Genomic DNA, 57671 nt, shown 5'->3' with positions numbered 1-57671 from the left:
TACCTGCTTATACAAGGCATTTATGCTGGTAAATGAGCCTTTGGTCTTAGTGAATTTCCTAATTTGCCTATGTAGCACCTCTATGGGATTGGTGGTGTAGATTATCCTCCTAACTGGACCAGAATACTTAAAATAACCAGACAAGTTTTCCCAATTATTCTGCCAAGATTTTATAACCATAGGGTACTTTGTGCCCCATTTTTCATCCAATTCCAACAGATAATTCTCGGCAATTTCCTTGCTTGAAGCTTGATATACCTTCTTTAAATCGCTCAAAAAACTCTTCGCATCTTTACTGGCCACATACTTCAGTGAGTTGCGTATCTGATGCACTATACACATCTGCACTTCCGCATTAGGAAAGACACTGTTTATAGCTGCAGGAAAGCTTTTCAGCCCATCAACGCAGGCAATAAGGATATCTTCTACTTGTATCTTGTCAAAAGCATCTAATGTTTTAAGCTTAAGCATTAGGTGGAGAAGGGAGGAACTCTGTGCTTCTTCTTAGATATAAAATCTGTAGAGGAGATAAGAATTCCCTTCTCAAAAGTATAGGCTGGACGGTATCGTAGAAAGACCTGAATGGTTCTAATTCTGTATTCACAAGACTAGCCTTACTTTTCATTTTTAATGGTAACGTATGGGGTTATATATGATCAACAACTTTTTGGGCATAGATATATCAAAAGATCGCTTTGATGTTTTTCTCTCATTTATAAGCAAAAAAGGAAAGCGTGAAACTAGAAAAAGAAGCTTTAAGAACGATGGTTTCAAAGTCTACTGAATTTTCTACACAAACATAATGTAGAAAAAGTAAAAACCTGCATGGAATCTAATGGTTGTTATAGCGAAGCACTGGCTGAATTTCTACACAATGCTGGACATTTTGTAAGTGTTGTAAATCCTTATTGCATAAAATCTTATGCAAGGAGTAAGCTGATACGACAAAAGAATGATCAGACCGATGCAGAAGTTATTGCTGATTATTGCCAAAGACAGGAACCTTCTAGTTGGACACCACCTTCTCCTGAAATGAAAAAATTAAAACATCTTTATCGTTGCTCAGTTGCGTTAAAAGATGAGTTAACATTAGTAAATAACCACTTAGAAAAAAAAGAGAGACTGCCTAAAGAAGTTGCAAATGCTTGGGAAGACCTTGCAATGAATATAGCTCAAAAAATAGAAACAATAAAAAACTCCGTACGTGAACTATTAAATCAACACAAAGAATTGTTGGAAAATTTTCAACTTCTATTGACTATTCCAGGCATAGGAGAAGAATCAGCAATAGCTATTTTAGCTGAAGTTTCTGATATAGAGGTTTTTAGAGATGCCAGGCAATTGGCAGCATATACAGGAGTTATACCACGAAATATGACGTCAGGTTCCTCTGTATATGCCAAACCCAGATTAAGTAAATCCGGTTCACAAACATTACGTAAGGCACTTTTCTTTCCTGCCATAGTAGCTAAGAATCACAATCCTATCATTATGAGCTTTTGCCAAAGATTAAAGGAAAAGGGTAAGCATAATATGGCCATCGTTGGTGCTGCAATGCGTAAGCTACTCCATATCATTTTCGGTATTCTGACATCCAAAAGTGCTTTTGATCCTAACCATATCAAAAACTACAGGGCTAGGAGGTTGACTGAAGGTTTAGTACTTTAAAATCAAAAATGCTTCCTATCTATCTTATGTAAAGTGGTATCTTACACAAATTTATTGAATGTTGTTGGTTAGTGGATATGTTGATAAGTAAACTTCATCTGTTTTGTGCGTATAAAACTAATTTACTTATCAACATATCCACTAACTATAATCTGTGTACTGTTACACAATTGGAAGTATTTTTTGATTTTATGATGCAACTTGGGAAATTTTATAATTTTTTTGTTGACTAACAAGACGGTATCTCCTGTCATCCCAGTGCTTGACACTGGGATCCAGGAATTTTAATTGTAAGTAATGCATTGGGTTTGGTGAGTATGGGTTTTGCGTTATAAAATGAAGCACTTTTGGTGAATTTGTAAAGAAAACTGGATCCCAGTGTCTGGGCACTGGGATGACATCCTCCTAGTAGAGATCGCTTTTGTAATTGCAACATTCGTGCAATCTTTAGCTATAAATATTTAAGAAATTTACCAAACGAAAAAAAAGGCAAAAGAAGCCCCATGGTGGTTGGCTATTCACTATGTACTAAAATATCGGCGTTTTTTTTATTCTAAAACGCTTGATTAAGAGCGATTTAGCTGCTTTTAACTTGCAACTAACCTACACCGCAAGTGTTTAAGAAATTTACCAAGCAGGAAAAAAGGCAAAGAAACCCCAGGGTAGCTAGTATTCAAATTCTCCCTTGTCTATTTGACGTTTTTTGCTGTCTTAAACGCTTTATAAGCGCGTTTCGGCTTGTATAGGTAGAAACCTAAAGTTTTATAAAGACATGAGGTGCACATAGTGCAAAAAATTAAGCATGATTTACGCCAAATACATTAAGTTTTTTTGTCATTAATCCACTGTAGAGATTGCGAAGATAAATAAATAGCTTCAGTGTTATGATAAGGGGGCTGGCGGAGTTTGTCAAGTAAGTTTTTCGTTTCTATGTTGTCAGCTACTTGCATGACACCTCTGGGCACTGCCGTCATAAAGGAACCAGTGTTAGCTACTTGGATGACAACCATTGTATTTGAGGCAAAATTGACTATCACTTCTTTTTATAGAGCTTGCTCCAAATTCTATTGTTAGTTAATACAAAAAACACTGTTAAAATTATAAAATACGCCACTACTTTTAATCCAAGTTTATGCCGGCGCTCTAATTCTGGCTCTGCTGCCCATTGTAAAAAATTTATCACATCATACGCCATATTTTCAACTGTGGCTTGTCTTGCACCATCATATTCCACCATTCCTTCAGAAAGTGGTGGCGCCATAGCTAACCTGCCTGTTGAAAAGTAAGGGTTGAAGTATAAATCATTTTCATCGTGCTCGCCGTTTTGATAGCCTGTTAACAGTGAATAGACATAATTTGCACCATCATGCCTTGCTTTAATAATTAACGATAAGTCTGGTGGAACTGCACCATTATTGCTTGCTGCAGCTGCTTCTTTTGTATCAAAAGGTGCAATAAAATAATCCGAAGGTACTCCAGGTCTATCGAACATTTCACCCAAATCGTTCGGACCATCTTTAACTTGATAAGAAGCTGCAATCTGTTTTATATCTTCTTCAGAAAAACCAACATCTTGCAAATTACGAAATGCTATCCTATTCATTGAATGACAAGCAGCACAGACTTCTTTATACACTTTATAGCCTCGTTGAATTGACTCTCTATCGAAAGATCCGGTAATTCCATCAAATTTCCAGTCCATTTTTTTATTTGGTGATGGCTTGAATTCTTCTGCATACACAAAATTAGCAAAAAACAATATGCAAAGTATAGCTAACATACTTCTCATCAGCATTACTTCATCTCCGGCACAGAATCACTTAAGGTTTTTGGTGGTTCTTTTGGCTTTTCATATTTACTAAGCAGTGGTAAAATTATTACAAAATATGCAAAATAATAAAGAGTGGATAGCCTACTCATAGTGATGTAAGGCTCTTTCACCTCTTGTCCTCCAAGCCAGGCAAGAAGTGCAAAATTTATTGCGAAAACCCAAAAAAATTTTTTGAACACTGGGCGATAAGCACCACTTTTAACTTTTGATTTATCAAGCCAAGGTAACAAAAACCAAACTAAAATAGACGCAAACATGGTAAGCACACCAGTAAGTTTATCTGGAATTGAACGTAGCATTGCATAAAAAGGTAAAAAGTACCACTCTGGCACTATATGTACCGGAGTGACCATAGAATCAGCTTCTATATAATTGTCTGGATGTCCAAGATAATTAGGAGCATAGAAAACAAATGCAAACAAAACTACAAAAAACAGACCAAAAGTTATGCAATCCTTGACTATATAATAAGGATAGAGAGGAATGGTATCCTTATCTGATTTTACCTCCACTCCACTTGGGTTACCAGAGCCAAACCTATGCAGAGCTATCACATGAAGCATAGCTAAAGCAATAATAATGAAAGGCAGAAGATAATGCAGAGCAAAAAAACGGTTAAGTGTTGGATTATCAACGGAAAAACCACCCCATAACCATATAACTATTTTATTGCCAATTAAAGGTATAGCTGAAAATAAGTTGGTTATGACTGTTGCACCCCAGAAACTCATTTGTCCCCAAGGCAATACATATCCCATAAAGGCAGTTGCCATCATTGCAAAAAATATAAATATACCAACAAACCACACCATCTCTCGTGGCCTCTTGTAAGATCCGTAATATAATCCACGCATTATATGAACATAGACTACCATAAAGAAGAGCGATGCTCCAACAGCGTGAGTGTAGCGTATTAACCACCCGTAATTCACATCTCGCATTATGCGCTCTACACTATTAAACGCATAATCAACATGCGGAGTGTAGTGCATAGCAAGAAATATACCTGTTATTATTTGTAAAATTAGCGCTATACCAGCCAAAGAGCCAAAGTTCCAAGCATAATTTAAGTTTTTTGGCACTTGGTAAGAAGCAGTGTGTTTAAAAAAAGAAAATATAGGCAATCTATATTCTATCCACCCTAATATGCCTTTTTCTTCTTCTATCGTTGTTTTTTTTTTCTGCATAACTTAAAGCTTTCTCTACCTTTAACTCGTTTTATTGTAGCAACTTATCCTTTACACACAAATAAAAAGTTTAAAGCGATATTAATTACTACCTCTTCAGCAACCTATCACGTGCCGCATTTAATTTCTGTGCAAAATACTCTGAGCCTCCTTTATCTGGATGAACTAATTTCATTAAATTTTGATATGCTTTATTAATTTCATTTTGACTTGCCTCAGGATTCAGCCCCAGTATCTTTAATGCCTCATCTTTGGACATGTTATCACCAGTGTAATTTTCAGTATAACTTCTACTGCTATTAAATTCGTTCAAAAACTTACTCAATATAGAGTTCATCATGAAACTTATGTTATTTTTTTTTGTCAGGAAAAGAAAAAATACAACAACGCTAGGCAAAACAAATGTAACTACTATGAATACTAAAAAAAGAAAAAAGATGAATGACATGTATATTTTTTTATCATTTTATGATTAAATAGTAACAATTATAATTGTCATGGTAAATAACATGTTCATCCAGATTGAAGAAACACCAAATCCAAACACACTGAAATTTCTCCCTGGATTTGCAATTCTAAACGAAGGAGAAACGGCTGATTTTTCAAATGCAGATGAAATAAAAAACTCCAAGCTAGCAGCAAATCTTTTTCAAATAGAACATGTGGTAAGAGTGTTTTTTGGTCATGATTTTATTTCAGTAACAAAATTGGGTGGAATTAATTGGGATACATTAAAAGTAGAAATTTTAACTACAATCATGGATCACTTTACTTCAGGTGGAAGAGCACTAGATAAAGAAGGAGTAAATGATAATAATATACCGGATGAAGAATTTTTTGATAAAAATGATATAGAAATTGTAAATAGAATAAAAGAATTGATGGAAAGTTATATCAAACCTGCAGTTGCTCAAGATGGTGGCGATATCAAATTTCGTGGCTATAAAGACGGGATAGTCTATGTTGAGTTACAAGGAGCTTGCTCTGGATGCCCAAGTGCTGCAATTACTTTAAAGCAAGGAGTGCAGAATATGCTGAGCTACCACATACAAGAGGTTGCAGGTATAGAGACCACACTATGACTAATCAAACGGTTAGAGGAACAAAAGATCTCCTGTTTGATGAATGGTACAAGTTTAAACACATAGAGCAAACAACAAGCAGAATCTCAAGTCTATATGGCTTTTTGCCTGCTCAAACTCCGATATTTGAATATACGGAAGTTTTCACAAAGACTTTAGGTGATAGCTCAGACATCATCACTAAAGAGATGTACACCTTTAATGATAAAGGGGGAAAGAGCATAACTTTACGTCCTGAGTTCACTGCAGCGGTTGTTAGGCTATTAATTGAAAAAAAACTGCAAACGCCGATAAAATTATTTTCAACAGGGCCTGCATTTCGTTACGAAAGACCGCAAAAGGGAAGACAGAGGCAATTTCATCAGATAAATTTTGAGGTTTTTGGTGTAGAAGATTCAAAAGCCGATGTTGAATTGATATCACTCGCTCAGCACTTACTAACTGAATTTAGCATCAATAAAAATGTAAAGCTGGAAATCAACTCTTTAGGTGATAGTGAAACAATAACTAAGTATAGAGAAGCTTTGATCTTATACTTTACAAAGTATCAAAACGATCTATCAGAAGATAGCAAAAATAGGTTGATCAAAAATCCACTCAGAATACTGGATTCTAAGGATGAGAAAGATAGATTAATAATTTCTGATGCGCCTAAAATCAGTGATCACTATACAAAAGAATCTTCATATTTCTTTGACCAGGTGTTAAATGGACTGCAAGCTCTTGGCATACCTTACACTGTAAATAGCAAATTAGTTCGAGGTCTAGACTATTATTGTCACACAGTATTTGAATTTGTCACAGAAGATTTAGGTGCACAAGGGGCAGTTTTTGCCGGTGGAAGATACGATAATTTAGTATCTTCAGTAGGTGGAAAACACACTCCAGCGATAGGATTTGCAGGAGGTATTGAACGCATAATGGAGTTAATCAATTATTCTCCGAAAGAAGAGCGAACTATTTACCTAATTCCGATCGGCAGAGAGGCTGATGAACATGCTCTAACACTTGCGAATGAATTGCGCAGAAATGGTTTATATGTAGTCTACGAATATAGCGGAGCACTTAAAAACCGAATGAAAAAAGCAAATCAAGCAAATGCTAAAGCTGCTTTAATCTTTGGCGATGAAGAATTGAGTAGTAAAACTTTAAAGATCAAAAACATGGATACAGGTGAAGAAAAAATAATTGCTCGCGATAACACAATAGAAAACATCAATTAAGAGCAATGCAAATGTTTTTCTTAGTCAGCTATAGAAGAAAATTCGTCTGTACAAGAATTTTTCATAGCATTCAATGTATCATAATCTGTAAAATCTAATTTTACTGGTGTGATAGTAATAAATCCTTCTTTTATTTTATTTACACTACCACTGCCTGAGTGCTCTCGAGACCAATTTAAGCTAAAAAAGCCATTCGAATTTTCAGTAAAAGTTAAATCCCCATCAATGTTATATTCACCTTGTTCAGCAAATTCTACTCCTTTTACTTTTTCCGTAGCAGGAAAATTTACACTCATCACTATGTTTTTAGGCCAACCAACCTTAACTAGCTTGGCAATAACCTTTGGTGCAAAAACCTTTGTATTGTGCCAGTCTATTTTATCATGATAAACTTGGCTCAGCGCAATAGAAGGTATAGACCTTGCAGCACCTTCCATTACAGCACCAATTGTTCCTGAATAACAAATATCGTCCCCGACATTTGATCCAATATTTACTCCGGACAATATTAAGTCTGGTTTTTTATTCATAACTTTATTTAGCGCAATAATGACACAATCTGCAGGAGTACCAGACACACTAAATTCCCTTTCACTATGTTGGTTTATTCCAATAGATTGTTTCACTGGATAATCAAGAGATCTTGCAGCCCCGCTTCTATCAGTATCTGGTGCCACTATCCATATTTCTGACGCAAAATTCCGTGCAATCTCTTTGAGTAATTTTATTCCTTCACTTCCAAAGCCATCATCGTTTGTTATCAATATTATCATATACAATACTCAGCTATACAGTTCCAAATTATGTAAATCACTGGCTGTAAATAAACTCATGAGGCTTTAAGTTTCTTTGCATAACTATGAACTGTAACAAAGAACCTGCTGTAAATCAATAGATTTCTTGCACAGGCTATAACTGTCATTACAATAGAAACGAAAAAACCTACTTGACAAACTCCGCCAGCCCCCTTATCATGGTACTGAAGGTATTCAGTTATCTTCATCTGTGCAGATTAAACAGCAAGAAAACAACGTAGTTGGCGTCTTATTTTTAATTTTTTGCACTATGTGCACCTTATGTCTTCACAATATTTCTAGGTTTTTACCTATATAAGCTGAAACGCGCTTATAAGTCGTTTAAGACAGTATAGTACGCCAATTTGCAGGATTAGAGAGTGAACACTAATTACCACGGGGTTTCTTTTGCCTTTTTTTCTGCTTAGTAAATTTCTTAAACATTTATGACTAAAGGTTAGTTGCATTAAAAAGCAGCTGAGTCGCGGTTATTAAACGTTTAAAACATAAAAAAACGCCAATACTGAAAATAGACAATGACTAGGGCTTCTTTTGCCTTTTTTTTTGTTTGGTAAATTTCTTAAATATTTATGGCTAAACGACAACCGTCATCCCGCTACGTGTTAGCGGGATCTATGCTAAGAGATACCGCGAATGAATCGCAGTATGACGGTCTGCGGCGATATGACGGTTCGCGGTGGCATGACGATAACTTCGTCATCCCGCCACGTGTTAGCGGGATCTATGTTAAGAGATACCGCGAATGAATCGCAGTATGACGGTCTGCGGCGATATGACGGTTCGCGGTGGCATGACGATAACTTCGTCATCCCGCCACGTGTTAGCGGGATCTATGCTAAGAGATACCGCGAATGAATCGCGGTATGACGGTCTGCGGCGATATGACGGTTCGCGGTGGCATGACGATAACTTCGTCATCCCGCCACGTGTTAGCGGGATCTAGAGATACCGCGGCGGTATGACGGTGTAGATAGTAATTCGTCATCCCGCTGCTTGTTAGCGGGATCTCTTGTTAGCGGCTGAGATACCGCGAATGAATCGCGGTATGACATGTTGCTTGGATCAGCTATAGTATTTCTTAAAATTAATAATAAATTTCTTGGCTAGCAAGAAGCTGTAAATTTTTTTGCGAGACCTAAGCCGCTTTTGATATAGCTAAAGGTTTACTGACAATCGTCTCATTCCACTACCTGCTGACTTACTTTCTGCTTAGCATATCCATCAAATCAGATTCTTTGAGTTTACTATGGTCAACTTTACTGAACTTATTTACCACAGAGCTCATTTGATTATACTGCTTAATCAGAAGATTAACTTCAGTTACACTTGTTCCGGACCCCTTAGAAATTCTAAGTCTTCTTTTGCCATTTAAAATATCTGGATTTTGCCTTTCTTTTTCGGTCATTGAGTTTATGATGGCTATATATTTTTTCACTTTATTGTCATCTGGCACACTGCTACTTAGCTTTTTTGTGAATGAACTAGGGATGAATTTCATTATGTTGCTAATGCCATCCATTTTACTCAGAGTTTTTAACATTCCCACTAGGTCGTTTAGGTCGAATTTACCCTTTTTTACTTTCTTTTGTAACTTATCAATTTCTTCCTGACCAACAATCTCAGCAGCTTTTTCAACCAATGAGACAACATCACCCATGCTAAGTATCCTTTTTGCAATTCTATCGGGATAAAAATCATCGAGGTCACTTAATTTTTCACCACAAGCAATAAATTTAATTGGACAATCGGTGATCATTTTCATAGAAAGAGCAGCACCACCACGTGCATCACCATCAACGCGGGTGAGAATAATGCCGGTTACACCTATTACCTCATTGAATGATTTGGCAATGTTGACCGCATCCTGGCCTATCATTGCGTCGGCTACTAAAATAACTTCTGCAGGTGAAGCTATTTCCTTTACGGCTTTCAACTCATTCATCATATTATTGTCAATATGAAGCCTGCCTGCGGTGTCTAGTATTAATACATCATAATTATCGTTCTTTGCTGCTGCCAGTGCCCTTTTTGTAATTGCAATAGGCCCCTCATTTATTACTGTAGGTAAAGTTTGTACGTCTATCTGTTTACCCAGCACCTCAAGTTGTTTTTGGGCAGCCGGCCTATAAATGTCTAAAGAGGCAAGCATCACTTTTTTCTTTTGCTTTTTTAGCTTTAAAGCAAGCTTTCCTGAGGTAGTTGTTTTACCTGCACCTTGTAAGCCCACCATCATAATCACAGCAGGGGGTTTAACTGCTAGATTTAAGTCACTTTTCTCTGATCCGAGAACTGCAACTAAATTATCCTGCACAATTTTAATTATCATTTGTGCTGGAGAAACACTTTTTATGACTTTTTCCCCAATCACTTTATCTTTAATGTCGTTGATGAATTTTTTTGCAACTTCAAGTGAAACGTCAGCTTCAATTAAGGCTATGCGTATTTCACGCATGGCAAGATTAAAATCATCTTCAGAAATGATCGACTTTCCTCTTAGTTTACTAAATACAGAATTTAAACTTTCAGTTAACGATTTAAACATAATAGCGTTAGTAGAATACTCATTAAAAAGAGAGAAGAAGCTGAAACAAAACTCACTGAGTTATAACCCAGCACTTCTTTAAGTTTAGTAATATTATTAAAGTATAAACTAGTAAGTGAATTAGTCAAGTTTTGCACTACGCTGGCAAATATTTCTCTAGTTTTAGAGACTAACTGATTGAACAGCAAGACAATATAGGGTATGAAAGCTCTAAAAGTCCAATCAACATCCATTTTAAAATTTATTCTCGGGTAAAATAACTTGCGTAAAGGAATAAACAATAAAGTGGTACATAATAACAAATTAAATTGCGACAAAATATTTTTTGTGTTGTACACAAAATCGAAAATCGAAGATTTATTGTAAATAGGTAAGTAAGGATTGCCAGTGATTACGCATATAAATGCTAAAATGATCATAGTCATTTTGCTCCCCCTCTCTGCTAAAGGTTTTGACTTACTTTTTGCAATAAATAAGTAATAAAGAAACTTTAGCCCCACGCTTAAATGAAGCAGCAAATTTAGAACCTTATATAAATTTTTATACCCTTTTAAGGCAACAGTGTTCATTTCAATTTCAGCTGTGATATATGATTTACTGATAAATCCAGCGGTTCCAGGAAATGCAGCCATTGTAAGTATTGCGATTATAGCACACATGCCTTCCACTGACATCAGTTTACCTACTCCATTAAAACTAATTGTTTTTGTTCGTGAAATAATCGAATTGCTGACCACAAACAATAATGATTGATAAACAAGAGAGAAGATTATATGCAGTATCAAAATTGGTATTGCCTTTTCCGAAGGGCTGAGTAAACCTCCTGCAATAATCAGCAAGCCCATTTGTCCTACAATATTATAGCATAAAAATCTACGAATATTTTGCTCAAGAGAAGCAAATATAATGCTGTAAATTGCAGTGATGGCGCCTACAAGCGCTAATATTTCAGTACAATCTTGCCATAGGTTATAAGTGTGTAAAAGCATCACTAAAAAAGAGACTTTAGTGGTAAATAAAGAGAGATATGTAGTGCCATGTAGCGATGCAGCAGGATATGCATCAACAACCCAAAACGAAAAAGGGAAACAAGCGCAGTTTATCAATAAACCTAAAATTATCAGGTTAGTACTTTGCAGTGCCAATCCTGCTGTTAATATAACTCCAACGAAAAAGTGTACACAAGCGTACCTTATTGCAGGTCCACTATCTCTACAGCCAGCTGCGATAGTAAAAAATGCACTGACGGTCATTAATTCACAGAATATTATAAACAATATCATATGTTCAGATAAAACTGCATAAAGTGAACTAATAGTGTAAGCAGCAAAAGATAGCATCTCTGAAAAAGTCAAATTTTGTGCTGGTAGAACAGCTAAAAATGCAACTGATAAAAAAGATATTAGTATGATACGAAAAGATAAATCAAAATCTAGAATTGGGAGAGACCAATTTACTGCAATGCTCAAATTTTCAGGTAATTTTAGGACTATAACTATTAATATAGTCAGTAGGAGTAACAGTGACGATTTACAAAGTTGCACAATAATTTAAACCAATATGGTTTATGCTATCTCAATATATGAATAAAATCAATTTGCATATTAACCACTAATTAAACTAATTATCATATAATTATATCAGAGTTTAGAGGGTTATAGAGAAACCGGTCAGATTAGGTTTTTAATCTAATCTGACCGATAGCTTTAATAGTGAGGTAAGCTTTAATATAGCATTCTTAATTCACAATGCTACACTCGTGCATAATTTATTTTTAATTTGTGCACGAGCGTTAGTAAATTATTTACTTTTTGAAATAAAATTTGGCATCACTTTAATATCCAGACTTAGTAAACCTCAGTTGGGCTTCCAGTTGGACCCATAAGAATTACTTGTTCACCTTCTTTAAAACATTTACATAAATTAGTGGAACCGCCAGTTTCAAGCACAATAGTGGAAATAATTCCTTTTTTTTTGTCTACTTCAGTGCCGGTTACGGCTATACCTTCCATAGCAAGGTTTGTATTATTGGCTTTTCTGCTATTGGTTTCAAAATTTTGCAACCTAAAGAATTGTCCAGGTTTAAAATTCTTTGCCGCAAGTGGTGCTTTGATCACTATTTCCACAACTTTGTCTGTTAAATATTGAACTTTTATAACCTTTGCAGTGAATTGCTCTTTGATTTTATTGAAAAATTCTTTGCTAGCCAGATCTTCAACGCTTGACCACGCATTTTTTTTCTGGATCTCAGTGTCAGCTACTTGGATGACATCTTTTTTGGTGAAAGTTACTCTTACATTACAACATTCATACAATTGTGCATATGACTCCGAGATTCTAGCTGGAGTGACAGAAACGAAGCTATTAACTCTATTCAAAAGCTGGGAAATAATAGGGTAGCCGTTCTTAGCACTTGCCATAGCTTTCACGACGCTGCCGCTATACGAAGGATGAAGATCACCAAAAAAGCTAATTGTTTTATTGCCTTGCTTATATACTAATATTCTGTCTTTATTCTGCATCTTAGGAGAAAATATTGGATCTATTTCTTTTCCTGATGAATTCAAATGAGTAAAATACCCATTGCTTAATTTAAAATGCTTTTTATCTTCTGTTGCAATAACTGTATTTGGCTCAGTACCTGCTGCTATAAAAATAGAACGTGCTTTCATGCATTTGATTTCGCCGGATTTTGTGTCTATTAGTTTTATTGATTCAGCATGATTATATTTATCTGTCACAACTTCAACTGGCTCTAAGTTTTCAATAAAGTAAATCCCTTCTGACAGTGCATTTTGCACCTCTTCGCTATTTAATCGATAACTTGGCGAATCTTTTAGCTCTTTTCTATATACAACTTTCACTCCCCCCAAACTCTGCATTAACTCTAATATTTTTATTTCTCTACTCTCTTTTTTTGCTAACTTTTGCTTTTCTCGGATCAATTGTGCGTGCGATATAAACTCATTCGCAATTTCGCGCTCTTCCTCTGTCCAATCTTTTTCAACATAGTCTTTTCCATATTTACCAACCAATACCTCGTAACGAAGAAGAAATTTTTCTACTTGAATTGGATAATACGCTAAAGCTTCAGTAGCAGTGTCAATTGCAGTAAGCCCAGCCCCTATTACAACTATCGGCATACGAACTTGCAGATTTGCTATAGAATCAAATTTAAGAGCGCCAGTCAGTTGTAACGACATAAGAAAGTCAGATGCCATACGCACTCCACGAGCTAGCATATTCTTTATTTTTATCATTCGAGGCTTACCTGAGCCAAGCGCCAAGGCGATGTGATCAAAACCTAGATTGAAGCTATCTTTCACGGTAATTGTGCCACCAAAACGAATGCCGCCATAAATTGCAAAATTTTCACGTCTTTCTAGTAATAACCTGATAATTTTTAAGTAATTTTTATCCCACCTAGAAGTAATGCCATATTCTGCCACTCCACCAAACCCACCTGCCGTGCGTTCACTCAATTTTTCGTGTTCAAAATCTTTAATTAGCTGGAAATTATCGATTAAAGGTTCAATCTTTAGTCCATCAATGGCGATAACGTTATGCCCATCATTCAACAAATGATGAGCTAAATTAAAACCAGCAGGACCAAGGCCTACAACTAGAACGTTTTTTCCGGTGTTTTCTCTTGGCAATGAACGCTGAAAATTTAAAGGATTCCAACGGCTGAGCAGAGAATATATTTCAAATCCGTACGGTAAACTAAGCACATCATCCAAAATCCTTGTTTCAATCATTGGCACATTCACGGGTTCTTGTTTCTGATATATGCACGAGTTCATGCAGTCATTGCATATTCTGTGCCCAGTAGCCGCACATAATGGGTTATCTATCATCACAATTGCAAGGCTTGCTATGCTGTAACCTTCGCTTTTCACCAGATTCATTTCTGATATTTTCTGTTCTAGTGGACAGCCATGCAGCTCAACTTTTAGTGGGGACTGTTTAAAAGTATTGTCGTTATTAATTAGCCCCTTTGAGCAGCTGTCCTTATTTTGCTTATGACAGAATATGCAGTAGTGAGCGTTATCTAATGCTTTGTTCAAACTCACCTTTTTGCTTGTTAGATCAAAACCATATCGTCTTTTTACTTCATTTGAATACAGCACTTCAACTTTGTCTACTTCTTTTTTAGAAAATGGTATGAGATTTTCATGGTCAATTTTCCTATGGATACTAAAGAGTATACTCCGTTTATTTTTTACTCTCCACACTGCATATTGTGCCGCAAGTTCTATTTCTTCTTTGTGATTTTCTTTATCTTCAAACCAATGCATCACCTGCTCGGCAAAATTTTTTTCTGTTGTTGGCAAAGTGAGAAAATGACTTAGTTTGTTAGTAATATCTATATTCGCCACATTAATGTATTTCTTCAATGCGTAGCGTTGGACAAATAACCTTTTGCATTTATATATCACAGCAAAGTCATTGTGTTTTTTCTTTAGCTCTTCTATTTCTTTTTCAATGTTGAAAAGTTTTGCAATAAACTCGTCAAATAAATATGAGAGGTCTATTATTAACTGGCTACCACCAATCTGATTTTTCCTTGCTTCAATTAATGAACAAAACAAGCTTTCATCACATGATTTAATATAATTCAAAAATGTCTCATCCAATTTTATTAATCCACTGCGAGTATATAAATTTGAAAATGAGATATTAAGCTGCATTATACAGTATGCACACTGTCTTTTGTATATTACGTATTTTGTAGCATAGCTAAAATCGTTGCTTCTGCAACCTTTTCTTCACCAACACACGCAATACACTCAAATTTACATGCACTTAAACGTGCGTTTTTAACATTAGCTTGCAGAATCAGTGTGTCCCCTGGAGTGACTGGCTTTCTGAATTTTGCATTTTCAATAGACATAAAGTAAATAGCTTTGTTTTCTATTGTACCTTGACTTTCTTTACCAAGAACACATATAGCAGATGCTTGAGCTAGCGATTCAATTATCAAGACTCCTGGCATTATTGGATGACCAGGGAAATGACCAATAAAAAATGGCTCATTAAAAGTCACATTTTTGATTGCTTTTATACTTTTACCAGGATCACACTCTATAACCCTATCTACTAAGAGAAACGGATAAGAATGTGGTAGTATTTTTATAATATCACTGATATTAAATTGCATAAGCCTACTCAATGCCTTTTAAAGCAAATTCAGGTATTTCCTTGTTTATATTGTTTAATACCATATCCGATAAATCAACTTCATCCATAGAGTATAAAACTTGTTTCTTTTTTGAAATAAATAGTACTAAATCTATGTTGTTTTTTTCTGCCGTTTTTTTAGCAACTTCTTTTATCTTGTTAAAAACACTCTCTACTGCATCTCTATAACTTTCTTCTAAATACAACATTTTTTCAGCGTAAGCATCTCTAGCATTTACAGTATGCTTATTAAACTGTTCTGTCTTTTCCTTTTTTGCTTCTTCTGACAAAAGTTCAAATTCTTCTTTTGATGGCTTAAGTTTTTCTAACTCACTTTCAAATTCTTGTTGTAATCTAGAATTCTGCTCCTTTATTTGTTGTTGTATGTTTCGCAGAGCAAGAGATTCATTGATAACTTTATCACTATCAATAATGGCAGCCTTTGTGTTCTGAGGTTGATATCCTGCAAACTTATACCCCACAAATAAGGAAATAATTAAGGCAATAACTGATATAAATAACTGTATATATTTCATTCAAATCCCCGCTTCAATAGAAAATTTAACATTTGGTGATGGTATTATATCATAAGATTCCTTTACTAAAGGAAACCCAAAATCTAATCTAAGTCTACCAAAAGGAGAAGGCATTGAAAAGCCAAAACCTGGTGACACTCTTATAAGCTTACTATCATTATATGGATCTTTATATTTCTCATTTTTATCATCTAAGCCAAAAAGTGTTGCATAGTCAACAAATAATGAGCCTTTGATACCAGCATAGTCATATAGTTTTGGTAGTGGAAAATCTACTTGCTGTGTTAAATTAAAATAAGTTTTGCCTCCCAATGAGCTTTTATTTTTGTCTTCTGCTCTTGGTCCAATGCCGGAAAGGTCAAACCCTCTAATCTCATTACCCCCTTTAAAAAAGTGCTGGCCAATGTTTAGATCTTCATCGGTATAAGAAAAAATATGACCTGCTGCCATCTTAAAGCGTAGTATTATGCTATCGTCAATTTTACTTAATATAGGATGCGTGTAAAAAGACAAGAACTCAGATTTTAGGAAGTTTACATTCCCTCCCAATCCTGAAATATCCTGACTTAAGCGCAGTAAATACCCTTCTTTTGGAGTATAGAGGTTATCCAGTTTATTATACGCTAATGTGTATCCTACTGATGAAATCTGATGTTCACCTTCTTGCCCCTTTATTATATCAGAGATGTCATTGTCTTTTCCATCCTTATTATCCATATGTATACGGTTATACTTGTAAGAGTAGCGAATGGAATTAGTTAAGTTTTCTATAACTTTGTATGATAATTTTGTTGAAAATCCCATGTCACAACTGTCGAAGCTAGTGTGTGGTTTATCTTGTTTTTCATAAAATACGCCCACACCTAGTGATGTATCAGAATCGTTAAAATTATTTTCAACAACCTCTACATTAGTAGAAAGTGAATATTGATTTTTCTCAAGAGCAAAAGAGAGCTCTTTACCACTACCAAATAAATTACGATCTGTGAAATCAGTTTTTACAAATGCTCCACCAGTAAAGGACATACCTCCTGCTAAAGATAATGAAGCAGTTCTTTTTTCTTTAACATTTAAGTCAAGATTTACTGCATTGTCATTAACTGCGTAACTATTTACTTTCACTGTTTCAAAAAAATCACTACTAATTAGTTTTTTACGTGATTTTTGAATCTCAGATATATTGTATGCATCACCTTCTGCTACACTTAGCTTACTTCTGATCACTTTATCTAAAGTGCGATCGTTACCATCAATTGTAATTTGATTTATATAAATCTTTTTACCCGGCAGCACTCTGTAGGTCACATCTACAACATTGTCACGTTGTGCATACTCTGGATTAACTTTTGCAAATATATATCCTTTCTCATTTAAATACTTGTTTATTTTTTCTACTGTATTATTAATTTTAACTCTATTAAATATCTTATCGTTTTCCTCTGTTATAAAGTCCAATATTTCTTCTTTTAGGCTTAAATCCTGAATTTCAGTTTCAATATTAACCTCATTATTTCCAAACAAATATTGCTGTCCTTCGTCAATCAAAAAAGTCAATTCTATCTGATTGTTATTATCAATCTCAACAATCGGTTGAATATTATTTTGAATATATCCCTTAGACGAATAAAAACGATCGAGCAATTCTGTGTTAATCAATAAATATTGTGGTGAATAACGAGTTCCGCCCTTAAACATGGCTCTAAATAACTTACTAAATATGTCATTACTATGCACTTTAATAGCTTGCTCTAGCTCGTTTTCAGAAAAGTTTTTGTTACCTATAAATCTTATATCCTTAATTTTAGAGGTTTTACCTTCTTTTATTTTAAAAATTAGATTGACCCTATTACTATCAAGCTTATTCAGCTCATATGCAACGTTAACACCAACCTTACCGTTATTTCTATAAGTAGTGATTAAATTCATTAAATCGTTTTGCAATTTTGTTTCAGTGAAAATAGTTAGCGATTTTGATTGAATTACATTATTTAGCAGCTCTTTGCTGTTAAATAATTTATTACCCTTTAATACTATCTTGTTAATTAGTGGATTTTCTTGAATTTTTACTACTAAATTTTTTTTATCATCGATGTAAGCGTTAACACTAGCAAACAACTTTGTTTTATATAAACCTTTTATAATCGAATCTATATCATCGTCGTCTACATAGCTACCAGGTTCTAACTTTATATAAAACCCTATTGTTTGATTGCTTACTCGCTCATTGCCAATGCATTTGATATCTTTTATCTGTACTTTTTCCTTATTTTCTAAAGCAACAAGTAGAGCGGGAAAGGAGATAAAAATTACTATTAGTATGTAAAATAGCTTTTTCATATTTATTTTAAAAAAGACTCCTAATATCATTCGAAATTGCAATTGCCATCAGCAAGAACAAAATGAAAGCACCAAAGGTAGCCTCATATTTTTGATATTTCAAACTTAAATCTCTACGTATAACTGCTTCTATAATATAACGAAATAAATGCCCACCATCCAGTAGCGGAATTGGTAGCAAGTTAATCGCAGCTAAATTAGCTGAAATAATTGCCATGAGATACACAACCATAATAAATCCTTTTTTGGCTGATTGCCCTGAATATTTTGCAATTTTTATTGGCCCACCTATTTCACTTGCACTTCTCTTACCAACGATAATTTGAAAGATAGCTTTGATCGTTAAGCACATAGTGTGGTAAGTTTCACTTACTGATAAGCTCACAGCCCCAAGAAAAGATGACTGCTTTAATGTATTGACTGAAATAATCCCTATAGTTTCTCTTTCTATTATGTTGCCAAAAACATCTCTACTCTCAATTGTCAATGGAGTCAGGCTAGTTCTACGCTCCTCATTATTTCTGCTATATTTAATTTCCATTCTCGTCTTGGGGTGCGACATTATCACACGTGAAATATCTTCAAAGTATTTTATTTTATGTTCATTGATTTGTGTAATAGTGTCACCTGGTAATAGGCCAGCTTGTTTGGCTGCACTTCCTTCAATTACATCCCTAATCACCGGTGGAGTGCGGTAATAACCTGCCGTGCTAAAAAATATTGTAAAAGCTATAACAGCAAGTATCATATTTGCAAAAGGTCCTGCAAAAACCACTGCTGCTTTTTTATACCGCGGTTTTGTATGAAATGAATACAACTTTTCTTCTTCAGTTAATTCTTTTTGATCAGCTGGGACACTCGCTGCATTAGTATCCCCTAACATTTTAACATAACCACCCAATGGAACAGCGCTTAGTTTCCATCTAGTTCCAGACTTATCGTTAAAACCAAAAATTTCAGGACCAAAACCTATAGAAAAAGATTCAACTTTAACTTTGCATGCTTTGGCAACAACATAATGCCCATATTCATGCACAAACACTATAACAGAAATGATTAAGGCAAATGACAAAAAACAATATATTCCATCGCTAAATTGATGAATAAGATTAGAAATTAATTCCACCTGTATATTTAGATCTTAAACAAATGTTAAGTATATTAAAACGCGCCTCGCTTGACAAGTATTTAGTTTAACTTTTAAATTAAAAAAAAGTTTAATTGTAATGACAGATACCTCACTACTCAGAAGAAAATTGATGTATAGAAGCTGGCATAGGGGTTGCAAAGAAACCGATATACTTTTAGGGCATTTCGCATTGAAATATCTTGATAAATTTTCCTTGAGCGAACTAATCGAATACGAAAAAATAGTTGATCTTGATGATTACGAATTATATTGTTACATAACTCGTAAGACAAACCTCCCTCCTGGCTTAAATAGTCAGATAGTCAATTTAATTGCTTGCTTTATTGAAGCTAATCCTTTATGCACTCAAGATTAGTGATAATCTTATTTACCTTATCTAGTACCTCAATATATTCTATTCTTTTCTCGTTTCTATAATTTTCGCGCTCTTGATTTGCTTCATCCAACCGCTTTGTTAATTCTAAAATTTTATCCTCAAGAATTAGCGCTGCAAGTAAGAAATTTAATGCATCCGAACCCTTACCTCCAGTTTTTTGAGATACAGAACCAACTAGCTTGTCAAAACTATTAGCAAGACGTAATAAATGGCTCTTTTTCCCACTTTCGCAAGATATTTTGTATGTGTTATTACGTATAACTATTTCTACTACTTGCATATGGTGCTAAAAATTTCTATCGTACAGTATAAACTCAAACCCCTACTTTCATCTTATTTATGGTATAAATTTTTATTCATTTATCAAATCAGATAATTTTTTACTGCTACGAAAATATGTTTTAAAGTATTGATTCTTTGTAAACTTCTGTAACATTAAATGGCTTGTTTCTTTCAAGTTATAACTTCTAACTGAAAAAGAACCAAACCCCCTAATTTCAACTCTATTATGATGCTTCAATGTGCTTGAAAGTATCCCAAAAAATCTATCAACTATAGCTGCTATAACAATCTTATCTAAAAAAGGATGTCTTTTTGCTACCCTCGCTATTATATCAGACTTTGTTGCCATTTATATGAAGCCAAAATAAGTAAACCTTATCACTTAGCAGATAATACTATGTTATATTCTTCAACACCCAATACTTCAACTTCTATTTTTTCTGATATAGAGAACTTTTTATTTTCCGGTAAATGCTCTTGATCTATTAGAAGGGTTACATCGTTCTCAACTTCAACGACCAGTCCATTATCTTCTCTCTTACCTACAATAACCTGTATTTTATCGCCTACCTTAACTTTCTTTATCAGTTCTTCAAGAGGATCATACTCTATTTGTTTTATTCCAAGATAAATTCTTGCCCGATTCACGTTAGCCCTTATTACTTTTGCTTCTATTTTATCACCTACATTATACTTCTTTATCTCATCTGAGCTATTTTTAGACCAACTTAAATCTTTCACATATATTGTCCCTTCTACGTTCTCATCTATTTCAGAATCATTGAAAGCAACAGATACATATGAGCCGGTATTATTCTTCACTTCACCAGAAACAATAGAACCAGGAGGATATTTCTTGATAAATACTTGCCAAGGGTTGTCTACACACCTTTTCATGCTTAAACTCATCCTACTCTTAGCAATGTCAATACTGAGAATTTTTACATATACTTCTTGTCCCCTTGTTACAAGACTACTAACTGGTAAATTACTCTTAACCCAAGTTATTTCTGACGAGTGCACTAAACCTTCAATTCCAGGTCTAAGCTCAACAAACAATCCATAATCTTCTATGCTTGTTACATAACCCTTATGCACACTATCAACTGGATATTTTGACTCTGCATCTTGCCAAGGGCTATCTTCTAGCTGCTTCACACCCAAGGAAATTTTAGCATTTTCCTTATCTATTTTTATAATTTTAACTTTTATAGTCTGGCCACAAGCAAAAACTGCAGATGGATGACTCACTCTACTCCAAGAGATATCTGTAATATGTAGCAATCCATCTATAACTCCCACTACATCTGATTCATGAATACCGACAAATACACCGTAATGAGTGATGCTTTTTATTTTTCCTTCTATTATATCGCCTTCATTTAAAGATTCTAAAAATTTAATTTTTTCACCAGCGTGCAATTTTTCTAACACCAGCTTTCTTGATACTACAATATTACCTTGCTTCTTATCCATTTTAAGCACGATGAACTTTTGTTCAGTTTCAATAAGGTGCTTCGCGTCTTTTACTTGCTTCAAATCCACATGACTCAGCGGTAAAAAAGCGCTTATTCCGTCACCAAGATCAACAATAAAACCACATTTAATTGAGCGTTTAATAACTCCGCTTACTTCAGCTCTTGTAACTGTATCTTCTTCCAACTTATTCCATTTCTCGTCTCTAATTGCTTTTTCACGGCTAAGAACAACATTACCATGATAATCTTCAATTCTTTCCACATAAACTCTAATTTTCGAGCCAATAATGATCTCATCATTACAACCGAGTTCCTTGATCAGAATTCTCCCGTCAGACTTTAAACCAATATCAACCACAACGTCATTAGGGTTTATTCTTGTAATTACACCTTCTACCACATCTCCTTCTTTAATTTTGTTAACAAAAGAATCTTCAAACAAGGCATTATCTTGATCCTCAAATTGGCCTTGACATATCTCTTCTATAAACTTGTTTGATGATAGCTTTCTGATAGTAACCGGTAGATTTACAACTGGATCATTATTATTCATGCAATGTGACCTTTAATTTAAACTTTATTAGAACTCATATATTATATAATATTAATAATTATTGACAAGTAATTTTTCGTTAATTCATTTCGAGAATTGTTTAAGCTATATAAAATATAGTGAGAAAATTATATATGTATCAAGAATATGCTATTTAAGAATAGCAAGTGGATTAGATCGTTCTCCAGAAGGTCCAGGTTAAAACCGGATGTTGATGAAATATTGGAAAAATATTCTATTCAAAACAGCAAGGAATCTATAGAGAAGATTGTAAATTCACGAAAAAGAATATGGGTAGAAATAGGCTTTGGCAACGGTGAAAATATGCTTTACCAGGTGCTCAATGAACCTGATCTATTATTTATAGGATGTGAGCCCTACTTAAAGGGGGTTTCTCGCTTGCTAACAAACATAGAAATACAAAACATAAAAAACATTTTAATATGGACAGAAGATGCAAGAGAATTGATTGCAAATTTTCCTGACAACAGTGTTGAAAGATTCTTTATTCTCTTTCCAGATCCATGGCCAAAAAGAAGTCACAATAAAAGACGATTAATTAATACGGAATTTTTAAATTTATTAGCAAAAAAAATACTTATAACAGGGGAAATATTCATTGCAACCGATCATCAGGACTATACAGAGTGGATAGCATCACATATAAAGCAGTGTAACTCTTTAATCTATAGGGAAGACGATTTCACAAGTTATACTCTTACAAAATACCACAAAAGAGCGCTCAAAGATCAGCTTAAAGTAAGGTTCTTTAAAGTAAGTGTTATTAATAATTTGCAGACTATGGATCAATAGAGTTTTTGCATATCTCTTTTACGTTAACTATAGATTAAAAATAATAAAAAAAGAGGGAGAAATAGAGTAAATTCCTTTAACTACTTCTCCTTATGAAGGAATAGACTTCTTGCATAACCCAAACTAATACCAATTCTCATTGTTGACCAGTCAAATAGGAGACATTGGTATGACTACTTGGATCCAGCCTTTCCATCCAAGACGGCAGTGCCCTGACTACTTGAATCCAGAAAAAAGAATGGTGTCATGAAAGTAGCTGACACTGGCTTCCATCCAAGAGGGTGTCATCCAAGTAGCCCTTTGTTGTCATCCGAGTAGCCCCTTTCTCGTCATGCCGCCGCGAACCGTCATACCGTCACGGTATCTCTTAGCCGCTAACAAGCAGCGGGATGACGAGTTACTATACCGCCGTGGTATCTCTTAGCCGCTAATAAGCAGCGGGATGACGAGCTTATCGTTATGCCGCCGCGAACCGTCATACCGTCACGGTATCTCTTAGCATAGATCCCGCTAACACGTAGCGGTATGACGGTTGTCGTTTAACTATAAATATTAAGAAATTTACCAAACAAAAAAAAGGCAAAAGAAGCCCTAGTCATTGTCTACTTTCAGTATTGGCGTTTTTTAAGTCTTAAACACTGCAATTTAGCTGCTTTTAAATGCAACTCACCTTTGTTTAAATGTTTAAGAAATTTACTAAGCAGAAAAAAAGGCAAAAGAAACCCCGTGTTAGCTAGTTGTCACTCTCTAATCCTGCAAATTGGCGTACTATACTGTCTTAAACGACTTATAAGCGCGTTTCAGCTTATATAGGTAAAAACCCAGAAATGTTGTGAAGACATAAGGTGCACATAGTGCAAAAAATTAAAAATAAGACGCCAACTACGTTGTTTTCTTGCTGTTTAATCTGCACAGATGAAGATAACTGAATACCTTCACTATCATAATAAGGGGGCTGGCGAAGGGTGTCAAGTAAGTTTTTTCGTTTCTATTCCCAATAAAAGTTCGTTATATGGTTATGCAAGAAGTCTAATAGCAGATTTTTAAGTTTCTCTTTAACTCTTTAACCAGCGGGCTCCCATGAGGAGAGGAGAGTAAAGATCTTTTTTCATAGATATCTTAACACTTTTTTCTTCTTTTGTAGTTGGCGGACGAGTAAGAAAGTGAACCTTTGGTGCACCACTAATTATTGCCATTGGTGTTTGCTCTGCCCCTTCTCCCATAACTAAAACAGCAGATGTTGCCAGTGCATCAAGAAGATTGACTTGTGTTACTTGCAGTGATTGATTATAAAGATCTGGCTTGCCTATATAGGAATAAAGTGGTTCAAATCCACACCAACCAAGAGCAACGCCCGTAATCCCACGACGCATAGGTGTTACATTACTATCTGTAATCAAAATACCAAGATGTTTTATGCAGTGTTTTGTCTTGAGATAATTCCATATTGACAGAGCTGTTTTCTGAACATCTTTTGGATATAGAATATATACCTCATTACCATTTGATTCATCAATACCAGCAGATGGAATTAAGATATTATCTTTAATCGTTAAACAGATACTGTGAGCCACATCAACAACTGCATCAGCTTCCCTTTTGATTAGCTCTTCTTTAGAACAAGCAGTTTTGCAAACCACTTGTTTTTGACAAATGGAAATGATTTTTGATGTGATAGCAAGAACAACTTCCTCTTTTAACAAATTTGAAACATAGCGATCAAGAACTGCTTCTAATAACTCGCCGCATTCAATACGATGGGTGTAAATTGCTTCAACATGCATATTAACGTGTTAGCCTGCATATAGTATAATCTTTTGTTTGAGCAAGAGCGGTTTTATACCATCCATCAAGAAGTGTTAAGTTGAAATATACATCACCTTTATAAAGTCTGTGAATTTCTGTTATGATAAACTCTGAGATTAGATCATACTCCAAAAAAAGGTGCGCTATTTGTGCTCCACCAATCATAAAGACTTTAGAACTACTTTGGATTGACAAAAACTCTTGCATAGAAGAAATAATAGTGCACTTTATACCTCTATTAAAACAAGAACTTAACTTGTTACGAGAAAAAACAACAGGGATACGATCCTTCAATATGTTTTGGGGTACTATTTCAAATGTTTTTCTTCCCATAACAATAACTTGTTTGTCAGTCACCTGACGAAAATGATCTAACTCACTTGGATAATGCCAGGGCAATCCATTATTTATTCCAATTACCCCCTTGGGATCAACAGCCATAATTCCGATAACTATCATCCCTGTAAAGCAGCTTGAGCTGCAAAAAATCGCATGTGATCACGCACATTATGCACTCGAAGGAAATCAACCTTGTTGTGCAATGCAGATGATAAAGCAATTGTTTCTAAATCTCGGTTAAAGACAGGTTCTGTAGAAAAAGAAGAAATAAATGACTTTCTAGAATGGCCAACCAGAACTTTGCAGCCAAAATTTTGTAACGTTTCTATACTGCGTAAAATCTGGATATTCTGGTACATAGATTTGCCAAAACCAATACCAGGATCAATAATGATCGAGCTTTGATCAAAACCTAGAGCTAGTAATCTATTAATGTTCCTTTCTGCCCAATTATTTATGTTATCAATTGGATCAATGTCACTTGGGATAATGTTGTCTCTATGTGGTGGTATGGAAAGTGAGTGCATAATAACGATGCCACATCCACTGCTAGCAATTGCTTTTAAGGTATTATCATCTAGATCTCCCTTCTGATCGTTTACCCAGGCAATGTTGTAGTGCTCCAAAACGTTCAAAATAACATCTGGCCAGAAACTATCAATGCTGACTTTAATATCGCCAGCTTTCATATAATCGCTAAGATTATCAAGTACTGGCTTTAGACGTGCATACTCTTCCTCTGGGATCTGCATTAAAGATCCAGGTCTTGTTGATTGAGCACCAAGTTCAACTATGCTTGCACCATCTGATAACAGCCGCAGTGCCTGCTTGGTTGCTTGATCTGAATCATAATAAAGACCACCATCTGAAAATGAATCAGGAGTAATATTGACAATACCTACAAGCTCTGGTGAAAGCGTAAAACTCCTTAAAAAGAAATCCTTAATGTTAGGGTTAACAGGTACCAAACGTTTTGTTAACTACTGCCATGGGGCTCAGCATTGCCATCAAGTAAAGCAAAAATGGTCTGTTTATCAATTCTGGGTGAGGAATTCTAAGGTAGGGTGTATCGAGCGTTAGATCATCCCATAACAAAATATCCAAATCAATAACGCGAGGTGCCCACTTTTCATAGACCTGCGAACGGCCAATATCACACTCAATTTGTTTTAGACCTTTTAATAGCTCTTCGGGAGAAGAAGAACAACTTCCATAGACAATCATGTTGAGAAATGGCTTATCCCACTCAGGTGGAGCACCGTTTGGTAAAATGGCCTTAGTTTCTAGAATGATCAAAGACTTTAAATCTTTAAAATAGCGTTCCTTTAGTAACTGAGCAGCCCTTTGTAAATGGGAAAAGCGATTTCCTATATTTGAGCCAATAGAAATATAGATCATTAGTTATCTTCCTGTTCTTGTAATGTATTACAATAAGTAAAGAGAACACCTCCATGCACACCGGGAACGGGTGGTGCAACTTTGTGAGTAGTCACTCTTATGGAAGAAATAATATGTTTTTTTTGCACCAAAAGATTATTAATGGCTCTGTATATATCATGGGTTAAGTGCTCGATTAAATTGAATTGCTTGCTTTGAACGAGAGATTGAATACTCTGAACTACCTCCAAGTAGCATATAGTATCCTCAAGCCGGTCAGTTGTAAGTCCTAAAGGGGGGGATTTAAAGGTAAAATCAATATTAACACTAACTAATTGAGAATGAAACTTCTCTTCTGCACTACATCCTAAATGAACCCAAAGCCGCAGGTCAGATATAAGAAGATTACATTGCATTTTAATATCACTGAGTTTAATCTACTTACAATTAATGACACACACTAGCGTTCATCATCCCGTCAAGAAAACCCCACAAGAGTTTTGCTCCTTTTTTAGCGCCTTGCATGGCTTTCTCTTGCTCTTCTTCGCTTAAGTCTGCAATAAGATTTGCACATTCCTCAGAATGCCATTCATCAGCATGCATATGAACCGTAAAAAATTGAAGAGAACGCTCATCACTTATTGAATAGTGTTTTTTTAAACCTTCAATTTTAGACTTAGAAACCTCTGGAGTTTGACGTTCATAAGCATAAAGTGCACCCAAACCGGAAGCAAAGTCTGATCGTACAATATCAAAGTAACCATCAACTAACTCCTGTGTCTCTTTAATCTGTGCATCCTTATGGAGATCAGACCGTGTTACACCAAGCCCTTCAGCAAAACGTTTCCATAACTCTGGGTGATTTTCATCACCTTGTTCTTCTTCTATCAAATTACCAAGCAAAACCTGTCGCATTTTTAGATCTGGGCACAAAAAATGTATACCACTGATATAACGAGGAAACGCAGCAACGTGGTGATAATATTCTTTAGCATAGGTTTGTAAAGCTTGCAAGCTTAAGCTTCCTGTATTCCATGATTGGTAGAATGGATGATTTAGTAAGTGCAACTCATCTAACTTATTATTCAAAGATTTAGTAAATTCCATTATTTCCTCTATTATATCAACATATAATTCATATACTATAGTTTTCTCATTGTTACGATCATGCTAAGATCAACACAATGGTGGGATTGGTAGGACTCGAACCTACGACCAATTCGTTATGAGCGAACTGCTCTAACCGACTGAGCTACAATCCCTTTTATCAATATTTATAATACACACAAAAGCAAATTTGTCTATTAGCTTATTTCACTATCAACCCAACTTAGCAAATCATTTGTTGCACCAATTTTGCGTGCAATTTCCTTACCATCTTGAAATATGATTAAAGTGGGTATAGATTGCACTCCATACTTACTTGGCACTTCAGTCCCTTCATCTATGTCGAACTTGCAGATCTTAATCTTGCCTTTTCTGTCTTTAGCCAACTGTTCAATACGCGGCATTAGACTTTTACATGGCCCACACCATTCTGCCCAAAAGTCTATCAGAACAAACCCTTTATAGTCAGTGACTTCAGATTTGAAATTTTGATCATTTACTGATATAATGTCATCACTCATAAAATACCTAAACTTAGAACGATTGCTTGTAAAATATAGCGCATCAATCAACAGTTAATCAACTAAATTCTTCTGAAAAATTGCCCTAAAGTGTCTTGCACAAACAAAAAACTTCTCACAAATGGTTATATCTGATGATTAAAGATATCCACGTTTTCCCAACCCATTAAGTCTAACTCAATGCGAGTAGGAAGAAATTCAAAGCACTTTTGGGCCAATTCTTTTCTATTTTCACGTTCCAACATTAAATCTAGCTTTTCCTTTATCTTATGGAGATACAAAACATCAGATGCAGCATAATTTTTTTGTTTGTCTGTCAAATTTTCATTTCCCCAATCAGAAGATTGCTGCTGCTTATTTAATTTGGTATCAAGTAGTTCTAAGCACAATTCTTTTAAGCTATGATTATCTGTGTAAGTGCGAACTAAACGTGAAGCTATTTTTGTGCAATAGCACGGAAGTGCCCAAATTTCCAGGTAATAACGTATTATGCTTACATCAAATCGCGCGAAGTGAAATATTTTAGTTATATTTTTATCCTCTAATATTTTTCTCAAATTTGGCGCTGTGTAATCGTTCTTGAGTTGAACTAAGTGAACGTTGCCATCATTAAAAGAGAGCTGCACAAGGCATAATCTATCTCTGCTATGAAGTAGCCCCATTGCCTCGGTATCAACAGCTATAGAACTTATATCATCTGGTATTGAACTAGCTGGCAAGTCGTCTTTATATAAAAATATTCCCATAAAATTAATACATTTTTTGGCACAATTGAAAACCTATGATAATCAAAAATGAGCCTTAAGTATACGAAAAGATCATAGAAGGAACCACGCAAATTTATGGGCTCTCACATTTTTCGTGTACACGGGGTTTACAAATCGCTGTATATGCCTATAATTAAGTAAATTTAGGTTAATTTAATTGCGGGAGTAGCTCAGTTGGTAGAGCGCAACCTTGCCAAGGTTGAGGTCGAGGGTTCGAACCCCTTCTCCCGCTCTTTACTTTCAAAATCATTTCGTCAAAAATCCCTTGACATATTTCGCCAGCGCCCTTATTATGACAATAAGGGTATTTATGACTTAAAACTTGTTTTTGACCTGCAGGCTCAATGACAAAATTCAGTAAAAAACTTAGGGTATTTATTGGCGGATTACATAAAATTATAGCGGCTGCATGTCTTTTTTATTTTTTCTACATTCAGCCAAATCGCGCTTATTTTAAGCGTTAGCACATTATTACAGCGCCACTTACAGTAATATAGAGTCAAAACTCGCTACTCGGGGCTTCTTTTGCCTTTTTTTTCATTTGGTAAATTTCTTAATGTTTATAGCTCAAAGAGAGGTGTCATTCCAGCACTTGATGCTGGAATCCAGGAATTTTATCAAGTATAAAAGTTATGTTAAAATGCACCATTTATGGAAAACTAGATCCCAGTGTCTGGGCACTGGGATGACGAGAAAGGAGAACTGGAATGACATCATAGGGGCCGCTGGGATGACACCCTTTCCTAGATGGAGATAAATTACAATGTTTGTACAGTTATGGGATTGCGCAGTGGATGCAGTTTAACATAAAAAGCTTTGCTTTTTGAAATTTTGGGTTATACTTAGCTTAAGATATTCCAGTAGGAGGTTTATTGTGAATAGAAAGGAAGCTTTAAAAATATTAGGCTTTAGTCCAAGTGATAATCCAAGTGAATACGAAATTAGAAAAGCATATAGAAAATTAGCTCTTGAATATCATCCTGATAAACATTCAAGTGCAAGTGAGGATGTGCAAAAATACAACGAGGAGAAATTTAAAGAATTAGGTGCTGCATATGACCTTCTCACTGGAAAAGATACGGAAGAAGTTACAAAACTGACTGATGAAAATTTAGATGAAATTAATTCTCCTGAAGATTTAAAGTTTTATCTATATGAGGCTATCTCAGAGGGAAATACAGCATTTCTGAAAAAACTTTTTTCCAAGTTCAAGAGCAGTAAAGATGGAAAATTTGGTGATTATATTAATGATAATATATATGCCTATCCAGCACTGATACTTGCTATAAAAGAAGGAGGGAACATTGAAATTATAAAGCTATTCTTGGAAAATGGTGCTAATTGTGACACGCAGGACAAACAAGGTTGTACTGCGTTACACAAGGCCTGTAATAAATGTTATAATGAAATCATAGAATTACTCCTGGAGCGTGGTGCTGACCCTAATAAAAGAGATCAAGAAGGTAAATCACCACTTCATTATGCTATTTATAGTTGTTGTGGCATTGCTCGTCATAAAGCTGTGGAATTACTTTTGGGTAAAGGCGCTCATCTTAATATGCAAGATAATCAAGGTAAGGCACCACTGCACTATTTGTGCAGTGGACATTTTTTCGGCGGTAGCGTTGAAATTGCGAAATTACTTCTAAAAAAAGGGGCTGATCCAGGTTTGAAGGATAAAGATGGCAAAAAACCAGTGGACTGTGTTGCTGGTGCTAGCAGTGATGCTGGAGAAATGTTTGGTGCTATTAATTATGAGAAAGCATTCTGGATTGGGTGTGCTACGCTATTAACTACAGCAGGTAGTATTGCCTTGATTTCTGGGGTTGCAGACGCGTACATAGGTAAAGTTTGGTGTCTACTCTTGCAGTAGGTATGGCTGCTGTTGCATTATGTAGTGCGTGCTGTGCAATAAAAATTATGTTCTTTTCAAGACCCTCAACTGAGTTTACTGAAGCTAGGGCAGAGTTTCTTAATAGTCAATCACCAAATCCAGCAGGTGCAGCTTAATAATTATAGCTAAAGTAATCTAGGTTTACCGTCATTCCGCTACTTGTTAGCGGAATCTATGCTGGGATACCGCGAATGAATCGCGGTATGACGGTTAAGTAATTCGTCATCCCGCTACGTGTTAGCGGCTAAGAGATACCACGGCGGTATGACGTAGAATTGCTGTCATCCCGCTGCTTGTTAGCGGATGAGATACCGTGACAGTATGACGGTTCGCGGCGGTATGACGTAGGATTGCTGTCATTCCGCTACGTGTTAGCGGGATCTAGAGATACCGTGACGGTATGACGTAGGGGTTGCCGAGAACTTGTCATTCCAGTGCTTGACACTGGCATCCAGTTTTCTTTATAATTTCCTTTGTGAAAGAACAAAAGTGCTTATTTGTAACCATAGCTGGCTTACCAAATGCTGGGAAGTCTACATTAATTAACAGCATCATAGGCAAGAAAATTGCAATTGTTACACCCAAAGTGCAAACAACAAGGACGCAAATAAGGGGTATTGCAACATGCAACAACACACAAATTGTCTTTACTGACTCCCCAGGAATTTTCTCAGCAGAAACAAAACTTGAAAAAGCTTTAGTCAAATCTGCATGGTCAGCAATCAAGGGTGATGACATCACTTTGTTACTTGTTGATGTAAGCAATTATTTGAAAAATATAGAAAGAATTAAGACTATATTTACGCGGCTGCAGCGCACAAAAGGCAGATGCATTTTGGTTATCAATAAAACTGATTTGGTAAAAAGGCCAGAACTCAAGATGGCGCATGAGCATCTGAATTTGCTTTATAAATTTGAAAAAGTTTTTACGATATCAGCATTAAAGAATGATGGACTTTCTGATTTGATGAATTACTTGTCTGAAGTTGCACCGGTGAGCCCTTGGTTTTATGAAGAAGATCAAATAACCGATTCCTCGACAAATTTTTTATCAGCAGAAATTACGAGAGAAAAATTATTCTTGAACTTGCGTGAAGAATTGCCATACTCTACAGCTGTTATAACTGAACAATTTGAGGAAAAAAAAGATAAGAGTTTAGTCATCAAACAGATCATATTCGTGTTGAAAGATAGTCATAAAAAAATAGTGCTAGGGAAAGATGGCAGTAATATTAAAAAAATTAATATCGAAGCACGTGCTGAACTAGAAAAATTATTTGAGTGCAAGGTTCACCTCTTTTTGTTCGTAAAAGTGCGACCTTGGATCGACCGTCCTGAGGAGTATATAGGCAATGCTTAATTCTTTGTTAGTATTTGATATTGAAACTATACCAGATGTAAATTCCTGCAAAAATTTACTCAATATTAGTGATGATAGTAGTGTAGAAGAGAAAAGGGATGCATTAACAAAATACCACCTGGAAATAACAAACGGGCAAAACTCTTTTCTGCGTCAGCCCTTCCACCAAATTGTAGTTATCAGTTTTTTACTTTGCAATATAAGCCACCAGAGCGGTTATGAGGTGTTCACACTGCAAGAAATAAGATCTGGAGGCACACTAAATTCCAGTGAAAAGGAGCTAGTGAAAGGATTTTTTAACTACATATCAGAGAAAAAGCCAAGATTAGTTTCGTTCAACGGACGCACTTTTGATATACCAGTACTGAAGTATCGTGCTATGGTCCATGGCATTCAAGCAGAATACTTTCATAAAGCTGGTGATAAGTGGAATAGTTACAATCAGAGATATAGTAGTGATTGGCATTGTGACTTACTTGAAACCCTCTCTGATTTTGGAGCCTCTGCAAGAGTAAAAATGAACGAAGTTTGTGCAGCATTTAACCTTCCTGGCAAGATTGGAGTTGATGGGTCACAAGTTATAGGCTTATATGATAGCGGCAAGATACAAGAGATTCGAGATTATTGTGAAACAGATGTGATTAACACTTATTTGATTTACTTGAGGTTCATGCATCATCAGGGAAGGATTACTACTGAAAGCTACAACAAAAGCGTGGAAGAGCTGCTTTTAGAGTGCGAAAAAAAAGAACATCTAAAAAAATTTAAAGAGGAATGGTTGTGGTGGAAATTTTTATATTGAATTTAAATGAATAGATGTTATGGAGCAATCTAATAATTGCTCCATAGTAATAGTTATAAACTCCTTGCAGTAGACAAGTAATTCTCATATGCTATCTTGCTTTGCACAACTTCTGCTTGTTCAATCTGAGAAGAATTTTTATTTTTTACTTCTTCGAAAAAATTTGACCCACCAAAAATATAATTTACTGCATTGGCAGCGTAATATTGAGCATTACCTAAAACTGCAGAGTTAATTCGATTTAATATCCTAACAGGATAGTAAAAGAGAGATACGTTATTATTTGATCGAAAATCACTTTCATCCATCCTATAAACGGCCTCATGATAACCATCTATTCCATGCAAATAACTTACTAGACTAGAATATCTTTCTGGTGTCGATACTCTTAATTGTGCACCTACGTGAGCATAACCAAACGAACCAGGGGACAATGCTGGCACTTGATCTCGCTGATGGTGAGTGACCCTTATGGTTTTTTCCTGAAGAGCGTCATTATAAATTTCACTGGCAGTCAGGTCAAAAACCCTTGGATCAGCAAAAGTTGCAACATGAACATCTTCAGCGCCTTCTGTTTTGTTGAGGCATAAAGCAGCTATCTTAGCAATAGCTCCTCCCATACTGTGACCTGTGAGATTGATTTTACAATCTTTGATTTCTGATCCTTGTTTTTCAGCATGAGATTTCAAAATGCCATAAAGATTAGGCCATGAATCTGTAAATGAATTATAAAAACCACGATGAATTCTTCCACCGTCAGGTAAAAGTTCTGAAGTAGTAAAAGATGCATTTAGATCAGTGATTGCATCATTTAAGCCACGAGTACCGTGGTAAGCTATTGTTATTTCTTCACCTTTTATGAAAACATACCCAGCATCTTCTTCGAAACTATTACCAAATGGAATGATTTTATAACCTTCGCTAAAAAGTTCAGCTCTAGTTTTATACATTTTTTTAAATTCAAAAATAATATCCTCAGAAGGATTAGTTTCTTTGTGCATTCTCCCATCTGCTTCAATAGCTATAAAATCTTCCTCACTTACATTTTTACAAGTTAATATATGATGTTTTTTTTCATCTAACTTATCGTCACTATCACCATAGCTTATTTTACAGAAATTACTCATTTCCAATAATTTCTCTTTATCAAACCCTGCAATTTCTGCGATACTTTCATCTATCTGGTAAGCAGAAGGTAAAGAATGTGGTTCATTTGGGTCAGCAGGATTTATAAATTCATAATCTTCAATGATCTCAAACTCATCATCCACCTTATATTTGCCGTTATCTGCTAAGATGGAGCTTGATTGTTCAACATCACCTAATTGTGAATCTATACTACTTGCACTAGTACCTGTGGTGCTAAACCAATTGCGTAAAAAACTAAAATCCATAACTACCTCAATCTACTATCAGCTAAACAATTTATTTAACTATAATGTAGATTGATATTATTGTCAATAGTATTTTCTATAATCTTTCTATTGCTAGAATAAAAAAATTTTACTTCCATAGAATAAATAGTAGAGTTATAATGCACTAGCAAGCAAAAAATATTAACCTTTGTGCTAAATTTTGGTTAATATAAACGTTAGGCATATTAAAAAAGTTGTTTTTAAGGTGTTGCACTTTACTTTTGTTTTCGCTATAAGATTGCTTTAAGTTGAATTTTCAACATTTTTATATATTTACACTTAAGACAATGATTTCGAAATTTTTTGGGGGCACTTCATGAAAAAATCTATTTATACTAGAACTGCTCTAGTTTCTTTATTAACTTTATGTTCTTTCAGCAGTTTTGCAGCTGACTTTCCTGATGAGAGTATGAAGGAAATAAAAAAGCAAGAGAGCACAAAAACTTCTGGAAAAACAGAAGTTATGAAAACATCAAATAAAAAACTGAAAGAAAAGATGGACAGAATATGTAATGCTGATCCAAGAAAAAAAGCTGAAGAGCTTAAGAAAAAAGAGGAGCTAAGATTAGCAGCCGAGCAGAAGAAAAAAGAGGAGATCAGGCTAGCAAATGAGAAAAAAGCAAAGCTTATAGAGGATTCAAAAGCGAAAGCTCTAAATGCTAAGAATTCTAATATAGAAAAAGGTAAAGTTTCAAAAACTAAGGCTTCTAAAACTAAGAATGCTAAAATTAAAGCTAAAGATGTAAAGAAGGATGTAAAAGTTGTTAACAAAAATACAGAGGAAAAAGGTAAGGCAAGTCCTGTTGTTTCAGTTGGTGGAGTTGATATTATCGACACCAACCAAGGAAAAGATGGCTTAAGAATAACTTTTGGTGGTGTTGTTGATGCTCAAAGCTATGGCAAAGCAGGGCCAAGTGGTGAAGAGTATAAACGTTACAACGTTATGCCAAACAGATCTATAGAGTATTATACTGCCCCTCAGGATAAGATACAAGGAGCAAATCCCGTATTCCCTAGTGGAATAGGAAATATTGGTGATTACAGCAACGATATGGGTATGACTGCTGATGCGATATTACACCTCAGAGCAGAAAATAAAAATGAAGATTTAGGTCTTCTTTATGGTGCTGACGTGCAATTTCACGTCCCAGTTACAGAAGGCAAAGGGGCTTCACAGGGTGTTTACGCTGCAAGGAGAAGGAGTGCACATGTATTTTTAAATTCAAAACATGGTGATCTAAAGCTTGGTTATCAATTTGGTCCTGAGGCTCTGATGAGACTTGATGCAACAAGAATTGCAACTGTTGACGGAGCTGCAGATAGTGACTGGTTCAGAAAAGTGAACTTAGAAGGAAGCGCTGCGAGCTTTCCATTTTATGTAACACCACGTCTTTACACTGAAAGTTTTTCGAGTGAAAGTGAAAAATTCTCTTTCCGCATGGCAGGGAAATACAACAAAGATGTTATGACTACACTGCCATTTAGAGTTGCTTACTACTCACCAAATTATATGGGCGCAAGATTTGGTATCAGCTACTCACCTCGTTATGATAGTAGCTTGTTTACTGTAAAAGAAACAGTTCCTTTCAAGGATAGTACAGATAATGATAAAATAAAACATAAGGAAGAGATAAAACATGTCGGTCCAGACTATGAGCACATAATAAGTGCTGGTGCATCATATGAATATGACTTTGATAAATATAAGGTGAAAGTTAAAACTTCTGCAGTTGGTGAGTATGGTCAAGCGAAAAAACCAAGTAAAGATAAGCATCTTTATAAGGAATTTGTAGAGTACAATGACCTTATGGGTGTTAATTTGGGTGTAAGCGCTGATTATAAGATTAATGAGGATCAAGGCATAAAATTTGCTGCCTCTTTTGCATATCTGGGCAAATCTGGTCAACCAAAAGGTATTGAAATACTGACAAAAGATGCTAATAATAAAATTGAAAAATATGAACTGCTTCCTGATGCTAACAAAAGAATGGAAGGGCTGAAAGCTCAATTTGGTGAAGATAGTATGGACACCATGTATTGGACTGTAGGAGCTGGCTATCAATATGAGAATATCTACACAAGTTTGACGTACTTTGGTAGCAGAATGAATGATGGAGATATGCTTCACGATGGCGCACTTGGCGTTCAATATGATCTATCTCCTGCATGCAGTAAGAGCAAATTTGTTCCTTACGCAGCTCTCCATTATTTTATGACTAACGAGAAACAAAACGCAAATCATAAGATTACAAAAGCAGGTAGTACCACAGAAGAGGCACCTTCTAACCAAGGAATTCTCCTTCTTACTGGTGTGAAGTTTTCTTTCTAACCAGCTAGTACACACCACAATTTAATGTGGTGTGTATCTTATTTGTTAGTGTTTATTTGTCAATCAAATAAACATATAGTGTCCTCTCTCCTGTCATCCCAGTGCGTGACACTGGGATCTAAGTTATATGCAAAATTATTACGTTTACATACTTGCAAGCAAGAATAATCGAACTTTATATACAGGTATAACATCAAATCTGATTAAACGAATCTGGGAACATAAGAGTAAAGTTATTTCTGGCTTTACATCAAAATACAATGTACATAAATTAGTTCATTTTGAAGAATTTCAAGATATAAATTCAGCTCTTAATAGAGAAAGACTGTTAAAAAGTTGGAAAAGAAAATGGAAGACTGATTTGATCGAAAAAGAAAATCCAAATTGGGTAGATTTATATGATAACATAGTCAGGTAAAATTAGATCCCAGTGTCACGCACTGGGATGACACCCTATGGTTACTGGAATGACACCCTATGGTTACTGGGATGACACTCTATAGCTACTCAGATGACGGGAAAAGAACACACTGGCTTATCTACTAGCCGTATAGCTACTTTCAAATTCAATCAATTAAACAGGAGGCCCCTATGCAAACCACACTAAAAAATCATTTAGCTGGAGAATTACTTACCACTGCTACGTGCTGGAAATTAACGCTTGCAGGTGGAGAAGTAATGGGATTCACTGACTATGATGAAGATTTAAATATTAATAATATACTCTATAAATCTTCAAGTGGATTTACAGCCAGTAGTATAATATTAAACAGCGATTTAAAAACTGATAATCTAGAAATTGAAGGGATATTAAATAGTGGTGATATTAAAGAAGAAGATGTTTTATCAGGAAAGTACGACTTTGCAAATATTGAAATATTTCTTGTGAATTATAAAGACTTGACCCAGGGAACAATGAATCTACATTCAGGAACTTTTGGTAAAGTGACATTAAGTAGTGGAAGATTTATTGTTGAAATTAGAGGGCTCTCAGCAAAGCTTGAGAGAAGCATAGCAGAATTATACTCTCCTGCATGCAGAGCACAATTTTGCGATGATAAATGCAAAGCCGATACTAAAAAATTTAGTAAAATAAGTACAATCACTAAAGTAATAGACGAAAGAAGATTTGAAGACACGAATTTAGCTGAGAGTGATGAATATTATAAGCACGGAGTAGTAAAATTCTTTGGCTCAACAGCATTTGAAGGTGTAGTAAAAGAATATAAAAATAAAGTAGTTACGTTGTTTACTTCGCCTCCATACCAAATTTCTGCTGGGGATAAATATTCAATACTCGCAGGTTGCGATAAAACATTTCCAACTTGCAGAAGCAAGTTTAACAATACTGTAAATTTTCGTGGTGAACCCTATATACCAGGTTTTTATATTGTTTAGCAGCACAATTTTCAATATTATGAATATGCATGGAAAGGTGGCTGAGTGGTCTAAAGCACACGCTTGGAAAGCGTGCACATATGAAAATATGTCGGGGGTTCGAATCCCCCCTTTTCCGCATATTACTTCTAGAATGGTATAAAACCCTCGGTCGCGCGCGCAACTCTATTCCTATAGTGAGTAGCTCCCTCTTATCTCATTTATATCATATTTTTAACTTACCCAATAACATAAATTACTTTAGCTATGCTATAGCTAAAGTGACTTAGGTTTACCTACAATTTGAAAAACAACAAATTCGTCATTCCGCTACTAGTTAGCGGCTGAGATACCGCGAATGAATCGCGGTATGACGTAGGGAAACCTTTCTTGGGCTAGCTATATCAATAGCATTGCTTTAAAAAGAGTGCCCATATTTTCAGTCAACCTTAAGAATTCACTAAAGATCCTATTCCTTTGTTCATCACTTGCGCTTTTCATTAAAGCCTGGGTTCTTTCTTTTATGCCAAAAAGATATAAAAATTCTCTTTGAGTTAAAATCTCGCAATCTACGTGTTTTAATGAATCTTTTAATGCTTGAAAGTTCACAAGTGCAGTAATATCACTATTACCAACATTCTCAAGAAAATTAGCATACTTATGTTGTTTTATCGATTGCAAAGTGCTCTTATACGAGGGGTATACATAACCGTAATCTATAATCAAAGCAGCTCCTTTATTATTATGTATCTTCTTCTCAAGTTTTTTTAATATTTCAACCCCAGTTGAACATATTTCCACCACTGCACCATCGAAACTCCCTGTCATGCAAGTAGCTGACACTGGAATCCATGATTCTTTTTTTCTGGATTCCAGTGTCACGCACTGGCATGACACCAAGAGACTGCCATCATCTTGTTTTGTCACCCTATTTTCATACCACCCCTCATCACGATATACAAACTGATCTATCGGAAGAGCGTCAAAGAACTCATTTGCTAAAAAAATGGTTGGTTGTTCTGGTAGGTTGTCAATATCTTTGTGCCAATTAACACCTAAGCCTTTTAATTTTTCCTTTTGTATCTTCCGTAAAGTAGGGCTTATTTCAACTAAGCGGATCAACATTGAATTAAAAAAGCTGCTGTATTTTTTAGTGACTCTTATTATATCGTGAATGAGTGTTCCTTTGCCTGGCCCAAGTTCAACTAGAGAAAATTTTGATGGCTTTCCTAATTTTTCCCATGTATGCATTATCCAAACTGCAATTACTTCACCAAATAATTGGCTGATCTCAGGTGCAGTAGTAAAATCACCATCCTTACCAAGTGGTAATCTACTCGTATAATAGCCGTATTTTTCATGGTACAAAACGGCATTCATGAAATCACTGATGGATATTGATCCTTGACTTTTGTCAATTAATTCGTGTATATAAGTGAGCATGTTATTAATAAATGTTTAACTATAGCGTGCCATAATATAAAATAGTAGAGTATTTATATATAGTATAAACTTAAGTTTGTGAGTAATAGTGCTTCAGTTATGGACGACAAAAACACCGATTATGTTGCCCTTATACCTCAAGATGATAGTATTGAATACAAATTTGAAGAAGCTGTCAATTTTATAGAAAACAAGGTTATAAATGCTGATGGACTAACTTTAGCGGAAGTGTTTCAAGTGCTAGTTCAAATGCTAGATGGTGATCTAGAATTGGTAAAAAAAGTACTAGCATATGCTAATATTATGGCAAAGCATGGAATGAAGGTAGCAAAAGAGTCGCAATTAAGCAGAGCTGATGTTCGCCGAGCTTTGGAAGGTAAAGAAAGTGTTGTCAATAGACAAGATTTTATAAAGAAACCACCTCTTCCACCTGCTATAAATCGACCAAAAAGAAAAGTAGAGGTCTTTAGATGGCTGAATCTATAAAAAAATTTACTGTACAATGTGACTTCAAAGGACAAAGTTCACCTTTTGCAATATATATAGGAAATCCAAAAAGTGATGCTCATCCAATTCATCATCAAGATTCCTGGCTTGTAAAAGAACGTGGAGGGAATATCCCTAATAAAGTAAAAGAAAGTCTACAAAAATTATATAAACTATCTCAAGAAAATGGAGTCTCTTTCTCAGAGTTATGTGCGTATGCCATTACTGTGGTTAGTAATAATTATAAAAAAAGTGACGACAAGCAGTGAGATAGTTTAATCCCTCAATATTTCATTTATAGAGGTTTTCGATCTCGTCTTTTCATCCACTTTTTTTACTATAACTGCACAATAGGTTGAAATGTTATTTTTAGATGGAATAGACCCTGGTACCACTACAGAATAAGGTGGCACTTCGCCATAAAATACCTCGCTAGTTTCTCTATCAATAATCTTTGTTGATGCTCCAATAAACACACCCATGCCAAGGACTGATCCTTCTCTCACTACCACACCCTCGGCTACCTCGCTACGTGCTCCAATAAAGCAATTATCTTCTATAATGACAGGTGAAGCTTGAATAGGCTCAAGGACTCCACCTATTCCCACTCCACCGGAAATATGGCAGTTTTTTCCTATTTGCGCACAGCTACCAATCGTTGACCAGGTATCTATCATTGTTCCTGAATCAACATATGCACCAACGTTGATAAAACTTGGCATTAGAACAACATTTGTACCTATATAAGCAGATCGGCGGACAAAACACCCAGGAACTGCTCTAATTTTTAACTGGCGAAATTTCTCCTCATTCCATTCACTAAATTTGTTACCGATCTTGTCAAACCAGCAATTGGTATTGTCTATTATTTTGTTTTCTTCAGTGAGAAAATGTAATAATATTGCCTGCTTTATCCACTTATGTACTACCCATTCTCCACTTGATAGCTTTTCTGCTACTCTAATTTTGCCACTATCAAGGAGCTCAATTACCTCTTTAATTGCTATTCTTGCTGTTTCCTTTAGGTTACAGTCATTAAATTTTTCTCTATTTTTCCAAATATTTTCTATCTCACTTTGTGTTTTTTTTAGTTGCAAACCTTCCATTTGTTATATATGTTAGTATTAAATTTATAGCTCTGTATCATTTGAGCTTGTTACCACTTTATATGTAAGTGCTATGAAAATACAATGTAGTAGTTGTACTAAAACTTACTTAGTATCTTCTGAGCAAATTGGTGCATTTGGAAGAAAGGTAAAGTGTACGAACTGCAATCATATATGGCATGAACATCTAGAAGAAGCGTCAAACAAATCGCACTCTGCTAATATACAGGAAAAAAAAATTAGTGGAAGGAATTTTTTACAAAATCTAGCATTTACCACTCTAGCTTTTGCAACAGCTACAGGGTTATGCGTCGTAATTGCTAATGGCATCTTTCCTAGAGAGATGAACAAAGCATACAAAACGATCAGTTCATATAAGGATTCAATAAGCTATAAATTAGGGTACAAAAAAGAACAAACAGAAAATCCAAATGTAAAAAAACTTGTTGTAAATAAGTTTTATCAAGACTACCTTTTTTTATCTAATTTAAGATCTAGTTAAATAGGCATAAATCATCGCCGATATCGGTATCCAGTTCCTATAGCTACTCAGATGATGCAAATAGTATTAGGGTGACAGAGTCTTAAAAATAAGTTATTTTTTAGTAAAAAACAGCTCATGAGTATTAAAATTGCACCTTCTATACTTTCAGCAGACTTTGCAAAATTAGGAGAAGAAGTAAGAAAAATTAGCGATTTAGGTGTAGATTACATACACATAGACGTTATGGATGGGAATTTCGTTCCAAATATTACAATTGGTCCTAGAGTTGTCTCTGCAATACGTAAATATAGCAATCTTCCTTTTGATGTGCATTTAATGGTCAAATCTCCTGGTAACCACATTGAAAGCTTTATAAATGCTGGTGCTGATATTATCACTGTACATGCAGAAGCAGAGATACACCTTGAGAGGTTGATAAGAAAGATAAAGTCATACAAAAATGTAAACGACGCAAAAAAAACGATTCAAGCTGGAGTCTCAATTGTTCCTTCAACTTCCCCAAGTGTGCTTGAATACATAATACATGAGCTAGATATTGTGCTGATTATGACAGTCAACCCTGGCTTTGGAGGGCAGGAATTTATTCATTCACAGTTGAACAAGATATCTACTATAAAAAAAATGATACAGGAGCGTAATCTTAAAACACAAATTTCAGTAGATGGTGGAATTAACTTTTCTAACGCAACTGATATAATAAAAGCAGGTGCTGATATTTTAGTTGCGGGATCGGCGATATTCAAGGCTGAAGATACTAAGAAGGCCGTAAATGATCTTAAAAATCCATCGTGGTAATCCTATATAGCTAGTGCAGCCCTACGTCATACCGCGATTCATTCGCGGTATCTCAGCCGCTAACACGTAGCGGAATGTTGGCAAACCTAAGATCTTTAGCTAGTTAACACAAATTATTTCTATTATCTACCAATTTGAAAAAGTCTCTGGTCCAAGTAGTCAAGCTACTTGGATGACAAGAGGTAACGCAAGAAGTTTACTTTTAATAAAAGCCTGATGATGAATCATTATTACCAAATTTCGGCTTATTTCTGTTGCTGAAACCAGAACGAGGACGAGAAGGCTTCTTATGGTAACTTCCTCCAGGTTTTCTATTAAATGAATTATTGTAATAATTATCCCTGTCATTTGGACCATCTTTCCTTTCCTCGTTGTAAAGCTCACCTTCAAAAAACTCTCCCGTCTCTTGATCAACTCGACGTCTTGACAACTTTGGACACCCACCTTTTTCGAAGTCAATTACTAGTGCTTTGAAAGTATCATCTTGTTTAAGTATGCTCTCTATAGAATCTATGTGTTCATTAGCTACTTCACTTATGTGCATTTTTCCTTTTCTGCCATTAAGAAATTCAAGCTCTACAATAGACTTCTCTATTTTTACAACTTTGACATCAACTATAGAACCTTGTTCTAGTTCTGTTATTGAATCAATCATCATACTCTTTGCAATTTCAGCTTCAGTGCCACTCGTGGCAAAAACAGAAACTTTACCATCATCTCCTATTTCAATTTTTGCATTACTTCTTTCACACACACTGCGTATATTTTTTCCTTTAGCACCAATAGCTGCAGAAATTTTGTCTTTATCTATGTAAAATGATAACATCCTTGGTGCATGGTCTTTGACGTCATCACTGTGTTCTGAAATCACTGCATTCATTTTTTCTAAAATATGTAATCTTCCAGCTTTTGCCTGTTCTAAAGATTTTTCAACAATTTCAAAGCTTATACCAGAAATTTTCATATCCATTTGTAGTGCCGTAACCCCTTCACTAGTTCCTGCTACTTTAAAGTCCATATCACCAAGATAATCTTCATCACCCAATATATCGGAAAGTATCACATACTCGTCTTTATCTTTAATAAGGCCCATAGCAACTCCAGCAACAGGGGCCTTTATTGGCACACCCGTATCCATTAAAGCAAGAGAAGTCCCACAAACTGTTGCCATAGAAGAAGAACCATCAGACTCCAAAATTTCGGACACTACTCTTATTGTATAAGGAAATTCAGATTTATCGGGTAAAACAGGATGAATTGCTTTCCAAGCAAGTTTGCCATGACCGATTTCTCTTCTTCCTGGTGCACGTGCAGCAGAAGTTTCTCCAACAGCAAATGAGGGAAAGTTATAATGCAACATGAAATGCTCACGTCTATCCCCTTCAATATCATCCACAATTTGCTCATCTTGAGTAGTACCAAGAGCAGTAACAACCAATGCCTGAGTTTTGCCTCTTGTAAACAGCGCAGAACCGTGAGTTCTGGACAGAATATCAACTTCAACTTCTATCTGACGTATCTCATCATGCTTACGACCGTCTATCCTTACACCTTTCTTCCTAATTATTTCACGTACTAAAGATCTTTCAAAGTTTTTTACTGCATACGTAATTAACTTTTCATCTTTTCCAGTCTCTTTAAGAGTATTCAATATATTCTCTCTGACCGCTTCTAGAGCTTGAACTCGCTCTTGTTTTACTGTTTGCGAATATGCTTTTTCAAAATCTTTACCGTATTTTTCGAGCTCTTGTGTTATATCTGATGTATCAACAGGAGCAAATCTTTCAGGCTTATTGCCAACTGTATCAGCAAACTCTTTTATGAGCTTAATGACAGGTTTAAGGTGTTCATGGCCAAATTTTATTGCATTAAAAACATTTTCTTCAGAGAGCTCTTTCACTTCTGACTCAACCATTAAAATCGAATTTTCATCACCAGACAAAAACAGATCCAAGCTGCTTGCTTTCATCTCTTGAACAGAAGGGTTGAGTATATAGTTATTATTTTCATCACAACCAACTATCACTCCAGCTATAGTAAAGTGAAAAGGAACACCAGAAATCGCAAGAGCTGCAACAGCACCAATCAATGCTGGCACTTCAGGAGGATTGACTGTATCATAAGTTAATAGATTACACATCACACTAATTTCATCATGAAATCCTTCTGGAAAGAGTGGCCTTACACTCCTATCTATTACTCTTGAGATTAAAGTTTCTCTATCAGATGGCTTGCCTTCCCTTTTAAAAAAACCACCAGGGATCTTACCCATGGCATAGCTTTTTGCGATAAACTGCACATTTAAAGGTAGGAAATCAACGCTTTCTTCCTTCTTTTTACGTACAACAGTTACTAAAACAGAAGTATCACCGTAATTTACAACTACTGAACCATGAGCTTGGCGTGCTATTTTTCCTGTTTCTAAAGATAAGGTACGACCACCCCACTCTATAGATTTTTTTATAATTTTAAACATACTAAATTCCTCGATTATTTTCTAATGCCTAACTTCTCTATTAATTCCTGGTAGGCTTCATTACCAAATTTACGCTTTATATAATTTAAGTGCTTGCGTCTTCTACCTATCAATATAAGTAAACCACGCTTAGAGTGATGGTCATGCTTGTGCACTTTAAAATGCTCAGTTAAGTTACTGATCCTCTCGGTCAAAATTGCACATTGTACAAAAGATGAACCTGTATCATCCTCTTTAATCGCATATATATTTATCAAACTCTTTTTCTTTTCGGATGTTATCGACATCTAAACCTCATTTTAAATATTAAAAACACGAATAGGTTTCACACAACCATAAATAAAACTGCAGATTGCAATAGGTACACTACCCACTATCGTACAACAAATATCATAATTCTTTAAATTACGCAAGTTATTTAATACAACTTCCTGACCTTTTCTGATTTTCCCCGCATCTTCTGGGGAAATTTCAATTTTGAACATCGATTTTAAAGCCGATTCAATGGGAATGATGAAACTTTTTGCATTACTCCCTGTACCTTCTATTACTCCAGTATCACCTTTTGTTATCGGAGAGTAAGTTATTGTGTTTCTTTCAGCGAGCTGTTCAATTGTCACTGATTCGTTTTCTCTAAAGTCACCTACCATAGTTCTTCTTAATTTCGTAATGTGTCCAAAACAATTTAATGCAATGCCAAGATCCCGAGCAATTGATCTCACATATACACCACTACCGCACATCATAGAAAAATTTGCACTATTATTTATGGTGTCCACAGATATCAATTTCAGCTCATGTATTTTGACTTGTCGGGGTTTTATATTTACCTTTTGCCCACTTCTTGCCAATTTATACGCCCTTGCTCCTTTAATTTTTATTGCTGAAAATTGAGGAGGAGTCTGCTTGATCTCACCAATAAAATTTTTAATTGCACAATTTATTTGATTATATTCGGGTTTTATATCGCTAGTTCTAATGATATCACCACCCAAATCATCCGTTGTTCTTTGTTCGCCCCATTTTATTGTAAAATCGTATGCCTTTAAGTCACAAGATAAATACGGTACAGTTTTTGTTGCCTCGCCAAGAGCAATTGGCAACACACCTGAAGCTAAAGGATCAAGTGTTCCCAGATGACCAGCTTTCTTAATTCCAAAGATCTTTTTAACTTGGGTTACAGCTTGTGCAGAACTAATTCCTATTGGTTTATCGAGATTCAGCCAGCCGTGTATCATATGTGAATTATATACAGCTGATGACAGTTTAGGAAGCAGCTTGAAATATATACTTTAAATAATAATGTAAAAAATAGCTTGACTAACATGCATCTATTAACACATACTTAATCCTTTTAAGGGGACTATTATGACTATAAATACAAATAAAAGCATATTGAAGTGGGAAAACACTGCACATATAACAAAAATGAGTATTGAAGGTTTAGTTGCACTTGCATCTTTAGCGGGAGCAATAACGGCAATATTAATTGCTACTAAAGTAATTGCTGGACCTGCATCTTTAGCACTTGTTGCTAGCCCTGCTGGAATTGCAGTTCTATTTATTGCCGCTGTATATTTTGCCGCAGCAGCTTATGCTTCATATCAGCAAATGCAGAAGAATGAAGAAATAGGAGTGAACGGTACAAATGGTAAGGATGGTAAAGATGCAAACTTTGCTACTCTTGTCAAAGATGTGGTAAAGAGTGGTACGATTGTTGAAGAAACAGTTAAAAAAGACGGCGATAACGATGTTCAGCAATTATTCCTGACACTTCCAATTGCTGATTACAAAGAACTAGCAAAAAATAATGAACCAGTTCACATATTATTAGCAGATGGGAAAGTTGTTAAGCTTGCACACGTAGCTCCTGAAAATAATGCTACTGAATATAAGGTGCAAATAACTAAAGTTGCTGAAAAAACAACTGTTGCTGACATGAAAGCAGAGTTAGGTATGACTACTGATTCTAAGCCATCAAAAGTTGCGGTGAGTAATGAAGCTTTGGAAGCTTTAAAAGTTAAAGTAGCAACTAACTTAGCAGATGTTGCATTAGAAAATGCTATATCAAACGCTAAAAAAGTTTAAAGTTAATGAAAGAAGAGGTAGAGGTGGTTCTGCCTCTTTTTTTTCATTTGAGAAGAGTTACGGTAATCTATCCCACATCTCAACTACATCCTTACTAAACTCTATTATCTCTACTTTTTTAAATTGGTAACAGTTGTTGATGGATTGAATTCCTAAATTCCCTATAAAGGGGATGGCATCATTACCTAAAATTTTACCACTGCGGCAGATTATCAGCCTGTCGATTAAACTATGCTTCAGTAGCTCTGTGATTAACACTCCTCCACCTTCAACTAATAGCCTTGTTATACCAATTTCTGAAACAAGTTTTGATGCCATGTCTTTTAGGCAGACTTTATCGATAATGTCAGGCTCCGATGTCATTCCAGCGCGTGACGCTGGAATCCAGTTTTCATTATGCAATTGCTTGAAGTTTTCTGGATCCCAGTGTCTGGGCACTGGGATGACAGGAGAAGGCGTTAGAATGACAGGAGAGTGTGTTGGGGTGACATCTGGAATAACAGGAGGTTTGTGATTTGAATTGACTATCAAATAATTAATGTTTTTTATTTTTCTCTCTATTTCTCTGTTTGTAATCACCCAAGTTATTACTTTATCTGCAGTCTTTGCAATATTATGCTCTTCCTGCAATTTTTCCTGGCTATCAATAATTAGCCTTATTGGCGATCTACTTCCGAGTTCTGGTAATCTGCAAGTTAAGAGTGGATTATCGTTAATAAGAGTATTGCTGCCAATCATAATTGCATCATATTTTGCTCTGAGCTCATGCACCCAATTTCTCGTATCTTCACTTGTTATCCATTTGCTATCGCCTGTAAATGTTGCGATTTTTCCGTCAAGAGTTGTTGCAATTTTGCAAGCTATAAATGGTCTATGAAATTCTTTAGTGGTGAAAAAACCGACATTCAGTTCTTCTGCCTCTTTTTGCATAATACCTTGCTCAACTTCAATTCCTGCTTCTTTCAGAGCTTTAATGCCTCCACCTGAAACTCTGCTATCTGGGTCAATAGTTGCAATTACTACCCTTTTTATTCCAGCTCTTATGATTTCCGCAGTACATGGTCCTGTAACTCCAAAGTGGCAACATGGCTCGAGCGTGATATACATAGTTGCACCATGGGTTAAACCTTCTGCACTTTGCAAAGCAACCACTTCTGCATGTGGGCGCCCACCTACTCCTGTATATCCCTCACCAATGATTATACCATCTTTTACAATAACACACCCGACAGTAGGATTTGACGCAACATTCCCAAGATTTTTTTCTGCAAGCCTTAATGCAATTGACATGAAATGATCATCAGTCATTAGAAAGAAGTCATTTCATATGAAGTGTCGAATATTCTCCTGTGCTCATGTATAGCAAATCTATCTGTCATTCCCGAGATATAGTCGCATATTACTATTGAACGCTGGGATTCACAAGCAAGTTTGCTCCACTCTGTGGGAAGTAATCTTGGATTTTCATAAAAACATTGAAAAAGTTCCTGTATTATGCGTTTCGCTTTGTTCATCGTTCTACTCAGTTTATAGCTTCTGTATATTTTCTCCATGTTGAATCTTTTCATTTCTTTTGTAGCATTCGCAACTTCTGGTGAAAATGTGACTAGCATTTTATTTAGACTTCTTACGTCTTCTACACTTTTTATTTTATGATCTTCAATATTTCTTTCAGTCTGAGAAACAACATCACTTATCATAGTTCCTATAGTTCCACTCAGTGATTCATGTATGAGTTTGCTCTGAGGTAATTCTGAATATCTGCTCCTTATGTCTTTAAACATTTTTTCAATTAAAGGAACATTCAGCAAATCTTCGATGGTTACTAAATTTGCTCTGAGTGCATCATCAAGATCGTGAACACTGTAAGCAATATCATCGGCAATTGAAGCAACTTGCGCTTCAATGCTTGAAAATTCCTCAAGTTTTAGATCATATTTTTCATTATATTCTAATAACAGCTGATTATTTGTAGAAGACTCCGCGTTTTGACCAAGCAAGGGACCATTATGTTTTGCAACCCCTTCAATCACCTCCCAACTTAGATTCATACCATCAAAATCAGCATGTTTTTGTTCAAGATAAGTTAAAATCCTTATAGCTTGAACATTATGATCAAACTCATACTTCTCACTATCAACTTGAACTAGAGCATCCTCACCTGTGTGACCAAATGGGGGATGACCAAGGTCATGTGCAAGCGCTATGCATTCAGTGATGTCCTCATCTAAGCTGAGCCTGCGTGCGATGGATCTTGCAATTTGTGCAACTTCAAGGCTATGAGTCAGCCGAGTGCGATAGTAATCGTGCTCGTAATTGATAAAAACTTGTGTTTTGTACCCCAATTTCCTAAACGCATTAGAGTGAACAATGCGATCCCTATCACGCTGAAAGCAGCTGCGATTCTCATCTTCTGGCTCTTTGAAGTATCTCCCTTTTGTTTTGCTTGGAAAGCATGCATAACTTAATAGAAAATTATTGTTTGACATGTAAAATTTCTACTATAATAAATTATCAATAATAAACGGTGGTTACTATGTCAACAAATTACAACATCAACTTAACTGATAATGCACTAAAAAAAATCCACTTTCTTGCAGAGCAGGAAGGGGATAAGAGTTCCGTTTTGCGGGTTGCAGTTTCAGGCGGTGGATGTTCTGGCTTCAAATACAATTTTCTTATGGATCAAATGAATAAAAATCTATCTTTGGATGATGAAGATGATGATTACGATGATGAGTTTGATGACGAAGACGAAGATGATGACTATGAAGAAAGCGAGGACTATAGAAGCCACTCCAATTTTAGCGAAAAAGGTAAAGATATAGTAATTAATGATGAAAATGGAAACCCTGTATTAATGGTTGATAATTGTTCAGCAAAATTTTTAAATAACTCAGTTATAGATTATACTGAGGATCTCAGTGGTTCTGGTTTTCAAATAAAGAATACCCTTGCTAAGTCTCAATGTGGTTGTGGTAACAGTTTTTCGGTTTAATTATTACCAAAATTTAGATGCCTTCTGGGTCTTTTAAACATGGGTGATAATGTAGCTCTAGAACTAACTTCTGTAGATAAAAGCTTCAAGGACAATTCTGCTGTTGTAAAAGACATCAACCTAAGTGTCACAAGAGGGCAAGTAGTAGCGCTGATTGGCAATTCAGGTGCAGGAAAAACAACTATATTGCAAATCGCAGGCTTGTTGGACAAGCCAACTTCAGGTATAGTTACGATAGATGGAATAAATTGCACACAAGCCAATAATAAGCATAAAACCCATGTAAGAAGAAATTTTCTTAGTTTTGTTTATCAATTTCACTATTTGTTACAAGAGTTATCGGTGTTGGAAAATATTATGCTTCCTCAACTTATTGCAGGAAAAAGCAAAGCTGAAGCAAAAAAAAATTCGCAAGCAATGTTGGAAAAATTTGGTCTGGAAAACAAAGCAAGTAGCATGGTATCTGAAGTTTCGGGTGGGGAAAGGCAGAGAGTTGCAATTGCAAGAAGCATTGTAAATTCTCCAAAGCTTTTACTTGCAGATGAGCCAACAGGAAATTTAGATCCAACAAATTCTTTTAACGTGTTTTTACTGCTACATTCATACGTAAAGGAAAATAACAGCTCTATGCTTATAGTAACGCACAATCATCTCCTTGCAGAAAAGGCAGACTGCATTTTCCAATTGAGAGATCGATCATTAGTGAAGTTGTGAATAGGAAAAATAGCACAATTTAAAACTACCTATGCCTTATACTTATCTAACCAATGATCATTAACAGAGTACAACTCGCATAAAACGCTTTCATTGCTTTTTATACACGGACTTTTTAACTTACGCTGTTTACTTAGGGAACACCCCGATAACATAAACACAGCTAAAACAAAAAATAATAGCTTTTTAAACATAACAAAACCTTTTCATTTATATTACTACACTCATTTCTCTTGTTTGTAAAGGTTAGGCATATTCTTTTACCCTTACCTCTTTTTTGACCTTTTGAGAAGAAATAGCTGCACTGTTTAAGCGCAGTTTTATATAACCATCTACGATTTGAGTCACTTCCTCTTCTTTATCCCTTAGAAAGTGATTAGTATCGTCTATTATATGGTATTTCATGTGATCACTTTTTACTGAATTTATTAACCTTTTTGCTAATTCTGTTACATCGCTTTCTTCTGAGATTGTATCGTTACTGCTTTGTATTATAAGCCCAGAAACTGGACAGGGAGAAAGAAAAGAAAAATCGTACTTAGTTACCGGAAGAGAAAGAGCAATAAAACCCACTATCTCAGGGCGACGCATTGTTAGCTGCATAGCCACCCATGCTCCAAAAGAAAAACCAGCGATCCAAATTGGAACGTTGCTAGGATTATGTTCCTGAAGCCAATCAATAGCTACCGCAGCGTCAGTTAATTCTCCTATACCCTTATCAAAAGTTCCGGTAGATTTTCCCACACCACGAAAGTTAATTTTCAATGCAGAAAAATTGTTATCGATAAAAGACGTATATATACCATGTACAATTTTACTACCCATATTACCACCATATTGAGGGTGATGATGTAAAACCAGCACAACCGGCGCGTTGGCATCTTTGCTTTGGTGGTATTCACCTTCTATCTTTCTTGTTGCATTATTCAAAAAAACTTCTACCACGGTAACTCCTAATAAAAACCTGCTTGACAGGTATTGATGACATGAATTATTAATTATGTATTAATTTCGCTGTTTTTGCAATAAATTTTTTATCGTGTTAAAGCTAACGTACATAGTTATGGCTATAGTTGATGGTAAACTTATTTAAGTGACAGATGAGTCCATTCTCTTTAGAAAATAGTGGTTACGTATATGCTGATTACAATGCAACTGCTCCAATTAGTGAGAATGTAAAAAAAAGTATATTTGAGGTCTTGTTAAAACAAACGCTCAATCCATCATCACTACATAAAAGAGGACAAGAAGCGAGGAAGATTCTTCAGGATGCAAGAGATAACATACGTGATGCTCTTGGTGTTCCAAGTGATAAAGAAATAGTTTTTACGTCTGGTGCGACTGAAGCGAATAACCTTGTTATGAGAGGAATAGCAGGCTATCTGCATGTAATTTCAGCTATAGAGCATCCTTCAATTCTTAATTCTGCATGTAATCCATATATAATACCCGTTAATCAGGAGGGCATTGTTGACTTTTTAGAGCTAGAAAAAATTCTAAGCGAACTTAAAGGAAACAAAGCAATAGTTTCAGTTATGATGGCAAATAACGAAACCGGAGTTATTCAGCCTGTTAAGGAAATAGCTGAAATAGCACACAAATTTGGAGCAATTTGCCACACTGACACTGCTCAAAGTGTTGGAAAAATTAAAGTTAATATGGAAGATTTAGGAGTGGATTTACTCACTTTATCCGCCCATAAATTTGGCGGTGTAGCAGGCAGTGGAGTTTTAATATTCAATAAAGAACTTGCGATAGAACCTATTATAATAGGTGGTGGACAAGAGAAGGGATTTCGTGGTGGTACGGAAAATATTGTTGCGATTGCAGGCCTTTCTGCTGCACTGCAAAATATTCCAGACCTTCTATTAAAAATGGATGAAGTAAAGGAGCTACGTGATCAATTAGAGTGTGAATTATTAAATCTTGCCAGTGATATAAGAATCTTCGGTAAAAACTCTAAGAGGCTGCCAAACACAAGTTTTATTTATATGCCAGGAGTAAAGAGTGATGTGCAGCTCATGCATTTTGACTTGAATCATATTGCAGTTAGTAATGGTTCTGCATGTTCTTCTGGAAAAGTTGAGCCTTCCCATGTTTTGCTTGCAATGGGGGCAACAAAAGAGCAAGCAGAGTGTTCAATTAGAATCAGTATAGGTCCAGAAACTAAACCACAAGACATAAAAAAAATAGTGGATTGTTGGTATAATATCTACAAGAAGAACACCTTGGTATAGATAATACGTGGTATCATGCAGGGAGCTATAAATTAGATGTAAAAACTTACTTGACACCCTTCGCCAGCCCCCTTATCATAACAGTGAAGCTATTTATTTATCTTCGCAATCTCTGCAGTGGATTAATGACAAAAAACTTAATGTATTTGGCGTAAATCATGCTTAATTTTTGCACTATGTGCACCTCATGTCTTTATAAAACTTCTAGGTTTCTACCTATATAAGCTGAAACGCGCTTATAAAGCGTTTAAGACAGTAAAAGACGTCAAATAGACAAGGGAGAATTTGAATACTAGCTACCCTGGGGTTTTTTTGCCTTTTTTTCCGCTCAGTAAATTTCTTAACGTTTATAATTTAGGTTAATCGCATTTAAAAGCGGCTGAATCGTAGCGTTTAGAATAAAAAACGCCAATATTTTGAAGTACATATAAATAACTAGTCACCAATGGGGCTTCTTTTGCCTTTTTTTTCGTTTGGTAAATTTCTTAATATTTATGGCTTAGGTTAGTTACAAATTAAGAGCAATATTCACGGAAATGGTGTCATTCCAGTGCTTGACACTGGGCACTTTAGACAATGTTACAAAAATAATATCATAGAATTCAATAGGATAATTCCTGGTGTACAGTCCCAGAGTGTGATGGTATGATAAAATATGAGAAAACAATACCATCAAAGGAGGAATTATGGGACCATACACCTAGAGGCTGTATTACAAGAATTTTGGGCGAACTTAGTTATGTGTAATATATTATCGCTTCATATGTGTGATGCACAAGGGCCTTGGAACCCAGATCAAATTACTGAGTATCGTTTAAATTTTTCAGTTTTGTTTGGTGTAATGAGCAGAAACTCTATCAAGTACTTATTGCACCAAAAAACTTTCAAGCCCTTTTTAAGCATGCGTGCTAAAGTTAAAATTCGACCAGGGCAGCCACAATAAGGTAGATAAGCCCAAACGCCATCATGTTTTTAGGAGAGTTTGCTAATGGAGGCTCTTAAGTTGACGCCATTGGCTGAACGGATACCTCTTAACTTGACGCGTATGGTTTATTTAACACTCCCAACGGTTACAAATAATTCACCATTTCTTCTGGTTTCACTATCCTTTCAAACTCCTCCTCAGTGAGCAGTTGAAGTTTTGCTGCTGCTTCTTTTAGAGTGATATTTTCTTTATAAGCAAGCTTCGCTATTTTTGCTGCATTGTCATACCCTATATGCGTATTTAATATAGTGACCAACATTAACGACTGATTCAGTAAATCTTTTATCCTCTCTTCATTTGCCTTAATACCAACTACACATTTTTCTGTAAAATTTAAACTTGCATCAGCTAAAAGTCTTATAGACTGCAAAACATTGTAAATTATCACTGGCTTAAACACATTCAATTCAAAATGACCGTTTGAACCACTAATGGTCACAGCAACATGATTTCCCATAACTTGAGTGCACACCATAGTTACTGCTTCACACTGAGTTGGATTCACTTTACCTGGCATAATTGAAGAACCAGGCTCATTTTCCGGTAACATTATTTCCCCAATTCCACATCTTGGACCAGAACCAAGCAACCTTATATCATTTGCAATTTTCATTAAACTGACTGCTACTGTATTGAGTGTTCCACTGAGCTCAACTAAAGCATCGTTTGCTGCTAGCGCTTCAAATTTATTGCCTGCTGAAGTAAATGGAAGATTAGTAATTTCTGCAACTTTGCTTGAAAAACCTTCAGCAAAACCCTTTTTAGTATTGAGTCCTGTGCCAACCGCAGTGCCACCTTGTGCAAGCTCGTATATACCACTTAAAGTTAATTTTACTCTCTCTATCCCCTTTTTAATCTGGGCTGCATAGCCAGAAAACTCCTGTCCCAGTGTTAGGGGCGTTGCATCTTGTAAGTGAGTACGTCCTACTTTTATTATATTTTTAAATTCCTGAACCTTATTATCCAGCACTTTATGCAATTTTTCAAGATTTGGAATAAGCAAGCAGTTTATTTGCTCTGCTGCTGCTATATGCATTGCTGTTGGAAAGGTGTCATTTGATGACTGACCATAATTCACATGGTCGTTTGGATGTATCGGAGATTTACTACCCAAATTACCACCTAAAATCTCTATTGCGCGATTGCTGATCACTTCATTCATATTCATATTAGTCTGCGTTCCGGATCCGGTTTGCCAAACAACAAGCGGAAATTCATTATTAAATTTGCCATCTATTACTTCCCTTGCGGCTGCGCAGATTGCGTCCCCTACCTTATTATCTATGCTACCCTGCTTCATGTTAACACGTGCTGCTGCAAGTTTTACTATTGCTAATGCTTTAATCAGAGGCTCTGGCATTTTTTCTGTGCCAATCTTAAAATTTTCTAAAGAACGTTGAGTCTGCGCTCCCCAGTAATGTTCACTTGGTACTTTTACTTCCCCTAAGCTGTCTGATTCTATTCTCGTTTTTCTATCCATATTTTCCTTCTTAGCGTCATGCAAACTGGTTCACTACATAATTTTTTCATGTCTACTTCTTGGTTAATTAAATCATACTAGATCCAAGTAGTCAAGTGTGACCTTACCCAGAAAAAGTAGAGAGAAAGTTAAGACGTTTTTGGAGTAAAATAAAACGTTTTTTCAAAATATGGCAAATAGTTTATTCTCTTTGTAAAAAACATTCCAAACTTTCTCTCCACTTTTTCTGGGTAAGGTCAGTTCAGCTATAGGCAGCAGTTTTCTGTATTTACTTTAAATTGAAGAAAGCTCAAATGAAAGATCGTGTTTTGCTAAAAATCACAGAATGCAGTCTGGTTACAATTATTTATCACTAGTGCCTAAAGTGATCTCCTTTATCCTCTCATCTGCTAGTATTTTTAATTCCTCACCGTATCTATAATAATTTCGCTTTATAACGTGTAACTCATCAGCAGAAGAAGAATCTAATTTAGGGTAATATTCGTAATCGCAATTTTCTTCGATGTCCTCAATGCTTATAGATGATGCTAAAAGTGGAAATAGAATTAATAGTAAAGTTAGTAGGATTCTTGTACACCACGTCCTGGGTAGCGCGTGACCAGAGAAAAAAAGATATGGATCCAAGTAGTCAGGGCACTGGGATGACAGAAGATAGTGCAAGAAATTTCGTAAAAAGCTTTTCATACCAACTATTTAAACTCAATTGTGTTATAAATATATTAATAGCGAAAAAAGAAAAACAAGGTTTAATTTTCTTTTTTATTTGCGATTTATCTATTAATTAAACGTGAAAGGTTACGTGTAATGCTCCTTCACATAATTATCAATAATTACCTTAAATTCTTCAGAGACATTATCACCTTGTAAAGTTTTGAAATATTTGCCGTCTTTGTAGACTGCTGAAACAGGTTTTTCTCCATATCCAGGCAAGCTGATTCCCAAATTTGCGTGTTTGCTTTCTCCAGGACCATTTACTATGCATCCCATAACAGCAATGCTCATATGCTCTACACCTGGATTTTTTTTCTTCCACATCGGCATATGAGTTTTTATATAGCCATTCACCTCTTCAGTTAATATACGAAAACGATCGCTACTCGTGCGCCCACAACCAGGACATGAATTAACCTGAGGGTTAAAGTGTCGCAAGCCTATAGACTGCAATATTTCCTGACACACCACCACTTCATTAGTACGCGATTCACCAGGACGTTGAGTCAAAGAAGCCCGTATTGTATCTCCAATGCCATTTTGCAATAAATAAGTAAGCCCTGCTGCGGTATTTACCACACCTTTATTGCCCATACCAGCCTCAGTTAAACCCAAATGTAGTGCATAATTGGAAGATTTTGCAAGTGCCATATAAACTAAAATTAAATCTTGTACTTTGCTAACTTTACATGAAATGATTATTTTGTTTGAATTTAGACCAATTTCTTCAGCTTTTTTTGCACTATCAAGAGCAGACATTACAAGTGCTTTGCGCAGTATAACGTCAGAAGGCCTTGAATTACTAAGCGAAGAGTTTTCATCCATCAATTTTTGCAAAAGGTATTTATCAAGACTACCCCAATTTACTCCAATTCTAACCGGAAGATTGTGCATTATTGCATACTCTATAACCCTTTCAAACTTCTCATCACGTTTGTCGCCAAAGCCTATATTGCCTGGGTTTATCCTAATTTTACCCAGCATTTTGATGTTGTCTGGATAATCTTGAACTAATTTATCTAGCTCATACTGACCACAGCCTACCAATATTTTACCGTCAAAACCTTCTTTATTTATCTCTTCTACTATATAAGGTATTGCCCTTGCTACTTCCTCTGAATTCAAGGCAATTCGCACCAATTCTGAACCTGTACGCGCTAGTTCTGTTATCTCTTTTGCATAATGTTTTGCGCTACTTTTTATATTATCAGAATCTATATGCACGCCAAGCGCCATAGATTGTACAACTATAGGATTATTTCCACCTATCTTTACTTTTCCAACTTCCACAACATGAGTTTTGTGCCTGGAAATCGGCAATAATTCATATGCATCATCATTCAATATCAGGTCTTTATCTAGCATATTATTAATGGCCAATATTGTGATACTATTTTACTGTGTCAGCTACGCTGCCAAATGAACTCGAACCATTCAAACTATAAGCATCTACGTTATCCAAATTAGCAATAGAATCATGTGAGCACGTTTTTCTTGAT

Annotated in this window: 52 protein-coding genes, 3 tRNA genes and 6 pseudogenes (2 of these 61 only partly in view); 24 read left to right on the top strand and 37 right to left on the bottom strand. The window is 35.5% G+C overall.

Translation table 11 applies throughout. From position 1 onward, the window contains the following. Nucleotides 1–429 (bottom strand): annotated as a pseudogene (locus OOK87_RS02010) (IS256-like element ISWpi15 family transposase) (its annotated part extends 117 nt beyond the left edge of the window); the annotation flags it as partial. A 223-nt stretch (nucleotides 430–652) separates the two neighbouring features. On the opposite strand from OOK87_RS02010, the pseudogene OOK87_RS02005 reads away from it, so the two are divergent. Next, nucleotides 653–1668 (top strand): annotated as a pseudogene (locus OOK87_RS02005) (IS110 family RNA-guided transposase). 122 nt (nucleotides 1669–1790) lie between these two features. On the opposite strand, the gene OOK87_RS02000 reads toward OOK87_RS02005, so the two are convergent. The 4 genes from OOK87_RS02000 to OOK87_RS01985 all read right to left on the bottom strand — a co-directional run bounded on the left by OOK87_RS02000 (nucleotide 1791) and on the right by OOK87_RS01985 (nucleotide 5026). Next, nucleotides 1791–1937, bottom strand: a complete 147-nt coding sequence (locus tag OOK87_RS02000; protein ID WP_264687913.1) for a hypothetical protein — start codon at nucleotides 1935–1937, stop codon at nucleotides 1791–1793. A 764-nt stretch (nucleotides 1938–2701) separates the two neighbouring features. Then, the gene (locus tag OOK87_RS01995) at nucleotides 2702–3457 is read right to left on the bottom strand and encodes a cytochrome c1 (RefSeq protein ID WP_373457563.1); all 756 of its coding nucleotides are present in this window, start codon (nucleotides 3455–3457) and stop codon (nucleotides 2702–2704) included. Nucleotides 3458–3462: 5 nt separating this feature from the next. Next, a complete protein-coding gene (locus OOK87_RS01990; RefSeq protein WP_264687912.1) occupies nucleotides 3463–4686 on the bottom strand; it encodes a cytochrome b in 1224 nt (407 codons plus the stop codon). Nucleotides 4687–4774: 88 nt separating this feature from the next. Next, complete coding sequence (locus OOK87_RS01985; protein ID WP_264329184.1) at nucleotides 4775–5026, bottom strand: DnaJ domain-containing protein; 252 nt, start codon at nucleotides 5024–5026, stop codon at nucleotides 4775–4777. Between the two features lie 169 nt (nucleotides 5027–5195). On the opposite strand from OOK87_RS01985, the gene OOK87_RS01980 reads away from it, so the two are divergent. Both OOK87_RS01980 and hisS read left to right on the top strand, forming a co-directional pair. After that, nucleotides 5196–5768: a NifU family protein gene (locus OOK87_RS01980; protein ID WP_264687911.1), complete on the top strand. Its 573-nt coding sequence runs from the start codon at nucleotides 5196–5198 to the stop codon at nucleotides 5766–5768. Next, on the top strand, nucleotides 5765–6991 hold the full coding sequence (gene hisS, locus OOK87_RS01975; protein ID WP_264687910.1) for a histidine--tRNA ligase: 1227 nt from the start codon (nucleotides 5765–5767) through the stop codon (nucleotides 6989–6991). The genes OOK87_RS01980 and hisS overlap by 4 nt, the downstream gene beginning before the upstream one ends. Before the next feature lie 20 nt (nucleotides 6992–7011). Here the strand turns inward: hisS and surE are convergent, their stop codons facing one another. The 8 genes from surE to rseP all read right to left on the bottom strand — a co-directional run bounded on the left by surE (nucleotide 7012) and on the right by rseP (nucleotide 19528). Then, complete coding sequence (gene surE / locus OOK87_RS01970) at nucleotides 7012–7764, bottom strand: 5'/3'-nucleotidase SurE (protein WP_264687909.1); 753 nt, start codon at nucleotides 7762–7764, stop codon at nucleotides 7012–7014. Nucleotides 7765–9004: 1240 nt separating this feature from the next. Further along, nucleotides 9005–10348, bottom strand: coding sequence for a signal recognition particle protein (gene ffh, locus OOK87_RS01965; RefSeq protein ID WP_253309603.1), 1344 nt, complete (start codon nucleotides 10346–10348; stop codon nucleotides 9005–9007). Then, complete coding sequence (locus OOK87_RS01960) at nucleotides 10333–11892, bottom strand: proton-conducting transporter transmembrane domain-containing protein (RefSeq protein ID WP_264687908.1); 1560 nt, start codon at nucleotides 11890–11892, stop codon at nucleotides 10333–10335. The genes ffh and OOK87_RS01960 overlap by 16 nt, the downstream gene beginning before the upstream one ends. A gap of 303 nt (nucleotides 11893–12195) precedes the next feature. Further along, nucleotides 12196–15039 carry an FAD-dependent oxidoreductase gene (locus tag OOK87_RS01955; RefSeq protein ID WP_264687907.1) on the bottom strand — a complete coding sequence of 948 codons (2844 nt, stop codon included), beginning with the start codon at nucleotides 15037–15039 and terminating at the stop codon, nucleotides 12196–12198. A gap of 29 nt (nucleotides 15040–15068) precedes the next feature. Beyond that, entirely contained in the window at nucleotides 15069–15509 is a 441-nt protein-coding gene (gene fabZ, locus OOK87_RS01950) for a 3-hydroxyacyl-ACP dehydratase FabZ (protein WP_253309601.1), read from the bottom strand. 4 nt (nucleotides 15510–15513) lie between these two features. Beyond that, nucleotides 15514–16065 carry an OmpH/Skp family outer membrane protein gene (locus tag OOK87_RS01945; RefSeq protein WP_253309600.1) on the bottom strand — a complete coding sequence of 184 codons (552 nt, stop codon included), beginning with the start codon at nucleotides 16063–16065 and terminating at the stop codon, nucleotides 15514–15516. After that, nucleotides 16066–18402: an outer membrane protein assembly factor BamA gene (bamA, locus tag OOK87_RS01940; protein WP_264687906.1), complete on the bottom strand. Its 2337-nt coding sequence runs from the start codon at nucleotides 18400–18402 to the stop codon at nucleotides 16066–16068. A gap of 7 nt (nucleotides 18403–18409) precedes the next feature. After that, entirely contained in the window at nucleotides 18410–19528 is a 1119-nt protein-coding gene (gene rseP, locus OOK87_RS01935; RefSeq protein WP_253309598.1) for an RIP metalloprotease RseP, read from the bottom strand. Nucleotides 19529–19628: 100 nt separating this feature from the next. Here rseP and OOK87_RS01930 point away from each other — a divergent pair, with 100 nt between their 5' ends. Continuing rightward, the gene (locus OOK87_RS01930; RefSeq protein WP_182158663.1) at nucleotides 19629–19907 is read left to right on the top strand and encodes an FAD assembly factor SdhE; all 279 of its coding nucleotides are present in this window, start codon (nucleotides 19629–19631) and stop codon (nucleotides 19905–19907) included. On the opposite strand, the gene OOK87_RS01925 is transcribed toward OOK87_RS01930, so the two are convergent. From OOK87_RS01925 to OOK87_RS01915, 3 genes are all read right to left on the bottom strand, one after another. After that, nucleotides 19882–20208: a cell division protein ZapA gene (locus tag OOK87_RS01925; protein ID WP_264687905.1), complete on the bottom strand. Its 327-nt coding sequence runs from the start codon at nucleotides 20206–20208 to the stop codon at nucleotides 19882–19884. The genes OOK87_RS01930 and OOK87_RS01925 overlap by 26 nt on opposite strands. Before the next feature lie 72 nt (nucleotides 20209–20280). Next, a complete protein-coding gene (locus OOK87_RS01920) occupies nucleotides 20281–20559 on the bottom strand; it encodes an HU family DNA-binding protein (protein ID WP_010963035.1) in 279 nt (92 codons plus the stop codon). A gap of 29 nt (nucleotides 20560–20588) precedes the next feature. Then, the gene (locus OOK87_RS01915; RefSeq protein ID WP_264687904.1) at nucleotides 20589–22241 is read right to left on the bottom strand and encodes a 30S ribosomal protein S1; all 1653 of its coding nucleotides are present in this window, start codon (nucleotides 22239–22241) and stop codon (nucleotides 20589–20591) included. Between the two features lie 147 nt (nucleotides 22242–22388). On the opposite strand from OOK87_RS01915, the gene trmB reads away from it, so the two are divergent. After that, nucleotides 22389–23054: a tRNA (guanosine(46)-N7)-methyltransferase TrmB gene (gene trmB, locus OOK87_RS01910; protein ID WP_264687903.1), complete on the top strand. Its 666-nt coding sequence runs from the start codon at nucleotides 22389–22391 to the stop codon at nucleotides 23052–23054. A gap of 1055 nt (nucleotides 23055–24109) precedes the next feature. On the opposite strand, the gene OOK87_RS01905 is transcribed toward trmB, so the two are convergent. From OOK87_RS01905 to OOK87_RS01865, 8 genes and pseudogenes are all read right to left on the bottom strand, one after another. After that, a complete protein-coding gene (locus OOK87_RS01905; RefSeq protein ID WP_253309580.1) occupies nucleotides 24110–24838 on the bottom strand; it encodes a putative folate metabolism gamma-glutamate ligase in 729 nt (242 codons plus the stop codon). A gap of 1 nt (nucleotide 24839) precedes the next feature. Then, nucleotides 24840–25319, bottom strand: coding sequence for a dihydrofolate reductase (locus OOK87_RS01900; protein WP_264687902.1), 480 nt, complete (start codon nucleotides 25317–25319; stop codon nucleotides 24840–24842). After that, nucleotides 25316–26597 (bottom strand): annotated as a pseudogene (folP, locus tag OOK87_RS01895) (dihydropteroate synthase). The gene OOK87_RS01900 and the pseudogene folP overlap by 4 nt, the downstream one beginning before the upstream one ends. Then, nucleotides 26597–26992, bottom strand: coding sequence for a dihydroneopterin aldolase (locus tag OOK87_RS01885; protein ID WP_253309583.1), 396 nt, complete (start codon nucleotides 26990–26992; stop codon nucleotides 26597–26599). Before OOK87_RS01885 ends, folP begins: the two are co-directional and overlap by 1 nt. Nucleotides 26993–27023: 31 nt before the next feature. After that, on the bottom strand, nucleotides 27024–27683 hold the full coding sequence (locus OOK87_RS01880) for a CADD family putative folate metabolism protein (RefSeq protein ID WP_253309584.1): 660 nt from the start codon (nucleotides 27681–27683) through the stop codon (nucleotides 27024–27026). Between the two features lie 78 nt (nucleotides 27684–27761). Further along, nucleotides 27762–27838: transfer RNA gene (locus OOK87_RS01875), tRNA-Ile, on the bottom strand. Between the two features lie 42 nt (nucleotides 27839–27880). Beyond that, nucleotides 27881–28204, bottom strand: a complete 324-nt coding sequence (gene trxA / locus OOK87_RS01870) for a thioredoxin (RefSeq protein ID WP_253309585.1) — start codon at nucleotides 28202–28204, stop codon at nucleotides 27881–27883. A 125-nt stretch (nucleotides 28205–28329) separates the two neighbouring features. Then, entirely contained in the window at nucleotides 28330–28950 is a 621-nt protein-coding gene (locus OOK87_RS01865; RefSeq protein ID WP_264687899.1) for a ribonuclease D, read from the bottom strand. Nucleotides 28951–29130: 180 nt separating this feature from the next. On the opposite strand from OOK87_RS01865, the gene OOK87_RS01860 reads away from it, so the two are divergent. The 6 genes and pseudogenes from OOK87_RS01860 to OOK87_RS01835 all read left to right on the top strand — a co-directional run bounded on the left by OOK87_RS01860 (nucleotide 29131) and on the right by OOK87_RS01835 (nucleotide 33037). Next, a tRNA-Gly gene (locus tag OOK87_RS01860) sits at nucleotides 29131–29203 on the top strand. A gap of 324 nt (nucleotides 29204–29527) precedes the next feature. Further along, the gene (locus OOK87_RS01855; RefSeq protein WP_264687898.1) at nucleotides 29528–29728 is read left to right on the top strand and encodes a hypothetical protein; all 201 of its coding nucleotides are present in this window, start codon (nucleotides 29528–29530) and stop codon (nucleotides 29726–29728) included. Between the two features lie 117 nt (nucleotides 29729–29845). Further along, nucleotides 29846–30844, top strand: coding sequence for an ankyrin repeat domain-containing protein (locus OOK87_RS01850; protein ID WP_264687897.1), 999 nt, complete (start codon nucleotides 29846–29848; stop codon nucleotides 30842–30844). Then, on the top strand, nucleotides 30823–30981 hold the full coding sequence (locus OOK87_RS01845; RefSeq protein ID WP_264687896.1) for a hypothetical protein: 159 nt from the start codon (nucleotides 30823–30825) through the stop codon (nucleotides 30979–30981). The genes OOK87_RS01850 and OOK87_RS01845 overlap by 22 nt, the downstream gene beginning before the upstream one ends. A 359-nt stretch (nucleotides 30982–31340) precedes the next feature. After that, nucleotides 31341–32225, top strand: coding sequence for a GTPase Era (gene era, locus OOK87_RS01840; protein ID WP_253309588.1), 885 nt, complete (start codon nucleotides 31341–31343; stop codon nucleotides 32223–32225). Continuing rightward, a pseudogene (locus OOK87_RS01835) lies at nucleotides 32218–33037 on the top strand (3'-5' exonuclease). Before era ends, OOK87_RS01835 begins: the two are co-directional and overlap by 8 nt. A 43-nt stretch (nucleotides 33038–33080) precedes the next feature. Here OOK87_RS01835 and OOK87_RS01830 read toward each other — a convergent pair. Continuing rightward, nucleotides 33081–34421 carry a lipase family protein gene (locus OOK87_RS01830; RefSeq protein WP_264687895.1) on the bottom strand — a complete coding sequence of 447 codons (1341 nt, stop codon included), beginning with the start codon at nucleotides 34419–34421 and terminating at the stop codon, nucleotides 33081–33083. A 337-nt stretch (nucleotides 34422–34758) separates the two neighbouring features. Here OOK87_RS01830 and OOK87_RS01825 point away from each other — a divergent pair, with 337 nt between their 5' ends. The 4 genes from OOK87_RS01825 to OOK87_RS01810 all read left to right on the top strand — a co-directional run bounded on the left by OOK87_RS01825 (nucleotide 34759) and on the right by OOK87_RS01810 (nucleotide 38287). Then, the gene (locus OOK87_RS01825; RefSeq protein ID WP_264687894.1) at nucleotides 34759–36771 is read left to right on the top strand and encodes a WD0745 family porin; all 2013 of its coding nucleotides are present in this window, start codon (nucleotides 34759–34761) and stop codon (nucleotides 36769–36771) included. A gap of 127 nt (nucleotides 36772–36898) precedes the next feature. Continuing rightward, on the top strand, nucleotides 36899–37189 hold the full coding sequence (locus OOK87_RS01820) for a GIY-YIG nuclease family protein (RefSeq protein ID WP_253309591.1): 291 nt from the start codon (nucleotides 36899–36901) through the stop codon (nucleotides 37187–37189). Between the two features lie 173 nt (nucleotides 37190–37362). Continuing rightward, a complete protein-coding gene (locus tag OOK87_RS01815) occupies nucleotides 37363–38169 on the top strand; it encodes a DUF2163 domain-containing protein (RefSeq protein ID WP_264687893.1) in 807 nt (268 codons plus the stop codon). 31 nt (nucleotides 38170–38200) lie between these two features. Beyond that, nucleotides 38201–38287, top strand: a tRNA-Ser gene (locus tag OOK87_RS01810). A 260-nt stretch (nucleotides 38288–38547) separates the two neighbouring features. Here the strand turns inward: OOK87_RS01810 and OOK87_RS01805 are convergent. Continuing rightward, nucleotides 38548–39591, bottom strand: a complete 1044-nt coding sequence (locus OOK87_RS01805; protein WP_264687892.1) for a class I SAM-dependent methyltransferase — start codon at nucleotides 39589–39591, stop codon at nucleotides 38548–38550. Between the two features lie 99 nt (nucleotides 39592–39690). Between OOK87_RS01805 and OOK87_RS01800 the strand changes: the two are divergent. Then, nucleotides 39691–40061, top strand: a pseudogene (locus OOK87_RS01800) (hypothetical protein). Continuing rightward, the gene (locus OOK87_RS01795; protein ID WP_264687890.1) at nucleotides 40062–40346 is read left to right on the top strand and encodes a DUF2610 domain-containing protein; all 285 of its coding nucleotides are present in this window, start codon (nucleotides 40062–40064) and stop codon (nucleotides 40344–40346) included. Nucleotides 40347–40352: 6 nt separating this feature from the next. Here the strand turns inward: OOK87_RS01795 and dapD are convergent, their stop codons facing one another. After that, the gene (gene dapD, locus OOK87_RS01790; protein WP_253309923.1) at nucleotides 40353–41183 is read right to left on the bottom strand and encodes a 2,3,4,5-tetrahydropyridine-2,6-dicarboxylate N-succinyltransferase; all 831 of its coding nucleotides are present in this window, start codon (nucleotides 41181–41183) and stop codon (nucleotides 40353–40355) included. Nucleotides 41184–41256: 73 nt separating this feature from the next. On the opposite strand from dapD, the gene OOK87_RS01785 reads away from it, so the two are divergent. Continuing rightward, nucleotides 41257–41685, top strand: a complete 429-nt coding sequence (locus tag OOK87_RS01785) for a zinc-ribbon domain-containing protein (RefSeq protein WP_264687889.1) — start codon at nucleotides 41257–41259, stop codon at nucleotides 41683–41685. 117 nt (nucleotides 41686–41802) lie between these two features. Further along, a complete protein-coding gene (gene rpe, locus OOK87_RS01780; RefSeq protein ID WP_264687888.1) occupies nucleotides 41803–42483 on the top strand; it encodes a ribulose-phosphate 3-epimerase in 681 nt (226 codons plus the stop codon). A gap of 202 nt (nucleotides 42484–42685) precedes the next feature. Here rpe and pnp read toward each other — a convergent pair whose 3' ends face one another. The 3 genes from pnp to truB are packed head-to-tail and all read right to left on the bottom strand — an operon-like array spanning nucleotide 42686 to nucleotide 46194. Beyond that, entirely contained in the window at nucleotides 42686–44959 is a 2274-nt protein-coding gene (gene pnp, locus OOK87_RS01775; RefSeq protein WP_264687887.1) for a polyribonucleotide nucleotidyltransferase, read from the bottom strand. 14 nt (nucleotides 44960–44973) lie between these two features. After that, nucleotides 44974–45246: a 30S ribosomal protein S15 gene (gene rpsO, locus OOK87_RS01770; RefSeq protein WP_006279944.1), complete on the bottom strand. Its 273-nt coding sequence runs from the start codon at nucleotides 45244–45246 to the stop codon at nucleotides 44974–44976. A gap of 12 nt (nucleotides 45247–45258) precedes the next feature. Further along, nucleotides 45259–46194 carry a tRNA pseudouridine(55) synthase TruB gene (gene truB, locus OOK87_RS01765; RefSeq protein WP_264688464.1) on the bottom strand — a complete coding sequence of 312 codons (936 nt, stop codon included), beginning with the start codon at nucleotides 46192–46194 and terminating at the stop codon, nucleotides 45259–45261. Between the two features lie 133 nt (nucleotides 46195–46327). On the opposite strand from truB, the gene OOK87_RS01760 reads away from it, so the two are divergent. Then, complete coding sequence (locus OOK87_RS01760) at nucleotides 46328–47047, top strand: hypothetical protein (RefSeq protein ID WP_264687885.1); 720 nt, start codon at nucleotides 46328–46330, stop codon at nucleotides 47045–47047. Nucleotides 47048–47104: 57 nt separating this feature from the next. Here the strand turns inward: OOK87_RS01760 and ribD are convergent, their stop codons facing one another. Both ribD and OOK87_RS01750 read right to left on the bottom strand, forming a co-directional pair. Next, nucleotides 47105–48355 carry a bifunctional diaminohydroxyphosphoribosylaminopyrimidine deaminase/5-amino-6-(5-phosphoribosylamino)uracil reductase RibD gene (ribD, locus tag OOK87_RS01755; RefSeq protein WP_264687884.1) on the bottom strand — a complete coding sequence of 417 codons (1251 nt, stop codon included), beginning with the start codon at nucleotides 48353–48355 and terminating at the stop codon, nucleotides 47105–47107. Then, nucleotides 48355–49536, bottom strand: a complete 1182-nt coding sequence (locus tag OOK87_RS01750) for a deoxyguanosinetriphosphate triphosphohydrolase (protein WP_264687883.1) — start codon at nucleotides 49534–49536, stop codon at nucleotides 48355–48357. Before OOK87_RS01750 ends, ribD begins: the two co-directional genes overlap by 1 nt. Nucleotides 49537–49583: 47 nt before the next feature. On the opposite strand from OOK87_RS01750, the gene OOK87_RS01745 reads away from it, so the two are divergent. Beyond that, entirely contained in the window at nucleotides 49584–50045 is a 462-nt protein-coding gene (locus OOK87_RS01745; protein WP_253309915.1) for a HesB/IscA family protein, read from the top strand. 39 nt (nucleotides 50046–50084) lie between these two features. Next, complete coding sequence (locus OOK87_RS01740) at nucleotides 50085–50759, top strand: ABC transporter ATP-binding protein (protein ID WP_253309781.1); 675 nt, start codon at nucleotides 50085–50087, stop codon at nucleotides 50757–50759. Between the two features lie 246 nt (nucleotides 50760–51005). On the opposite strand, the gene OOK87_RS01730 is transcribed toward OOK87_RS01740, so the two are convergent. Continuing rightward, entirely contained in the window at nucleotides 51006–51704 is a 699-nt protein-coding gene (locus tag OOK87_RS01730) for an alpha/beta hydrolase (RefSeq protein WP_264687881.1), read from the bottom strand. Between the two features lie 155 nt (nucleotides 51705–51859). On the opposite strand from OOK87_RS01730, the gene OOK87_RS01725 reads away from it, so the two are divergent. After that, nucleotides 51860–52996, top strand: a complete 1137-nt coding sequence (locus OOK87_RS01725; protein ID WP_253309913.1) for a cysteine desulfurase family protein — start codon at nucleotides 51860–51862, stop codon at nucleotides 52994–52996. 697 nt (nucleotides 52997–53693) lie between these two features. Continuing rightward, a pseudogene (locus OOK87_RS01720) lies at nucleotides 53694–53985 on the top strand (IS4-like element ISWosp8 family transposase); the annotation flags it as partial. 81 nt (nucleotides 53986–54066) lie between these two features. Here the strand turns inward: OOK87_RS01720 and fumC are convergent. The 4 genes from fumC to OOK87_RS01700 all read right to left on the bottom strand — a co-directional run. Next, nucleotides 54067–55461, bottom strand: a complete 1395-nt coding sequence (gene fumC, locus OOK87_RS01715) for a class II fumarate hydratase (protein ID WP_253309912.1) — start codon at nucleotides 55459–55461, stop codon at nucleotides 54067–54069. Nucleotides 55462–55803: 342 nt separating this feature from the next. Beyond that, a complete protein-coding gene (locus OOK87_RS01710) occupies nucleotides 55804–56145 on the bottom strand; it encodes a hypothetical protein (RefSeq protein WP_264687880.1) in 342 nt (113 codons plus the stop codon). Between the two features lie 111 nt (nucleotides 56146–56256). Then, complete coding sequence (gene ispG / locus OOK87_RS01705; RefSeq protein ID WP_264687879.1) at nucleotides 56257–57537, bottom strand: flavodoxin-dependent (E)-4-hydroxy-3-methylbut-2-enyl-diphosphate synthase; 1281 nt, start codon at nucleotides 57535–57537, stop codon at nucleotides 56257–56259. A gap of 25 nt (nucleotides 57538–57562) precedes the next feature. Next, on the bottom strand, nucleotides 57563–57671 hold the 3' end of the coding sequence (locus OOK87_RS01700) for a TRP75-related protein (protein WP_253309909.1). It continues 512 nt past the right edge of the window; the window shows 109 of its 621 coding nt (coding positions 513–621); its start codon lies beyond the right edge, outside the window; it ends in the stop codon at nucleotides 57563–57565.

It is taken from the genome of Wolbachia endosymbiont (group A) of Sympetrum striolatum (genome assembly GCF_947250715.1).
GTDB lineage: Bacteria > Pseudomonadota > Alphaproteobacteria > Rickettsiales > Anaplasmataceae > Wolbachia.
Note: the sequence above shows the minus strand (reverse complement) of the source record. Positions and strands in the feature narration are given on the sequence as shown.

What these genes read in the sequence shown, in the direction of transcription:
- OOK87_RS01995 (WP_373457563.1), bottom strand. Translation starts at nt 3,457, where the DNA reads ATGAGAAGTATGTTAGCTATACTTTGCATATTGTTTTTTGCTAATTTT.
- OOK87_RS01990 (WP_264687912.1), bottom strand. Translation starts at nt 4,686, where the DNA reads ATGCAGAAAAAAAAAACAACGATAGAAGAAGAAAAAGGCATATTAGGG.
- OOK87_RS01985 (WP_264329184.1), bottom strand. Translation starts at nt 5,026, where the DNA reads ATGATGAACTCTATATTGAGTAAGTTTTTGAACGAATTTAATAGCAGT.
- OOK87_RS01980 (WP_264687911.1), top strand. Translation starts at nt 5,196, where the DNA reads ATGTTCATCCAGATTGAAGAAACACCAAATCCAAACACACTGAAATTT.
- hisS (WP_264687910.1), top strand. Translation starts at nt 5,765, where the DNA reads ATGACTAATCAAACGGTTAGAGGAACAAAAGATCTCCTGTTTGATGAA.
- surE (WP_264687909.1), bottom strand. Translation starts at nt 7,764, where the DNA reads ATGATAATATTGATAACAAACGATGATGGCTTTGGAAGTGAAGGAATA.
- ffh (WP_253309603.1), bottom strand. Translation starts at nt 10,348, where the DNA reads ATGTTTAAATCGTTAACTGAAAGTTTAAATTCTGTATTTAGTAAACTA.
- OOK87_RS01955 (WP_264687907.1), bottom strand. Translation starts at nt 15,039, where the DNA reads ATGCAGCTTAATATCTCATTTTCAAATTTATATACTCGCAGTGGATTA.
- fabZ (WP_253309601.1), bottom strand. Translation starts at nt 15,509, where the DNA reads ATGCAATTTAATATCAGTGATATTATAAAAATACTACCACATTCTTAT.
- OOK87_RS01945 (WP_253309600.1), bottom strand. Translation starts at nt 16,065, where the DNA reads ATGAAATATATACAGTTATTTATATCAGTTATTGCCTTAATTATTTCC.
- bamA (WP_264687906.1), bottom strand. Translation starts at nt 18,402, where the DNA reads ATGAAAAAGCTATTTTACATACTAATAGTAATTTTTATCTCCTTTCCC.
- OOK87_RS01930 (WP_182158663.1), top strand. Translation starts at nt 19,629, where the DNA reads ATGACAGATACCTCACTACTCAGAAGAAAATTGATGTATAGAAGCTGG.
- OOK87_RS01925 (WP_264687905.1), bottom strand. Translation starts at nt 20,208, where the DNA reads ATGCAAGTAGTAGAAATAGTTATACGTAATAACACATACAAAATATCT.
- OOK87_RS01920 (WP_010963035.1), bottom strand. Translation starts at nt 20,559, where the DNA reads ATGGCAACAAAGTCTGATATAATAGCGAGGGTAGCAAAAAGACATCCT.
- OOK87_RS01915 (WP_264687904.1), bottom strand. Translation starts at nt 22,241, where the DNA reads ATGAATAATAATGATCCAGTTGTAAATCTACCGGTTACTATCAGAAAG.
- trmB (WP_264687903.1), top strand. Translation starts at nt 22,389, where the DNA reads ATGCTATTTAAGAATAGCAAGTGGATTAGATCGTTCTCCAGAAGGTCC.
- OOK87_RS01905 (WP_253309580.1), bottom strand. Translation starts at nt 24,838, where the DNA reads ATGCATGTTGAAGCAATTTACACCCATCGTATTGAATGCGGCGAGTTA.
- OOK87_RS01900 (WP_264687902.1), bottom strand. Translation starts at nt 25,319, where the DNA reads ATGATAGTTATCGGAATTATGGCTGTTGATCCCAAGGGGGTAATTGGA.
- OOK87_RS01885 (WP_253309583.1), bottom strand. Translation starts at nt 26,992, where the DNA reads ATGCAATGTAATCTTCTTATATCTGACCTGCGGCTTTGGGTTCATTTA.
- OOK87_RS01880 (WP_253309584.1), bottom strand. Translation starts at nt 27,683, where the DNA reads ATGGAATTTACTAAATCTTTGAATAATAAGTTAGATGAGTTGCACTTA.
- trxA (WP_253309585.1), bottom strand. Translation starts at nt 28,204, where the DNA reads ATGAGTGATGACATTATATCAGTAAATGATCAAAATTTCAAATCTGAA.
- OOK87_RS01865 (WP_264687899.1), bottom strand. Translation starts at nt 28,950, where the DNA reads ATGGGAATATTTTTATATAAAGACGACTTGCCAGCTAGTTCAATACCA.
- OOK87_RS01855 (WP_264687898.1), top strand. Translation starts at nt 29,528, where the DNA reads ATGTTTATAGCTCAAAGAGAGGTGTCATTCCAGCACTTGATGCTGGAA.
- OOK87_RS01830 (WP_264687895.1), bottom strand. Translation starts at nt 34,421, where the DNA reads ATGGATTTTAGTTTTTTACGCAATTGGTTTAGCACCACAGGTACTAGT.
- OOK87_RS01825 (WP_264687894.1), top strand. Translation starts at nt 34,759, where the DNA reads ATGAAAAAATCTATTTATACTAGAACTGCTCTAGTTTCTTTATTAACT.
- OOK87_RS01820 (WP_253309591.1), top strand. Translation starts at nt 36,899, where the DNA reads ATGCAAAATTATTACGTTTACATACTTGCAAGCAAGAATAATCGAACT.
- OOK87_RS01815 (WP_264687893.1), top strand. Translation starts at nt 37,363, where the DNA reads ATGCAAACCACACTAAAAAATCATTTAGCTGGAGAATTACTTACCACT.
- OOK87_RS01805 (WP_264687892.1), bottom strand. Translation starts at nt 39,591, where the DNA reads ATGCTCACTTATATACACGAATTAATTGACAAAAGTCAAGGATCAATA.
- OOK87_RS01795 (WP_264687890.1), top strand. Translation starts at nt 40,062, where the DNA reads ATGGCTGAATCTATAAAAAAATTTACTGTACAATGTGACTTCAAAGGA.
- dapD (WP_253309923.1), bottom strand. Translation starts at nt 41,183, where the DNA reads ATGGAAGGTTTGCAACTAAAAAAAACACAAAGTGAGATAGAAAATATT.
- OOK87_RS01785 (WP_264687889.1), top strand. Translation starts at nt 41,257, where the DNA reads ATGAAAATACAATGTAGTAGTTGTACTAAAACTTACTTAGTATCTTCT.
- rpe (WP_264687888.1), top strand. Translation starts at nt 41,803, where the DNA reads ATGAGTATTAAAATTGCACCTTCTATACTTTCAGCAGACTTTGCAAAA.
- pnp (WP_264687887.1), bottom strand. Translation starts at nt 44,959, where the DNA reads ATGTTTAAAATTATAAAAAAATCTATAGAGTGGGGTGGTCGTACCTTA.
- rpsO (WP_006279944.1), bottom strand. Translation starts at nt 45,246, where the DNA reads ATGTCGATAACATCCGAAAAGAAAAAGAGTTTGATAAATATATATGCG.
- OOK87_RS01760 (WP_264687885.1), top strand. Translation starts at nt 46,328, where the DNA reads ATGACTATAAATACAAATAAAAGCATATTGAAGTGGGAAAACACTGCA.
- ribD (WP_264687884.1), bottom strand. Translation starts at nt 48,355, where the DNA reads ATGACTGATGATCATTTCATGTCAATTGCATTAAGGCTTGCAGAAAAA.
- OOK87_RS01750 (WP_264687883.1), bottom strand. Translation starts at nt 49,536, where the DNA reads ATGTCAAACAATAATTTTCTATTAAGTTATGCATGCTTTCCAAGCAAA.
- OOK87_RS01745 (WP_253309915.1), top strand. Translation starts at nt 49,584, where the DNA reads ATGTCAACAAATTACAACATCAACTTAACTGATAATGCACTAAAAAAA.
- OOK87_RS01740 (WP_253309781.1), top strand. Translation starts at nt 50,085, where the DNA reads ATGGGTGATAATGTAGCTCTAGAACTAACTTCTGTAGATAAAAGCTTC.
- OOK87_RS01725 (WP_253309913.1), top strand. Translation starts at nt 51,860, where the DNA reads ATGAGTCCATTCTCTTTAGAAAATAGTGGTTACGTATATGCTGATTAC.
- fumC (WP_253309912.1), bottom strand. Translation starts at nt 55,461, where the DNA reads ATGGATAGAAAAACGAGAATAGAATCAGACAGCTTAGGGGAAGTAAAA.
- OOK87_RS01710 (WP_264687880.1), bottom strand. Translation starts at nt 56,145, where the DNA reads ATGAAAAGCTTTTTACGAAATTTCTTGCACTATCTTCTGTCATCCCAG.
- ispG (WP_264687879.1), bottom strand. Translation starts at nt 57,537, where the DNA reads ATGCTAGATAAAGACCTGATATTGAATGATGATGCATATGAATTATTG.